Below are 57,261 nucleotides of genomic sequence, written 5' to 3'. Positions count from 1 at the left end.
TGAGAAAGCCGGGGACGAAATCGATCATGATACCAGTTCTAGTGGTGCGCGATGTATCAGAGGCGATAGCTTTCTATGCCGGTGTGCTTGACTTTGAACTTGCTCTTGCGACGCCCTCAGATGCGCCATTTTATGCGATCTTTACTCGTGATGCTGATGAATTGCACATTAGCGCAGCGGAAGTCCCAAGTCGTAATTCGCCATCATCTTGCATCGTTCTTTGCCAAGATGTCGACGCCCTTTTTGCTAAGCTCGTGGCACGAGGATTGTCTGTTCCAGCTCGGCAAGACTCGCCCGTTCATCAGGCCCCGATGGATCAGACTTGGGGAACTCGCGAAGTCTATATCGATGACCCGAGCGGCAATACCATCATCTTTCAACAGCGCTAATTAACGTCCGCTTCCAAGCAACCGCCAACCCACCCCAAGTGGCAACCCTTGGCGCAAAGCGGAATGTCTGCTTGATTGGATGCCGAAAACGCTAAGGGCTATCCTGACGTCTTTGAGAGCCGGGGATAGCCCAATTGGAGGCTACACTTCGGTTGCCTCTGCCAATGCCAAAGCGTCTTCGACATCAACACCGAGATATCTAACCGTACTTTCTATCTTTGTGTGGCCCAGCAGAATCTGGACTGCGCGGAGATTGCCTGTTTGCTTGTAGATTATGGAAGCTTTGGTTCTTCGCAGAGAGTGGGTACCAAAGTCTTCCCGCCTTAGCCCAATGCCAGTTACCCATTCATCGACAAGGCGCGCATATTGTCTGGTGCTCATGTGGTTTGTGTGGTCAGCTCGGCTTGGAAAGACAAAATCATCAAGTGATCCACCTCGACGCTCCAGCCACGCCAACATGCTCGCTTGCGCGGGTCCCAGAAGCTCAAATTGAACAGGTCGACCAGTCTTCTTTTGAATGACGATAGCGCGATTTTTGACGCGACCGCCACTCGTGACATCGCCTATTCGGACCTTAACGATATCGCAGCCCCTTAGCTTGCTATCGATTGCCAAGTCGAACAATGCGCGATCGCGAAGATGGCCCTCGCTATCTAACAAAAATCTTATCGCCCAAACCTGCTGCGGCTTCAAAGCGCGCTTTGACCCCAACAATCGACCAGCATTCCAGGGTCGCCTAACCAAGGCCCCGGGATCGAAGTTTGAAAGTCCCATAGTCATCTCCTTCTCAGGCCCAAATTGGCCAAGGAGATTACTGAAAAATCGTTGTTAAAATCTGGCCTGATTGGCCGATTGCGGAAGGTCTGGAGTGCGCATTCGCTCACATCTTCAATAACGATCGCAAGACATGTGGCCGAGAGCTTATTGAGTTTCCCAATTCAACCAGTACCGAGCATTTCGGTTTTCACCTGTTCGTATGATGGCACCGAGATCGACCAAATTGGCGAGATCACGGGTCGCCGTGGCGGGGGAAGCGCCGGTAATTTTTTGATAGTTGGACGCACTCAGCCCTCCTTCGAACCCAGTTGGTCCTGCCTCAAATAAGCGCAGGAGAGCTCGTTCTTGCCGCGCATTGATGCGAGATTGAAGCTCACTCAGCATTCTTGTCTTTGCGATGACAAAGAGGACGCGCCGACGGGTGTTCTGTTGGGCGGCTAGTACGGTTTCACCAAACCATTCGATCCAGGGATCAATCTTATTTGACAGGCTCGCCTCATGCAGCTTGGCGTAATAGGCACGTCGGTGAAGCTTAATGGCCTCAGACAAAACGGTGAGGCTGGGTGCGCTCGTGGCTTGTGCTAATGCAAGCTCTGCAATGGCGCGACCGATCCGCCCATTACCATCTTCAAAGGGGTGGATAGATTCAAACCAAAGATGGGCGATTGCTGCGCGTGTCACAGCGGGCAGGGGCACTGAACCCGTCGGGCTGCTTGATTTAAACCAATCGAGAAAGGCATTCATTTCGTCAGGAACGCGGTCTGATGGCGGGGCTTCAAAATGAATGGTTTCGCGACCGATTGGACCTGAGACGATTTGCATCGCGTCAGAGTGATTGCGATATCGGCCAATGCTCAACAAATCTCGTCGCCCGTTCATTAGCATGCCATGCCAAGCAAAGAGCCGGTCCTGATCCAAGGGTGCATCAAAACCGCGATAAACATCGGCCATAAGCTCGACGGCTCCGGTCTCTTTAGGGCCTAATCGACGCAAGGGGGTTTGAAGGCCCAGCTGTCGTGCTAGAGAAGATTGCACGCTCTCGCGGTCCAAGACCTCGCCTTCAATCGCAGAACTATCGAGTGTCTCTTGCGTGATGAGGTCGACCGTCAGGGTTAGGCGCTCAAGCTTTGGAACATGGGCCATTGCGCCTATGATTACGCCCGCATTCTTGAGAAAATTGGTCTCAACATTTGTGAAGGCTTTACTTGAGAAAGTGAAGCGCGGCCAATCTGATTGTTGCCAATTCCATGTCATGAGCGATAAATAGCCTTTCTATCGCTCATAATCAATAAAATTATGAGCGATATCAGCTCGGCCATCGCTCAAACTTGCCGCAAACGCGGAGACTACAAACTATTCAAATGCGGACGCAAGCTGTCAGCCGTTGCTAGTAAGCTTGCAGCCTCCATTGATAATAGGAATTCCTCTGGCGTGAGTTCGGGCCTTTTGAAGCGCTCGCGCAGTCTTCGTATGGTTGAGACTGCCCGTCCTGTATCAAGCGCAATTGTATCTGCAATGAAGTCGTCGGAGGATCGCGCTTCAATATTGAGGCTATCGAGGATGTGGGCTGGAAAATCTTTTAGATTATCGGTGACGATCGCTGCAGCTTGGGTTTTCAGCGCAGCGGCTAAAACGTGCGCATCGTTGGCATCGGGTAGGTCGCTTGCAATTGGCAAAAGGTGTTCGAAATCGACGACTTCAGCATCCTCGAACGCTGCGCGCATTTGTTGAATTTGATGAGCGGCTTTTTCCTGGGCCTCTTCAATCGTGTTGCCACGCTTGTGCAACATCCCTGAAATGGCCCGTTCTGTTTCGTCCAGAACCTGACCAGACCAGCGGACCCGAAAGAAATCTGCTTCAGCTAGCGACAGAAGCAGATTCCTCGGCAGCACACGCGCTAACGTGCAGGCGTCGATAAAGGCTGTGTATCGATTGGCGAACACGGCGCTAGAGGAGTTCCGCGTCTATGGCCGCAAGCGCATCGAGTGCTTGGCTCCGGCGGCTATCGCGTGATCGTTTGTACTCAAAGAGATCCTCGGCGCGAATGCGCCTATGACGTCCAACGCGCTCGAAGGGTAAATCACCACGTTCCAAGACATTGATTAGGAAGGGTCGCGAGACATTGAGAATGTCAGCGGCCTGTTGGGTTGTCAGCTGCTGGCTGATTGGAACTAAGGTTACAGCATCGCCTTGGCCCAGATGGCGGAGGAGCTCGATGAGCAGGGCGGACAATCCCGGCGTGAGTATCACCTCGGTTGGGGGCTGATCGACACTTTGTTGAAGGCGCAACGTTGTGCCGCCTTGGGCATGAGCTGCTAGGATTTGGCGTAAGTTATTTGCTACCGCGCGCTCATTTGCTGAGGGCAATCGGCTGCCCAATTCCTGGGCGTAGGCTGGCATTGTCATTTTTCTCTCCCGAAGGCCTTCCTATAGCCTATTCGAAATAAACGCAATAAACGAAATAAACGTAAATTGTGTCGGCAAAATGGCTCGAGCGCATTCACGTTATAATCACGCCGAAACCCTGCCCGCCCGGCGAGCCATTTTGGCGATTTCGCTCAACCGACGCGTCTCTCCATAATGCTGATCTCGCTCTACGGGCAGGCCAAGCGGGCCTCGCAAACGCTCGATTTCTCGAAGACTAACCGAGCCCAATTCCGGATAGCCAAGCCCGAGATCACACAGACCAAAGGCAATGTCGGGATCATCGGGATCAATCTCGGTCAGAAGCCAGGTCGCATTGGCGTCAGGGGTAAAGAGCTTCACGACCGGAACCGGATCAATATCCTCGCCAGCAGCTGAGCGTGCGCCGTTGGAAAGCAGTTTCTGACGGTTGGTTTGGGTCAGAAGTGATTGTGTCATGTGAACCTCCATAAGGTCGCCGCGCACCATGCCGGCGAACCAAAAGACCCGAGCCAGACCCGAAGGTACAGCCGTCAAGGCCCTTGCGGCTTGACGGCAAGCCGTGTCTGGCATGCGATGTCCCGTTCGTCGGCAGGGAGCGGCAACTACAGCTTGGTTAATCAAGCATTCTGAGCCACCCCAAAGCAGGTAGCTGTTGTGCCATTTCAGGATTCGGCGAGGCTCAATTAAGGACATGGAGGACTGGCGCCAGCAATACTGCACACCCTTAAGTCATTGTATTTTAATATTAAATATGATAACCATCTTAGGGCTATCTGAGGGTGTGGGCCAATACTCACACTGGCATGAACTATGCTTGGGTCTTCCTCTGCGGCAGGACCGCCTGTGCGGCCCCGCCGCGTCAACCAAAGGACGCCACATCTTTTTGTGTGTCCTTTTCGGGGGGTGCAAGATGGGCGTTCGCGCACGGCTTGTTTGTCTGGGAATTGGTGCCGTCATTGGATTGGCAGCCGCCACTCAAGTCGTTGCTTGGCGCTATCAGTTTCAACCAGCCCTTGGATGGGGATTGATGATTGGAGATGGGGCTAAGCTCTATCCGCCTTGGGATTTTCTGATTTGGGCGAAGACTTGGGGACAGCTCCCCAAACATCAGGCTGTGATCGGCTTGGGGTTCCCGTTCTTAATGCTGGGCCTGATTGTCTCACTCTTTCTCATCAAGCTCTTTGATACACCAACCGGGGCAGGGGGTTCTGAATTAAGCCTTGCCAAGAAGCGCCAAAGATCTTCTGCCTGGGGGAATAAGAAAGCGCTGATCAAGGCAGGACTCACACAAGACCAAGGCGTTATCTTCGGCCGCCTTGAGCCCGAAGGCCCGTTAGACCGGTTTTCCTTCATCGCACCAGATCTTTTGGTCTCCCCAGATATGAGGCCCATGTTGGTGACAGGGGGCACACGGTCGGGCAAAGGACGCGGGATTGTGGTACCAAGTCTTCTCAATTGGAATTGGTCGGCTCTGATCTTTGATCCCAAAGCCGAACTTTGGGCAACGACGGCAGGCTTTAGAAAGAGCCTCGGTCCAACGCTCTTTTTCAACCCACGCTCACCTTATACCGCGCGCTTTAATCCACTCGCCGAAATCAGTCCGGGGGACGCAGCGGTTGGCCAAGTTAAACGACTGGTTGAGATCTTGATTGAGCCAGGTGGACGCGATGGGCCATCCGACTTTTGGGATAAGCAGGGTGCCGATATGCTCCAAGCCCTCATCCTGCATGTCCTTTATACGGCCCCGGTTGAAGAGAAAAATCTGGTGACGGTTCGCAATCTATCGGCCGACTTGGATTTGGCGGCAGCCCAGATGATTGCGACCCACCATATTCCAAACCCAAAGGCTGGCCCCGAAAGTCCAAGAGAACCTGAGGCCATTTGTCATCCAGATATTGCCCTAGCCGCGCGCGCTTATGCTTCGGCGCACGAGAAGGGTCGTAAGAGCGTCCAGATGACGGTTCGCTCCTATCTCAATTGGATTGTTGGACACGAGATTGAGCGTTCGATCAGTGCGAGCGATTTCCGGATCGGTGATCTCATGTGCAACCGGGAGCCCGTCAGTCTTTATGTGCAGGTGTCCCCGGGTGACTTAAAATCCTTGCAGCCCTTGGTCCGGCTCTTTTTCCACTTGGCCTCGACAAGCTTTACCACCCATATTGAGACCGATAGCGACGGCAGGCCTAAGGAGAATGCGCTTTTGATGGCGCTTGATGAGTTTCCCCTCCTTGGCAAAGTGAGCTTCTTTGAGGACGTGGTGCGCTTGGCCTCGGGCTATGGCATCAAATGTCTCTTCATTGCCCAAAGCTTGAATGACATTTCACGTGTTTATGGCACCAATAATGGCTTCTTGGACAATACCCAGATTTATGTGGCCTTTGCAGCCCTTGATCCGGTGACGCGGGAAAAGGTCTCCAAGCTTACCGGCAATGTCACCGAGACGAGGGTCAGTTCGAGCCTACCGCATCATTTTTCAGGCTCGGGCGGCAGCCGCACTTTGGCTGAAGTTGAGCGACCTTTGCTCGATGTGGCTGAAGTTGGCGCTTTGCCCGACGAGAAGCAATTGATCTTTATCGCAGGCCATAGACCCTATCTTCTGCCCAAGCTGCGCTATGATAAAGTTGGCTGGCTCGCCGAGCGCGCCAATCGTGCCGTGCCCGACCAAACCAAGCAGATTGATACGCCTGAAAAGCCCGGTCATCCCTGGGGCTCAGTCGAGAGCTTTGGCTTTGATCCAGAGGCCGAAGTCTCCTTTGCGGGTGAAAGTGGCGGCATGAAATATCTGCGCCCCGGCGCGCCAGCTCAAACCCAAACGCCGCCAACAAAAGCGAAGAAGGTGTCCGCCAAGGAGCCAAGACCACAAGAAGCCCAAGCAGCCGATCGTCCAGTCCCACCAGCCGCGCAACCAACACACGGTCCAGAACGCGACGGCGATTATGAAAGTGCCTCATCGGGCCTTGAGAGTGTGCGTCAATCCTGGGGCCCAATCCAAGAAGATAAGGCAAATCCACCAAAACCCTCCAATGACCAACTGGCTTTTGAGTTTGGGCCCCAAGCTGAAACACCGGCCAATGACCCCGATGATCTGCTGGACCGGCTGCATGGAGGCAAAGGCTGATGGGCGCGCGTCCTCGTTTGATTGCCAAGCCCAAAGGCGACGGCTTGAAGCCACCTCCTGCCAAGGTGCAGGTCTATCTGTCAAAGGCAGGACTTGGGGCAGCACTTGAAAGGGAAGCCAAAGCGCGGCGGATAAGTTTAAGCCAAGCGGCTGAGGCGATTTTAGAACGTGGCCTTAAGGGCAAAATCGAAGCTGATCCGGGCGATCGATTATTGGCGATTGAGCGACGCTTGAGTGACCATATGCGCCTTACCGCGCGTGATTTATTCGTCGTCGAAGAAATGCTCTTCATTGCGCTGCGCACCATCATTTCCAGGCTGCCGGAACATCCACAGGAGCGGGACCCGGACTATCGGGCTGAGATCGACATCTCGATGGATGAGTTCATGGATGAGCTCTCTCGAAAAGTTCGCCAAGGCCGGATGCAATTTGAGGCAGGTCTCAAAGAACCACCCATTCAACAGGCTCAAACCGGTGACCCCGCCAATGATCCAGCCCCAACTCAAATCGGTGAGGGGATTTAGTTCATGGCTAAGCTCGGTGATCATCCCATCATTGCCGAGCGCCGCCTTGAAGCTTTGCGTCACGCCCTTGGGCCAGAAGTACTCGCTGCCCTGATCGATCCAGACGTTGTCGAAATACTCGCCAACCCCGACGGGCAATTGATCCTCGACAAGATTGGTTCGGGCCGCGCCCCAACCAATCAAACCCTAAGCCCTGAATCCCGTGATCGCGTGATCCGCTTGATTGCCGATTATGTTGGTGAGCCGGTCCTGCCCGAAGATCCACGGCTATCAGGCATCTTGCCCGAGACAGGCGAGCGCTTCCAAGGCGTCTTGCCGCCGGTCAGTCGTGCGCCAGCTTTTTCGATCCGAAAGCGGCCTGCGCGAATATTCACGCTCGGTGATTATCAAGCCCAAGGCATTTTAGGCCATGAGCAAAGGATACTCATCGAGCAAGCAGCCAAAGAACGTCACAATATTCTGATTTCTGGAGGTACCTCCTCTGGCAAAACAACCTTGGCCAACGCCATTCTGGCTTTGCCGGCCTTTGTTTATACCCGCACGATCCTGATTGAGGATACGCCCGAACTTCAATGCTCGGCTTGGGACCAAGTGGCTCTCCTGACGCGGCGCACCCCAAAAGTGATTGGGGTTGTTGATCTTGTGCGTGATAGCTTGCGCTTGCGTCCCGACCGGATTGTTGTGGGCGAGATGCGCGATGGGGCGGCAGCGCTTGAGACCTTGAAGGCTTGGAATACCGGGCATCCAGGTGGGCTTTCGACCATCCATGCCAATAGCGCCAAAGACGCGCTATCGCGCCTTGAAGACCTGACCGGTGAAGTTGCGGCGAGTATCCCTCGGCGCGCCATTGGTCAGGCGATTGATCTTGTCATCCATATTGCGCGCACCCGTGAGGGCCGTCGTGTGGAAGACCTCATAGAAGTCAGAGGAGAAGAAGAAGGAGCCTATCACACGCGTAAAATCGGGTGAGAAAGACCTGATTAAGCGCCCAACTCTCGCTTTAGCGCCACAGACGCGCTCGCCCAACCGGACCCTGGAAACAGAGGCCCGGCGAGACCATTTGGGAAAATCAAAATCAATCTAAGTTATTTATATTATTACACTTTCTTGCTTAAGTTGGCATGGCTTATGCACAAGATACCCACAGGGACAAGAAGCGTCCCGGATTGGAGCAAAGCTATGAAAAATGCCAAATTTATCGCTCAGAGCGTTCTGACTTCGCTGACAGCGGGTCTTGTTCTGGCAAGTCTTGCAAGCCCCGCCTTAGCTGGTGGCTCGGGCATGCCCTGGGAAGGTCCGCTACAGCAAGTGGTCAATAGTTTGACCGGTCCTGTTGCCCAGGCAGGCGGGGTCATCGCGGTTACCATGTTTGGATTGGGTGTGGCCTTTTCAGAATCTGGTTCTGGTCTGCGTCGCGGTGTCTCCATTCTCTTTGGGATCGCGATCGCTTTTGCCGCCGCAAGCTTTTTCATGGGCTTCTTTGGTTTTGGTGGCGGAGCCACCATCGGCTGATAGGCAAGGACCAAAGTAAGGTCAGGGGAAAAACCCATGAGCGCTTCTCATCCAGATCGACCAGAGGGCTATGAACTACCCTTGGCGGGATCCTTGACCCAGCCCATTCTGATGGCGGGCCTGCCCAGAGAATATGCCATTTTAATGGGGACATTGGCTCTGGTCCTGGGCCTTGCCCTAAAACTCTGGTGGTTGGGTCTGATCTGGTGGGGTGTCGCGCATGGGGTGGGCCTTTGGTTTGCCAAGGTCGATGCGCAATTCTTGGACGTCTTGCGCCGCCATCTGAGGCTTCCTGGCCATTTGGGGGCTTAGAGCTCCAGCCATCTTCCTTTCAATGTTTAATCTGCCATGGACGCGGTCGCGTCCGGGAGTGATATCCCATGCGCTTTCTCGATGAATTCCGCCAGAAACCCATCACGTTGGCTGACCATTTGCCGTGGGCTGCCTTGGTGGCACCGGGCGTGCTCCTCAATAAGGATGGAAGCTTTTCAGCCTGCGTGAAATTTCGTGGGCCTGATCTTGAAAGCTCAACGCCAGAAGAACTGATGGCGGTGCGGGCCAGGCTCAGTAATATGTTGAAGCGCTTGGGAACGGGCTGGTGTCTTCATATGGAGGCAAGGCGCAGACAGGCTGATCCCTATCCAGACCAATCCCCTATCAATCCTGCTGCCTGCCTCATTGATGAGGAGCGCAAGGCTCATTTTGAACAAGCCGGATCAGCTTTTGAGACCGATCATTTTGCGACTTTTACGTGGTTGCCGCCAGCTGATGATGTTCGCAAGGCTGAAGCCTTCCTCTTTCAAAATCGCTCTAGGGATACACGTGATTGGCACGAGAGTTTAGCGCTGTTCGAGCGCGAGATCAGGATCCTCGTCGACCTCATGGCCGATGGTCTACCCGAAGCGCGCCTCATGACTGATGAAGTGTTGCTGACCTATCTTCACGCCACCATCAGCCCCAAAGACCATCCGGTCTTAGTCCCTGAGATACCGGTCTTCTTGGATGCCCAATTGGCTGACACGGCCCTTTATGGTGGGCTTGCCCCAAAGCTTGGTGATCAGCATTTGCGCGTCATCAGTGTACGCTCCTTTCCCAGTCGGACCTTGCCAGGTCTCTTGGATGGCCTTGGCCAATTACCTTTCTCCTATCGCTGGGTGGCGCGCTGGATTGGTCTGGATAAGGCTGATGCAGAGGCAGAGCTCCTCCGCCTGAGAAAGCGCTGGTTTGCCAAGCGCAAGGGGATGGGGACGCTTCTGCGCGAAGCCATTACGAAAGAAGATGTTCCCCTTCTCGACCGTGATGCGCAGGTCAAGGCGGATGAATGTGATGGCGCCCTTGAAGCACTTGGTGCCGAAGTCTGTGCCTACGGCTGGCTAACACTCACAATCACCGTCCTTGATGCCCATGAGGGCAGGGTGGCGGAAAAGGCCAGAGCCATTGAAGCTGTCCTTAATGCGCAAGGGTTCGTGGCTAGGACCGAAGACCTCAATGCGGTTGAAGCATGGCTTGGATCCATTCCAGGCGAACCCTATGCCGATGTGCGCCGACCCATGCTGTCGACGCTTAATCTATGCGATCTCTTGCCAATCTCGGCGGTCTGGGCCGGACCCTCAGAAGATGCCCATTTGCAGGGCCCACCCTTATTGATTGCGGAGACTTCAGGGGCCACACCCTTTCGCTTGAGCTTGCATGTTGGTGATGTTGGCCACACGATGGTTGTGGGTCCCACGGGGTCAGGTAAGTCTGCCCTCCTATCGTTCATGGCGCTGCAATGGCTGCGCTATCCAAAAGCCCGCATCATCTTTTTCGATAAAGGCAAGTCCGCGCGCGCTGCCACCCTTTGTGCTGGTGGAAGCTGGCATGGTTTGGGTCCAAACGCGCCTTATGCCCTCCAACCATTAGCCCGCATTGATGAGCCGACCGAAAAGGCATGGGCTTCAGAATGGTTGGCAGAGACAGCATCGGCAGCTGGCATAAGGATAACGCCAAAACACCGAGAGGAGATTTGGGCAGCATTGTCTAGCCTTGCTGAAGCGCCAAGATCCCAACGGACACTCTCGATCTTCTCGGCCCTTTGCCAGGCGCGCGATATTAGCGCAGCGCTTGAGCCCTTCACGCTCAAGGGTCCCCATGGGGCGCTACTCGATGCGGCCGACGTCCCGGATGCCCCAGGCTTTTTTGAGACGTTTGAGTGCGAAGATCTGATGGCGACCCCAAGTGCCATTGGACCAGTGTTGACAGCCTTGTTCCATGAAATTGAGGCAAGCCTCGATGGAGCGCCTACACTTCTTGTTCTCGATGAAGCTTGGCTCTTTTTGGGCGACACCGGCTTTGCCGCCAAAATGCGTGAATGGCTTAAGACACTTCGGAAGAAAAATGTCGCAGTCGTTTTTGCCACGCAAAGCTTGGACGATGTGGTCAATTCGCCGATTGCGACGACGCTGATTGAGAGCTGTCCAACCCATATCTTCTTGCCCAGCCCGCGCGCTTTAGAGCCCGCCAGCGCTGACCTTTACCGGCTCTTCGGGCTCAATAAGCGTCAGTTGGAACTCCTCGCGTTTGCTGCCCCAAAGCGGTCCTATTATATCCGCCAACCCCGCGGCAGGCGCATGTTTGATCTGCGCTTGAGAGGCGCGGTGTTAGCCATCTGTGGGGCGTCCAGTCCGGAAGATCAAAAGCTGATCGATCAGGTCGAGGAAAGCATCAAGACCCAACAAACGCCCGATGCCTTTGTCCGGGCCTTCCTTGAAGCCAAAGGCTTTCGGGGTGTCCAAGGCCTCTTTGATGCGCTCGCGGTCCATCCTGAAGCCGCCAACGACTTTACCGCATCTGAGCTGATCCAAGCCATCGCCAATGACGCAACCCCCTTAAATCTCGGAGGGCCGATAAATGCCGCGCAATAAAAATCTCCCCTTTGCTGCTGCCGCATCAGCACTCGCGCTCCTGATCGCAGCGCCAGTCGTTGTTGTTCCAAAACTGGCTCATGCAGCTGTGGTCTATGACCCCACCAATCATATCCAAAATGTACTCCAAGCAGCCCGTGCCTTAGAACAAATCCGTATACAGACAGATCAACTCACCGCCCAAATTCGCTCGCTTTCTAAAAGCCCATACGATCATTCGGGTGAGATTGGGCAGGCCATGCGGGCCTTGGATGATCTGGGTCAACAGGCACGGGGCCTAGCCACAACCGTGCGCGGTCTGGATCGGCAATTCTCAGAACTTTATCCAGAAAATGCTGCGGCGCGCTCTGCCATGGCACGTCTTGAGGCCGCCGCCCGCCGCATTGAACTTTCTCGTCTGACGGCCCAAGATCTCGCCCAAATTGCCGCAAACCTTGAATCCTCGCGACCCAATCGGGCTGCGCGTATGCGTGGGGCACTGGCGGCCTCACGTGATGCAGAAGGGGAGACAGGGGCAATCCAATCTTCGGTTCAAGCGCTCGGCGTGCTTTCTGAACAACTCGAAGGGCTGCAAGCCTTGATGGCAGCTCAGTCTCGCTTAGCGGCTCAAGAGGCAGCTGAGCGCGCCGCCAGCAAGCAAGAAGCGATTGCGGCTCGCCGTGCCCAATGGGCGCGGAAAGCGCAAAAGCCAAAAGCGCCAGCCTTCAATCCTTTGCCTAACGCGCGTCAGTAGGGTTCTTATCATGGCTGTCTCATCCCAAACTGCCAATGATCTGATGACGGTGTTTTCAAGCACCATCACGGCAGGCTTTTCGAGCCTTGCTGGACCCGTCAATGGAATCTTTGGGCTGATGATTGGTCTGGTTGTCGCTCTGACCGGCCTTCAATGGGCTATCTCTTCTAATCGCGATGTCCTGGCAGGAGCCTTTTCAAAGATCCTCGTGATTGGCGCCTTTGCTTATATCATCAATGATTGGCAGGGCCTTTCGGAGACCATTTTTGCGGGCTTCATGCAGATTGGACTGACGGCTGGTGGTGGCTCGATCAGTGCCGCTGACTTCTTAAATCCAGGAGCCGTGATTGAGACCGGTTGGGAGATCGTCAAAGCAATCGGCGATGCCCCAACTGTGACCGAGAACCCGCTTGATGTGATCGGCAATCTTGTTGATGCCATCCTGATTGGGGTTTCCATGCTCGGGATCATGGTCGCCTTTTCGGTCCTGGCCCTTCAGATCATCGTCACGCTTCTAGAGTTCAAGATCGTCACCTTGGGCGGCTTTATCCTGCTGCCCTTTGGCATCTTTTCGAAAACAAGCTTTATGGCCGAACGTCCCCTTGGCTATGTCGTCGCAGCTGGCCTTAAAGTGCTAGCGCTTGCAATTGTGGTCTCTGGCGCGCAGACCATCTTTGCCCAGTTAATGCCAAGTCCTGAGCCTGACATCTATGAAGCGCTCACCATTCTGACGGCCGCCATCATTCTGGCAATGCTCTCGCTCTTTGCGCCCAATCTGGCTGCTGCCCTTGTCTCGGGCGGTCCAGCCCTTGGGGCAGGGGCGCTGAGTGTCGGAGCGCTAGCGGTAGGCGCAGCAGGCGGGGCTGCCATTGCTGGGACCATGGCTGCGGGGGCCGCGGGTGCTGGTGCTGCCGCCCAGATTGCCACAAGTGCGAGGGCAGCAGCGGGTGCCGCAGCAGGCAAGCCCCCCGGACCAGGTCCTAGCACAGGTCCAAGTGGTGGCTCGAACCCGCCTGGAACGCCGCCATCAACTCCATCGTCGGCAACTTCAACATCGCCGGCATCTCGGCCATCTCAAGGATCAGCTAATGGCACAGGCTCATCAGTATCCGATGGAGGATCACCAACTGGGACTGCAGGTAATTACTCTGAGACTTCATCCGTTGGGGGTAGGAATTCAGGTCAAGAAGCGTTTGGTTTCGACAAAGGCGCTGAGACTTACCCCAAAAGGGGTAAGAATGATGATGACGCTGGTCCAAATTCATACCCCAAAAGGGGTAAAAACTTACCGGCGAGTTCAGGTAATATCCAAGAGTTATACCCCAATGAGGGTAAGCGCGAGGCGATCTCGGGCGGTGCCACCGCGCCTGCGACTTCAGCAAGCTCTGCTTCTAGTCCACCCAGCCCAACAGATTCTGCGTCGCGCTATCACCGCTTTCCGGCCTATGAGGCAAGAACGCCTAAAGCGCGCGCCTTCAATGCCTTCTTTGCCGCCAATACGGCGCGCCAGCTTCTACCAGCTAACGAAAACTCGGGTTCCTTGAGCCCATCCATCCGTGAGGAGGACTAAACATGCATGCTTTCTTCAAGCCAAAGCCAGTCGGCACTCAAGCCCTGTCAGCGACGCCAATAGCCACGCCCTATCAGCGGGCAGGCCAGGTTTGGGATGACCGCATGGGTCTAACGCTCTCCCATGCTCGTAATTGGCGGAACATGGCTTTCGGGACGCTTATCTTTGCAGGCTTCCTAGGCGCTGGCTGGTGGGTTCAAGCGCAACGTTCGGTCGTCAAACCATTCATTGTCGAGGTTTCAAGCTGGGGCCAGACCCAGAAGATCACAGCCCTTGATCAGACTTATCGACCCAATGAGGCTCAGGTCTCTTTTGCGCTGTCGCGCTGGATCGCCGATGTTCGCGGAAGAAGTGTCGATCCAGTCCTGATCCGTCAGAACTTCATGCGGGCCTATGATTTTACCACGCCTAAGTCTGCCGCTTATCTCAATGCATGGGCGCAAGAACATGATCCGTTCGCCAATGCAGGTCGTGAAGCGATCGCGGTCAGCATTCTCAATGTCGTCGCGCGTTCTGAGAAGACGTTCGACATTCAGTGGCGGGAAGAGAAATTCACCAATGGCATGAGCGGCGGAGCCGAACGCTGGCGCGCGCTCGTGACCGTTCGCTTCGAGCCACCCCGCTCGGAGGCAGAGCTTATGAAAAATCCACTTGGCATCAAAATCGAGGACATCTCATGGACACTCGACGCTCAATGATCACGGGCAGGGCCACAGCCTGTGCAACCGGCTTGGCCTTGCTTCTGACCCTGTCCTTGCCGCTGGCTGTTCCAAGTGAAGCAGGTGCCAAAGCCCGCTCAAGCGAGGCTCATAACACAGCGCGTTCTCACGTTCCCAAAAAGGCCAAGAGCACAAAACGACGTCCCCAAGCCCGGACAGCTCAAGTCACGGTTCAAACCCAAGTTGCCCCCACGCCCAAAGTCGGTCCAGCGGCTATCCGGGCAGCCAACGCAGAAGCCTTAGCCCCGTCGCGAGCCGATGGCTTTGTCAATGCGGCACAAGTTTTTGGCTATGAGCCAGGCCGTGTCTATGAAGTCTGGACCGCACCGATGCGGATCACCGCGCTCAGTCTGGAACCCGGCGAAAAGATCATCAGCAAGGCGGCTGGCGATACAGAGCGCTGGATGATTGGTGATACGACTTCGGGCGAAGCCGAGACCACTCAGACCCATCTTTTGATCAAGCCTTATCGGGCGGGCCTTGCCACCAATATGGTGGTGACCACAAACCGGCGTGTCTATCTTTTGGCGCTCAAAGCCTCTGACGAGAGCGAGGCCTTTAATGCGGCGGTTTCTTGGACACACCCAATGCCCCAGGCCCCTGCAAGCCAGGTGGCAGTGGGGCCTGCCGAGACAGGCCCAAAGCCCGCAACACCAGCACCAATTCTCAAAGCCCATGGTCCTGAAGCGTATCGGATCCGGACAGGATGGCGGAAACCCGCGTGGACGCCCGTGTCAGTCCATGATGATGGCCGGCAGACCTTTATCACCTTTCCCGAGAGCCTTGGCACGACCGAAGCCCCGCCTCTGTTTGTCCTGAATGAGCGAGGCGAGGCTCAACTCGTCAATTGGCGCAAGCAAAGCAATTCTTATGTCGTCGACCGTCTCTTCTTGAAGGCCGAGCTGCGCCTTGGTGGAGAGCGTCCCCAGATTGTGAAGATCGAGCGCAGAGGAGATCTGCCATGAAAGCCCCAGATGGAGTTATTAAAGAGCCAAAAGATGCAGAAGAGGCGACCTTGGGAAAACTATTGACGGGCGGACAGACCCTGCATGCGCGCGTCGCTCCCAAGCCCACTCAACAGATCAATAAGTCGGCCGTGCGTGGCGTCTTCATTCTCTGTGGCAGTGTCATCTCGCTTTCGCTGGTCTATAGTTTTGTGATTGGTCCGATGGGCAAAGCCGAAGCTCGAGCGAAGCAGGCCGAAGAGGCACGCGAGACCCCAAGTGGATCCGTGCAGCCTGCGGAGATTCTATCCCAAGGCCCGTCGACTTACGCTGAACTCATGAGCGCTCCGAACCTGCCCAGTGAAGAAGCACTCACAAGCTCATCGCCAATTGTTCCTCCAGATGCGGGTCCTGTCCATGAGCCGCGCGTGATTATGGAGGACAGACCCATATACAATACCCAACCCGCACGGCGGCAGCCAGCCCAAACGACCCGTCAAAACGGAAGTACCAATGAGACCCAAAAGGCGCAGCAGTCGGCTTTGTTTTTTCCCCAGACGCCAAGCACGCCAACCCAAGCGGCTACTCCCGTAGCAACACCAATTCCGCAACAAGAACTTATTCAGCGCAAGAAGGATTATGACGCCGTCTATGGGGACCGGGCATTGCTTACGCCCTTGTCGCCTTATGAATTGAAGGCAGGCAGTGTTATTCCGGCAGCCTTATTGACCGCCATTGATACAGAGCGGGAAGGCCGCGTGATCGCCAGTGTCACCGAGAATGTCTTTGATACGGTCACAGGTAGCTATCTCTTAATCCCGCAAGGGTCACGATTGCTGGGCCGGTTTGATGGTGATCAGACTTATGGCGAACGTCGGGCCTTTCTGGTTTGGGAACGTCTTCTCTTTCCAGATGGTCGCTCGATTACCCTGGCTCGTGAACCCGGTGTGGATGGGAAAGGCGCAGGGGGTGTTGCTGGTCGTGTCGATCGTCGTATCCCGCAACTTCTGACCGCGACTTTGTTTGCCGGCGCTATAACAACCTTGGGCGAAGCTGCCCGCAGGGACAGCAACAAAGATACGAGCCTAATGGGCGATGTTGGTGATGCCGCAGCAATCGAAGCTGCCCGTGTTGGCGGCCGCATAGTCGACCGGGAATTGGAAGTGAAACCCACCATTCGGGTCCGCCAAGGAACACGGGTCCAAGTGCTTCTGACCCGAGACCTGATCCTGGAGCCAACACCATGAAGATCGCCAGCCTTATCGCACTTGTGGCAACCAATGGCCTTTTACTGGCACAGAATTGGTGCCCAGAATTGAACGCGCCGGCTGCCATCATCAATGAAACACCCTCCATGCAGAAGGGGCTCTATGTTCGCGTCGGCAAGGCAACAGATTTAAAGGCCGACGAAATTGTCGCCATGCCTATGAACAAGAGCGCAAAAGACTATCTGGTCGACAAGCTTGGGTATCCAGCCGACACGCTTCTTATAAAACGGGTTGCCGCATTGCCCGGCGATATAGTTTGCCGACAAGCAGATATCCTGACAGTCGCTGGCAAACAACTTCAAGCCAAAGCCCGAGACACACGCGGCAATGTCCTGCCTAAGTGGAAAGGTTGTATTAAGCTCGCGAACGAAGAAGTATTCATTCTGGGTGATCACCCTGGAAGCTTTGATAGCCGTTACTTTGGACCGGTTTCGAGACAAGCCCTGTCAGGTACTTATCGGAAGGTGCTCTCATGGTAGGCCGCAGCTTCATCATCGCGCTGAGTTTGTTTTCAACGCCCGCGCTCGCTGATCCGCCGGACTGGAGCCAAGCTGGCGGTAGCTTATTCATACAGCCTGGCCTTACGCTGGAGCGCAAGTCAGCCGATAGCACCAAACCCAAGCAAGAGTCCGACCAGGTCCGGACGGATCCCATGCGCAATTTTGGCGAAGTGAGATTATTGCCAGCCAGACAGCCCCTTGATGCGTTGATCCGGCGAATTGCGACCGAGACTGGCCTTGATCCCAAGCTTCTCCATGCCTTGGTTATTGTGGAGAGTGCTTACGACACTCGAGCTATAAGTCCGGTTGGTGCGCGTGGCCTCACTCAACTCATGCCGGCTACAGCCCGAGAGTTAGGCGTCGCTGATGCCTTTGATGGGGAAGAAAACCTGCGGGGAGGGGCGCGCTATCTGGCTGCCCAGATTGGTAGGTTTGGTGATCTGAGGCTAGCGCTTGCAGCCTATAACGCCGGCCCAAATCGTGTCGCACGCCTTGGTCGTGTCCCAGATATTTCAGAAACCCAAAACTACGTCCGCGATGCAGTGGATTGTTATCTCGCGCTGACAGCTGGTCGCGGCATTCGTCACCGCAACCAGTGTCGGGCGACAGGAAGGAGATAGATCATGGCAAAGAGAAAAGCCGATAAAGCCAACAGTCCACAATTGGACATGTTTGGTGGGTGGGTGGCACCACCACTCCAGCAAAGATTACCACCAACTCCACAAATGCCGGAGCCCCGACCAATTGACGTCGCCAATGATGAGGTACCTCTGCCGGAGCCAGCAGCAAACGACACGCCAACCCTTCAATCAGATCCGCCTGTAGAGACAAATGCAACAAGCGAAATCATGAAGCCGGCGCAGCCCAAAGTCATGAGCGCGACAGGTTGGGAAAATGACGAATGGTGGACGACTGCCATGGTCTGCGCTTATCTCAAACTTGGACGCAAGGCCATTTGGGAGCGAACCAGAAACTCGAAAATCGGCTTTCCAAAGCCAATCCATTTTGGAAGCAGTCGCCATCGCTGGCGGGCAGCCGAAGTCAGATCATGGGCGTGCATGCAATAACCCGAGTACCAACATCGCCATAATGTTAGGACCATCCTCCCTCAAATCGGCAAGCCTCTATCCCTTGTGGCAATTGCTCAAGAATCCTTGCCAGCTAACTGAATCTGAGTATTGACCCAGCCCTCTGATCTGGACGCTTTGTAATTGGAATCGTTTTTCTTTCTAGTTTATGGTTGGTGGCCTAGGCTCGCTGAGTGGAGCCTATGCGGAGCTTAGGCGATCCAAACTTGAGATGGGGGGCCATCCCCACGTAGGTGGGGGAATCTTATACGCGCTACCTTCACACGCAACCGACGAGGGTTGCACCATCCGGGGACCATTTCCGCGTGGGCGGGGGAACCACAGGCACAGCAGCATTCAGCCCGCCCGAACTGGTACCATCCCCGCGTGGGCGGGGGAACCACAAGCGCGACCGCTAATCCGGGCTTCCTGACGGGACCATCCCCGCGTGGGCGGGGGAACCTGATTGAGCCTGTCCTAAGTGACGATAACAGCGGGTCCATCCCCGCGTGGGCGGGGGAACCAAGTTGCAGTTGGGCATTACGTCCAACAAATCGGGACCATCCCCGCGTGGGCGGGGGAACCCCAGCCACACGAGTCTTGATCGTCACCGGGACAGGACCATCCCCGCGTGGGCGGGGGAACCAGGGTATCGATTGCTAAGCGCAGGTCGGGAAGGGGACCATCCCCGCGTGGGCGGGGGAACCCAAACACCCACACCCAGTGCCCGTCCTTGAAGGGGACCATCCCCGCGTGGGCGGGGGAACCCTTGGATTGCGGCGGCGCATGATTTGCACCGCGGGACCATCCCCGCGTGGGCGGGGGAACCGCTAGAATAAATGACCGCCTAGCCCCCTGTTTGGGACCATCCCCGCGTGGGCGGGGGAACCAATTGCCCCCCTAAAAATATTCAATCCTGTCAGGGACCATCCCCGCGTGGGCGGGGGAACCATGGCCAGTTCGGTTCGCAGATAGAACAGCGCGGGACCATCCCCGCGTGGGCGGGGGAACCACGTCAATCATGGGCGGCAGTTCGTCCAGATCGGGACCATCCCCGCGTGGGCGGGGGAACCACCATGTCGTCGACACCCATGTCGGCGGCGTTGGGACCATCCCCGCGTGGGCGGGGGAACCCTCTCCTGCATTGATGTTGAATGGCTGCGGCTGGGACCATCCCCGCGTGGGCGGGGGAACCTCCGCCTTGAGACGGCAACCGCGGGGACTTATGGGACCATCCCCGCGTGGGCGGGGGAACCCATCGCTTCTTGCTCTGCCGTGAGTTTATTCAGGGACCATCCCCGCGTGGGCGGGGGAACCCTGCACAAATCCGGAGAAATAACGGATGACATGGGACCATCCCCGCGTGGGCGGGGGAACCGCGACAAGGTTCAGGTTGCTGAATATTGGTATGGGACCATCCCCGCGTGGGCGGGGGAACCGTGGCTCCGGCTGCCGAAGGTGTCTTGATGACGGGACCATCCCCGCGTGGGCGGGGGAACCTGACCCCGCCTAGCACAAGCGACGCGCCTTGCGGGACCATCCCCGCGTGGGCGGGGGAACCTTCAACCCGCCCGGCCCGACCCGGCTGTTCTTGGGACCATCCCCGCGTGGGCGGGGGAACCTTTTTGGGGCGAGAAACTCTCTGTGGCATGAGGGGACCATCCCCGCGTGGGCGGGGGAACCAACGCAATCCATGTCTAGCTTGCCCATGTAGCGGGACCATCCCCGCGTGGGCGGGGGAACCGCCGACAGAAAGCGCGCAGAAGCTGGTGTGGCGGGACCATCCCCGCGTGGGCGGGGGAACCTTTCCATTTTCATTGGCACGATAGGTGTTAGGGGGACCATCCCCGCGTGGGCGGGGGAACCCAGCAGGAAGCGCGCCTTGAAACTCTTGTTTACGGACCATCCCCGCGTGGGCGGGGGAACCCCTTGTCGGTCGACACGCCTGCCCAGTCTTTCGGGACCATCCCCGCGTGGGCGGGGGAACCCAGAGCCGGTCACACGAACAATTGGCAAAGAAGGGACCATCCCCGCGTGGGCGGGGGAACCACGCTGATCACGGCCACAAGATCGTCTTCAAACGGACCATCCCCGCGTGGGCGGGGGAACCGCCATCAACACCGGCCGCGTGTCAAACATCATGGGACCATCCCCGCGTGGGCGGGGGAACCGGCTGGGAATGCTCTGTCAACGGGCTTAACTGGGGACCATCCCCGCGTGGGCGGGGGAACCGGGTCGCGTATCTGCCCCCTGTCACGCTCATAGGGACCATCCCCGCGTGGGCGGGGGAACCAGGCCGTTAGCCTGAGACGCGCGCCAGATGTAGGGACCATCCCCGCGTGGGCGGGGGAACCACTGTAGCGACGGTCGAGCGGGTCTATGCCAAGGGACCATCCCCGCGTGGGCGGGGGAACCGATTTTAGATCGACCCAACCTTCAATCATCGGGGGACCATCCCCGCGTGGGCGGGGGAACCCAACTTTTTTTCCGTTTTGCCGTCTAGTCTCAAGGACCATCCCCGCGTGGGCGGGGGAACCGCCGAAGCCAGACTTAGCGAGACGGCCCGTGACGGACCATCCCCGCGTGGGCGGGGGAACCTCGGCATGGATCTCTTTATTGGCGCTGGCCGAGGGACCATCCCCGCGTGGGCGGGGGAACCTTGCAAGGCCTTGCCCTTGCTATGCCCTGCTAGGGACCATCCCCGCGTGGGCGGGGGAACCGCATGGCGCAGATTAAATCCGCTTAGGGATTTGGGACCATCCCCGCGTGGGCGGGGGAACCGCCGAGATCCTGCACAACGAAGCCCTGATGATGGGACCATCCCCGCGTGGGCGGGGGAACCGCGGCAATTCTCATATAGCGTCGCAGTCTCTTGGGACCATCCCCGCGTGGGCGGGGGAACCCGCAAAAGTCGATCAGCTTTTCAGGCGATGGCGGGACCATCCCCGCGTGGGCGGGGGAACCTTCACCCGATGCCCTCCTACGTGGCTGTAATGAGGACCATCCCCGCGTGGGCGGGGGAACCCATCCATCGGCGGTCGTGGTGGCCGTGGCTGCGGGACCATCCCCGCGTGGGCGGGGGAACCCTGTTCCTGTTGTCCTTTGAAGCTGGAATGCAAGGACCATCCCCGCGTGGGCGGGGGAACCACGCCGCCATTGGTGATCGCCCCAAGCGTCACGGGACCATCCCCGCGTGGGCGGGGGAACCCCATCGAGACCAAGCCATAGCCGACACGCCAAGGGACCATCCCCGCGTGGGCGGGGGAACCGAGCGGTTGATGGCGGCCAACCCTGATGCTTGGGGACCATCCCCGCGTGGGCGGGGGAACCCGTGACCAAAGTCAAGGCCGTTATCAGCGCAAAGGACCATCCCCGCGTGGGCGGGGGAACCCAGTCGCGTAGAAGGTATCGCCATTGTTTCCCGGGACCATCCCCGCGTGGGCGGGGGAACCCAAAAGCACAAAATGATTTGTGGCTTTATATCGGGACCATCCCCGCGTGGGCGGGGGAACCGTGCAGCCCTCAGGCGGCTTCCATCGGGCTAGGGGACCATCCCCGCGTGGGCGGGGGAACCGACTTGGCTCGAAACTCTGATGGATCGGTGAAGGGACCATCCCCGCGTGGGCGGGGGAACCCCAATCGCCTGAATGGCTGTTCTGCCGGGGCCGGGACCATCCCCGCGTGGGCGGGGGAACCCAACACGCTCTTGTCGCAATTCATTGGGCTGCGGGACCATCCCCGCGTGGGCGGGGGAACCGCGAATCACCGGATGGGTCACCAACTCGCAAAGGGACCATCCCCGCGTGGGCGGGGGAACCTCTGCAATTTCATCGGCCATGAACTGCTCGACGGGACCATCCCCGCGTGGGCGGGGGAACCGATCTGACGGAAACGCCATTGGCCAAAAATGAGGGACCATCCCCGCGTGGGCGGGGGAACCGGGATGTGGTTTAACTCACTCATCGAACGGCGGGGACCATCCCCGCGTGGGCGGGGGAACCGAGTGCATCTGTCCTGCGTCAAGAGAAGCCGGGGGACCATCCCCGCGTGGGCGGGGGAACCTAAGCTAGAGCAATACGTCTCAGAAGCCGCCCGGGACCATCCCCGCGTGGGCGGGGGAACCTTGCCCTCACCGTCCAATCAATGGCGGGGCGTGGGACCATCCCCGCGTGGGCGGGGGAACCAAACCGAGTTCTCGCCATATCTAAACCGCGTCGGGACCATCCCCGCGTGGGCGGGGGAACCAGCCCAAGCCTCCAACTGCGCGGGGGTGTATTGGGACCATCCCCGCGTGGGCGGGGGAACCTCTCAGAAGCAGTTCAAGAATCCAGTGTGCTAGGGACCATCCCCGCGTGGGCGGGGGAACCTGTCCCACCAACGAACTTCGATAGCGATTTGCGGGACCATCCCCGCGTGGGCGGGGGAACCTTCGTCAAACATCCACGAACGCACGAGGTCTGGGGACCATCCCCGCGTGGGCGGGGGAACCATCAGCATAGAACACATACCAGCCGCGATTTCGGGACCATCCCCGCGTGGGCGGGGGAACCACCCTCTGGAAACTGCACCAAGCAATAGAGCAGGGACCATCCCCGCGTGGGCGGGGGAACCGCGCTTTCTGACCTGCAAAAGAGTATTGGGCAGGGACCATCCCCGCGTGGGCGGGGGAACCCTAAATGAGGATCGCGAGGCTGTCTCGCGCGCGGGACCATCCCCGCGTGGGCGGGGGAACCTTTCCTGAGGGTCAAGAATTGACGCTTGATGAGGGACCATCCCCGCGTGGGCGGGGGAACCCTCTACGCTTGGATAAAAGAGACCGGGCAGGCGGGACCATCCCCGCGTGGGCGGGGGAACCACGTCCTCTGGGTGGCGCGCGAAAATCCCAAGGGGACCATCCCCGCGTGGGCGGGGGAACCCAACAGGTGCTGACCATGCGCGGGGGTAAGTACGGACCATCCCCGCGTGGGCGGGGGAACCGTGCGGTCTGCCTGAAAACAAAGGCTTTTATCGGGACCATCCCCGCGTGGGCGGGGGAACCTTGGTATAATAGTGGAAGGCATTAGCCGCCAGGGGACCATCCCCGCGTGGGCGGGGGAACCGATTGCAGGGGCTCTTAGAAGGCTTGGCTATAGGGACCATCCCCGCGTGGGCGGGGGAACCTTAGACGGGAAGATGAATACATCCGGAGGGACGGGACCATCCCCGCGTGGGCGGGGGAACCGCGCTCGGTCGAGCGCCGCATGAACAGCCACCAGGACCATCCCCGCGTGGGCGGGGGAACCGTGATCCCCAATAGCTGGCGGGCTTTCTGTAGGGGACCATCCCCGCGTGGGCGGGGGAACCAGGTATGCGCCCCAAAGGTCTGCGCCCCGAAGGGGACCATCCCCGCGTGGGCGGGGGAACCTGCCTTCAGTGCCGGTTATGAGCCCCCGCCGATGGACCATCCCCGCGTGGGCGGGGGAACCAAACCAGTTCGACACGCGAGGCTCTGCGTAGAGGGACCATCCCCGCGTGGGCGGGGGAACCGCGCAGGCGGCTTTCTATGAAATCACGGGTGAGGGACCATCCCCGCGTGGGCGGGGGAACCCATTTGGCTTGACGTCGTCGCGCATAATCCACGGGACCATCCCCGCGTGGGCGGGGGAACCCTGGGCACCGATTGTGCCCGCTATGTTGAGCCGGGACCATCCCCGCGTGGGCGGGGGAACCCGCTAACTTGGCTGGGGGCGGTCTCAGCAACCGGGACCATCCCCGCGTGGGCGGGGGAACCTCTTACCGCTAAACGGGATTCAGGAATTCCAAAGGACCATCCCCGCGTGGGCGGGGGAACCCACTGGTGGGTATATCCGGTCCAAGCGGACGCGGGACCATCCCCGCGTGGGCGGGGGAACCTGGTAGTGATCATGCCACGCGCGGAAAGCATAGGGACCATCCCCGCGTGGGCGGGGGAACCATCGACTGACACAGAGATACGCGGTCGCAATGGGGACCATCCCCGCGTGGGCGGGGGAACCTTTTTCGGTGTTCCAAACCATTGAACAAGATTGGGACCATCCCCGCGTGGGCGGGGGAACCAGGGTGTTTAAAAGTGTCGGATACTTCAACGTGGGACCATCCCCGCGTGGGCGGGGGAACCATGCAGACCCTGTTCAACTGGGAGCCCGCAGAGGGACCATCCCCGCGTGGGCGGGGGAACCCTACTGATTTGCGAAGTCGTGGCGCAGGCGGCGGGACCATCCCCGCGTGGGCGGGGGAACCTTTATCGAAGACGCGGTGATCAACGTCGAGCAGGGACCATCCCCGCGTGGGCGGGGGAACCTTTATCGAAGACGCGGTGATCAACGTCGAGCAGGGACCATCCCCGCGTGGGCGGGGGAACCAAATGTTTACTGGCTGCTCGGTGCCGGGATTAAGGACCATCCCCGCGTGGGCGGGGGAACCGCGTTATTTCTTCGGGTCCGCTTATCATTGGCGGGACCATCCCCGCGTGGGCGGGGGAACCTGGCCCGTCATAGGCCATACCCCATACCCCGAGGGACCATCCCCGCGTGGGCGGGGGAACCGTTGAGGGTCATTGGGTGGCCTCGCGTTTTTCGGGACCATCCCCGCGTGGGCGGGGGAACCCCTTCCGGTCGGGAAGGAGGAATTGACTTTCAGATTTACATTGTCAAACAACATATTCAAGCTGAGGGGGCACTCAAGCTAAGGCACTTCCTGTCTCTACAGGCATAAAGTTGGCTCGCTATGAAGTTGGCTGAGCTAAGAATCGAAGCCCCGGTCTATTGAAAGACCGCCTCTTCAGGGTGCGCGACACACCAAAAGCAACCCATCCACCTCGCTTAAAGTGCGTGCTGGCAGGCCAAGGGACTTGAGGCATAGGCCGCCAATCTGAGCATTGTCTCCCCAGGCCATCAGGATAGACCCGCCAGAGGCCCCCCCCCGACCACGGGCCTGAAACCAGTCTTCCATCACGATCCAGATGCGATCTCGCACGGCTGGCGACAGTTTGGGGTTCACATAGGTGCCGGGCGCGACCTCTTGCATTGCGGATGCGAGAAAGCCGCGAAATCGATCCTCAACGTCTCGGGTAATGACGACAGTGAAGCTCATGGGTAAGGACCTTCCACAAGCGGTAAACTCGGGTCCTCGATGGCTTCTTCCCCGCCTTTGTCACTATCGAACATTGCCTTAATCCGTTCGATCATTGAAGAAATTGTCTTGCGTCGCCGCAGAGCGTCTGCACAGGCGCGCCTCGTTAGGCTTTCAAGGGTACGGGTTGTTTGCTTTTCAAAATCTCGTGCGGCGGCGAAGGCCACAGGAATGGTGATTTCGTTGCGATATAGATCGGCAATATCGAGAACAAATGCTTGGCCTGAATCTTCATGAATAAAGCCAAGCTGTGGGATGGTGGCGGTACAGGCAACCGCGATGGCCGCCGCCCCCTCGATAGCACTGGCAGCATGATTGAGTGCCTGATTAGGCGCGTCGGTCGAGGTAGGGTTGCCGCGATCATAGTGCCGACCACGCCATTTCACACCGACCTGTTGTGCGATCAACTTGTAGCTTTCTTTCATTCGTGCCCCTTCGATGCCGCGCAACGCCGCGATGTCGCGCACCGGCAGCACTTCGCCCAAACGCCAGGCATACATGCGCCGTGCCATGTGTAGCCGACGATCCGGATCGGCCCACGTCCGCGCGTGCTGGCGGGCCCGTGCGGAGGCGTCGGGAAGAAGGGGCGGGGCGGTGTAGAAGCGCACGCCGCCCTCACCAACTGCGGCAAGGCCTGTGTTATGCCGGGCTAGGATGCGCAGTGCATCGTGGGTAACGCTAGACCCCGGCCCCAGGAGGATCAGGGTGACGGCTTGATGCGGGATTTGCCAATCCCCCCGCTCCATCGCACCACCACCGGCACACATGAAGCGTAAGCACCCGTTCTCCACCTCGAGCCGCCCACGATCAAGATAGAGCAGGCCATGTCGCAGGTCATGGGGGATGCGGGCCGTTTCAAGGCCAAGGCGACCAGAGAGCATCAGCGTTCATCTCTCTGTAAAGAGCCGTCCCGGCGGAGACAGCAACATCATACCGAAACCAAACGCCCGGTGGCGGCCAATTCCGCGACGCAGGAGCGCGTCAAAGCTTGCCGGGTCTTTGATCCGGATGCGCGCATACATCACTGCGTCTGGTCCTTCGGTTGTAACGGTGCTTCGGCTGTGTTCGACCTTGGGGCGGGTGAGCAGGCGCGTGCGTTGAAAGCCCCTCATACGTGCACCCAGAAGGCTGGAAGCCCCCCCTCGATCCAATTCGCCGCGTAACCAGTTGCAGTAGGCAAGCTCGCGGGCTGCAATGCCTGTTCCTGCTGCGTCGGTGCCTGTTGGCTTCGGGGGGGCGTTCATGACAAACGCGTCTAACTCGCGGCCACCTTTGGCACGGCCCCGCCCAGCACGAGAGCGAACGATCGGGCGAATACGCACTTCTAAATCCAACTCCTGATCCACCCGCCAGTTTTGCGGCATGGTACGGGCTTCCAGATGATGGGGCCCTAGGGCTTGGGCAAGCGCCTCCATGGACGCTGGCTGAAGATGAACTGCGGTCAACAGGTCTTCGGGGCTTGCGGCACTATAGCCCATCACGGTGCCGTCTCTCAGTGTGAAGGTCTTCGGGGCCAATTCCGGGCCAAAGATCGCCAGCAAGGCCGCGTGCAGGGCATAGCCCATATCTCCACCGGTTGGGACGAAACCAGCGCCTGCTGCCGCCTGAGCCAGTGCGCGCATGTCTGGGACCATGCGGACCAATGTCAATGGCGCGCTCATGAGGGGTGCACCGAAAGGGCAGGGGGTTCGCCTTGCAGATCATACCCAGTGCCGCCATACCACACGTCAAATCCTGCATGAACATCTACCCGCCAGTTGCGGCAATTGGCCATTTGGCGCCGATCCCGTGTCACGGGGCCTTCACCCTGAGGCCAGAACACTCGGGCAGCAAGGTCTGGCGTGCGGGCGTCGATTGCAGCTTCATCCGGGCTGGCAAAGGCGATGGCCTGTGAGGCATCGTCGGCCTCTACCCACCCGGCAAAAAGCGGAGTGGAAGGCAGGCAGGGCTTACGACCGATGAAAAGGGGGCGGGCAGGGAAGTTGAGGGCCTCCGCTACTGCGTCAAGTGAGGGTTCTTCCTCTGCGGGCTCCAGGCGAAAGGCAACAAGGGCGCTCGCGTCTGCCTGATACCAGCGTTGTCGCTGATGCTGGCCCTTGTAGGTGCCTGCCCCACCTGCGCGCCCTTCAGGCTTGCCCGACCGGGTCCAGCCTGCATCCTTACTGTCAAGGTCTGCGGTTTGGTAATCGCGCAGGCGCTCGCCTTCAAGGTCCAGACGAACGGCATGGACCAGCCGATCTTGTAAGGCTTGCAACTTGGTTGCCTCGTTCCTGTTCCAGCCGAGCGCGTTGGCGATCAGGCCAGTGATCAGGCTTGTGGCTGGGAAATCCTGAACCGGGCCAAGGCTATCGATCAATGTGGTGCCGAAGGCCATCAATGGCGCTTCAAGCCGCATCAGCAGGTGGCGCTTCCCGGTCATGCTGCCCCCCGGTGCGTGGCTTCACTGTACGCAATCTCTTGTGCCACCCATGCGGCAATGGAGGCGAGGTCAGCGGTTTGTGTGTTCGGCAGGGCGGCGTCTGAGAGGTTTACGGCCTTGCGGGCTTCGCCTGTATTATACGCACTATCCAATTTTCCGAGATACTCAGCCATTTTTTCCGCCGACTCTTCAAACAAGCGGTTCGACCCCAAGGCAACGGGAGTTCGGAATGCATTGGCTAAGGTTCGTGGCTGGCGATCACCCACTTCCACCAGCAAGACCTCAGCACGAGCATAAGGCGCGGTTGAGCCTTTCTTCGCGCCGGGTGAAACCTCGGCGATTAAATGGATCAGGTGCTCGACGACCTTGCCTGCTGTCTGGGCGTCATTGGCGAGGTTTGAGATCAGCAAGGGCACGTCTACCACGACGTAGCCGTAATAGAGCGCACTGGTCAGTTCCACGTCAAACAGGCCAGCAGCACCGGTGCCGGCGTCCAAGTCATCAACGGCGGTCAGATAATCCAGGTCCCGCTCGATGCGGTGGACCGAAAGTGCGTGTGCGACATGAATGGCTGCATCCGTGTTTGCGCTGGGATCGGACGTCATCATGCGGCCAAACAGGGCGCTTTCCAGCCCCGCACCATGCTTGAGTGCGCGCAAATTGGCACGCTCGTCCTTGAAGAAGGCCTCTGCGGCTTTAGCGGGTTCAGGTGCATCCAGGCACGCAAGCGCCTTCTCGCGCAGATAGTCGATCTCCGGTTTGCCGAAGAATAGGGCCTGGCGTTTGGCACTATCCTTGTCGGAATACAACTGCTCTACAAATACTTTCAAGACAGCCTTTTGCGCGTCGCTGGCACCATCTGCCTCTGCCTCTGGTAGGATCAGCGTCTCGACCGTTTTCTTTGACCTTGATCCCATCGGCACACCGACATTGGCAAGACTGTGCACATCCTCCGCCGTGCGCCAGTGACGCTTCAAGCATTGCGAGGAGACGCGCGCGCGCGGTGCTCCGCCAAAGGGCATACGCTTAGCAAGACCTGCATCATCGCGATTGAGAAGAGTGGCGGGGTAGGAGGTGAGCCAATGGATCTGTACAAAGCGGGTCATGGTATCAAGTGTCCTTTCTTATGATTGGGTTGTGGCGCGTTGAAAGTCGCGAGTAATTTGTAGGCGGGCCTGGCGGTAGGTTTCGCTGTCGTTGGGGTGGTCAGCGGTGCGGGCAAGGCGATGGAATTGCTTCCAATTGGCAGGCTGTCCCTTGGCCGCAAACCGGCGTGCAATGCGCGGCCCCAGCTCAGCTAAGGTCGCGAGATCGGCGGTAAGCAACAAATTCAACCGCATCTCGCCCAGGTCGATGGTCGCCAGTGCGCCCCCGAACGGGCTCGTGCCAACGTGATTACCATTGGCCAATGCCAACGCATTGATGGTGATAAGGTCAGGAAGCCCGGCTCCCAACTTTTCACTGTTCTCACTTGCCTGAGACTTGGTTTCCAGTCGTGCCAGGAGCGCGAAGACCGGCCCCAGATGTCGCTGGTCAGGATTGGCTGGATCCAGCCGTCGCAATGCGGCCTTTTCGCCATTACTCAAGGGGCTTTTTGGAATCTCCTCGCGCAACCAGACGGCAGTCTGCCAGATCGGATCAAAGACTTTTGTTTCGATTTTCGCATCACTCATGAAATGCCTCCAATCAGGATTGTTTCGCCAATCCGGGTGCGCGCAGGTTTTCGAAATTCTTGTAGAGCGTTGCATTGAAAGCGCTTTGCGCATGCGCTTCTGCCCAGAAGCGCCGCTCCTCCGTCTGTGGGCCATTAGCCAGGCCCAGATGAAGTGCACGCTCGGCCCAGACTTTCAGGGCCTGCTGCCACGCCAACTGCCGTTCTTCGAACGGCTGATCTGGGCCTTCGAGTAAAAATTCGAAGAAGTTGCGATCTACAAACGGATCAAAATGTTCGTGCAGGATCTGGTCGGCGGCAGACCCCGACTCCCGCGCGTCAAGGCGCACCTGGTCTCGGCCTTTCTGGAAGCCGCACATCAGGGCAAAGCGTAAAACTTTTCGAGCCATGGTCGCAGCATCCTCTTGATGGTTCTTGGCCGCCAAGGCCCAGGCGGCATGATCATCGCTGCCCGGTTCCAGAATAGCATGTCGTGCGGGAGGAATTGAAATGGCGCGGCTGTGGTACCCTTCGGTCTTGCCTTGCCCGCGTGCGATGCCCGCACATTGTAGCACCAAAATGCCTCGACCATCTGCTTTTTGCGGCTTGGCCAAGAGGGGCATGGCCCACCTCTCCTTGGCATTGCCAAACAAAAGCTTGCACATCACCCGCCAGGAATAGCCGTCTGAACTCAGCGAGAGCGATTTGCCCTCCCCGCTCAAGACCGGGGTCCATGGATCGCTCGTGTCACCTTTGAACTCTGGCGGTGTGGCAATCCTGGCGGCCTCTGAATTACCGACACGGGCAAAGATACGACCGTCGATATCCCGCTCCAAGCGGACGCGCCGACAGATTTCCAGACACAAGGGATGGAGTTCGTTGATCGCAAATTGCCGCACGCCATCCCAGGGCCGAATCCACGTGAGACCCACATGGCCTGAAAAGAACCCAGCCATGGCATCAATGTTTGCCAGCAAGAGAGACACGTCGCGACAGAATTGCACCCCAGTATTGGCCGAGACCTGCAAGCCCACAAATGGACGCGCGGCAAAGCCACCGTTCATCCGCGCAATCCCGTAATTGCCCCGCCCGAGAAATCCCTCCTGGGTCTGCAAGGACATCAGGGCAAACGCCCAATCTTCGTCATCCGCGCCTAACATCCGAGCAGCCTTGAGGTCGTGATTCTTGGAGGTTACCAACATGTCCAGTTGATCAGGCGTCGTGACGCTATTCTTGAACGTGCTCAGACCATCTGGCGTCGGTGCCTGAAAGAAGGCCGGGCGGTTCGACGCGGCGATCAGCGCGAACGCTGTTTCGCCACTTCCCGGCTGATCAGCATTGGCAAGGTCAACCAATAGCCCCCGCCATGTCGTGGGATCAAAGGGCTCAAGCGTCTTGCCTGCCCTGTCTAGAGCCATGGTGGCCAGTTGCACCAGAAAAGCATTCCACGCCGGTGCCTGATGGGGCCGCAGCGCGCCGAACCGCACATCGCAGCCCGCAGACAGCGCGGCCAGGGCATATGCCAGATCAGCCTTGTTGTGCTTGCCGTCAATTTGCAAAGAAAACTCGATCCAATTCGTCAATTTAAGACCTCCAACAAAGTCCCCGCGTTGGCGGGGGTGACTAAGATACTCAACGGCCTCACCTTATTCAGTAGGGACCATTCCCGCGCGGGCGGGCAGTGATGGCCCTATACTGGAACCAGAAATTTTGCTTCCCAGTTTTGACTATCGGCCCGGTCTGTAGAAGCATCTTCTTTCGGCTCGTCTTGAATAACAGGAAAATCAAGCTTCCTATTGGATTTCAGATAAGTCCCGCTAAGCCACAGCAAGGCATTGCTTATAGTCCAGCAGTTCGGCATCGCTCGCCTTTTGGCGCGATTAAGTTTCGACGTGGGTGCAGGTGCCAACATTTTTGGCCATATCATCCTGTCGAACCCCGCGTCAACAATTCTCATAAATACTGTATATGATGAGAACGTACATTATACCTCCAGTCCAAACCGCCCATATCGAAATAACCGGCCTCGCAACTCAAAGCAGATGGCTCCGTCAGAATCGGTCGTTGTCGCAATAGGCTTGTCGTCAAACGGCATGTCCGCTGGAAACTTTACCCAACCGGGAATATCCAATGTGCGGATCTCATTGCCAAAAACAGTTCTGACATTTTGCGCAAAGGTGATCTGGAGCGTGCGCAATCCCAGACGAGTGGCAACAGTCTCCCCAAGGTCGCCCGCCCAGGGCTGCTCGCTCCAAGCTATATCCCAGTCGCAGAGATGGCGGCTGGCCGCCTGCCTGAACGCGCCGCGCTCTCCAATCTGCAGATTGCGATTGCGCTCCCAATCCACGCTTCTCCCTTGCAGCGCTCTGGCCAAGGCTTCGTCGCCGATGCAGCTTTCCACAAGAAAGCGATTATCAGTGGGTGTGGTCCAGACTGGACGATCGAGGAGGGCCTGCCAAGTCAGGTCCATCATCAGGATGTCTGGATAGACCTGCCCAAATCCGTGACGCTTCCTGCCATGCTGTTGGGTAAATGGCGTGAGGTCTCGTGTCTCTGGTGTCAGAATAATGGCGCGCCCGGATTCATAACCACTTGGCCGGTTAGGCTTGTCATGACGATGCAGCCGCCCGAGCCTTTGCAACAATACGTCCGCGGGGCAAAGGTCTGTTATGAGAAGGTCCGCATCGCAATCAATCGAAATTTCAAGTGTTTGCGAACCAACGAGGACGCATCCCCGCCCACTGATGGCCCCTTTTCCAAAGCGCACCTCGACCTCGCAATCAAGACTTTGCCGGTCAGCGCTGTGGTAACGCCCATGGTGCGGGCAGCTCTGCCCCGCAACTTTGAACAAGAAGTTGGACTGGGTAGGACAGGCGGCCTCAAGTGCTTGTTGGACAGCAAGGACTCCCGCGACTGTGTTGCGGATGATCAAAACGCGTGCGCCGGCTTGTGCGGCGTTAATGGCAAGTCTGGCGATTTCGGCGGGGTCATCGATCAGGCCGGTCGGTTGCATGATGGTCGCCTTGGGGGAGCCAGAAAAAGGGATGGCTTGGGCGTAGCTTGGCGTGCTCAGCAAAGGGTAAGGCGAAGGCCCTTTGGCAGGGGTCACACCGCAGTCGACATTGGCCTGACGCGGATGGCGTGTGTTCTTTCGGTCAGGGTGCAGGAAGCCGATCCGGGCGGCCTCGGTCAATGTGGCGGACAACAGAAGTGCCCGTCCGCCAAGCTTCACATGGCGCCTCAACAGTGCCCGGATTAACGCGCCCTGATAGGCGTCGCTGGCGTGAACCTCGTCAATAACCAGCAAATGACGCGACAGGGTCGCCCCGCGCAAGTGAGAGTGCCGGGTCTGGAGAACGCTCAATAGGGCCTGATCTATGGTGCCGGCCGCAAGTGTTGCTGCCAGGAACCGCTTGGGATGTTCAGCAGCCCACCGCAAATAGCTAAGATCACTCGTTTCTCCGGCCTCCCGATCAGGCCACAGCACTTCAAAACCTGGTAGGCGTTGCCCATCCGCGTCATTTTCGCGAAGATATCCTGGTAGCGCCAGCACCAGATTGGGCCGTAATGTTGCATCTGGGAAAGTGCCAGCCACAAACGCACGCAGACGTTCGTGAATTTGAGTGGCTGCGGTTCGCATAGGCAAAGCGAAATAGAGTCCGTCCACCAAGCCATGTTGAAATAGGTGCAGAAAATGCCAGAGGGCAGCTTCTGTCTTCCCGCTTCCGGTGGGGGCCTCGATACAGGTGATCGGCCCATCAAGTTTGACACCGGCGGCCTTTTGCATTGCATTTGGTGCATACGGCACCGTGAACACGCGCTGAAAGTCAAGGTCGTGGCCGATCAAGCCATCTCGTAAAAGGCTCGTGTCGAGTGTCATGGCCTTGACCACCACTTCAGCCCGACTGCGTGCCCATTCGAGCCGACGACCTGGCTCATGCCCGTGATAAGGAAAAAACTCTGGTGCAGGGTTGGAGCCGATCCAGTCCGCCAGGCTGACAAGGCCTGCGAACGCATGTGTGAACGCCGCCGCCCGCTCGTCATGGGCAAGCCAGTCAAGGTCGCTGGCGTTTGGGGCTCCAAATGCGTCCGAGGCAAACGCGACCATATCGTTTACGGCCTGAATCGGAATTTGTCCGAGTGCCGGGTCCCAGAATTGCCTCCCGAATTTGGGTTCGAGCACCACAGGCTCCCCATGGTGGGCGATTGAGGCGGATAACAAGATACCCTCGATTGATTCGCGAAAGACAGTTTCGCTCGACATGAACTTAAGAAACGCAGGCAAGTCCGACCGCCCAATCAATCCGCCGACTTCGCGGACGTGACCTGCAGTATGTGCTGCCCCTGGATCACGCTTGGCCTGAAAGCCCCAATTGCATTTCCCTAGGTCATGCAGAAACACGAAATAAGACAATAAGCGCCAATGTCCTTCGCTCAGCTGGCGGTTTGCTGCTCTTTCCAAGATGCGCCTGAATGCCGACACTTGAACTAACGCTTCGAAGACGGCCACAACGTCGCAGCAATGGTCCAGTAAGCCATACTCGACGCCTGACAAACCACCTCCCTTATCCCGCTGCAACTTTCCCCAGACCGCCATTAATGTCCTCCCTAAACAACACTGCAACTTAGAACGGATCAAAGGTCAATTGACGTTTCGATGATGGGTGGTCAAAAGGTGCTCATAAGGCGCTTTGCAGGGTGAGTTGGGCCTAACGGTGACTCGATTGCCCTGGAACAAGAGATGATGCGTACTTCTTAGATCACGTGGAGATGAACCTTGAGACTGGGAATAGACTAAGTGGCGCGTGCTCATCACCGAAGCGGGTATCGCAACAACATATATACTTCTTATCTCAGTTTACAAAAAAATACTAACTTGGTATAACTTCCTTATGGATGCTAGACGAAACCCTTTTTCCCCGGGTGCTGGAACACCACCGCCGCAACTTGAAGGCCGTGATGCACTGGTCGAGCGTGCGTCGGTGGCGTTGGATCGCATTAGGGCAGGGCGGTCGGCACGTAGCTTGATCTTCTATGGGTTGCGCGGTGTAGGCAAGACTGTGCTGCTTGGAGCGATATGGAATGCGGCAGAAGCCGAGGGCATGGTGGTTGTGTCTGTGGAGGCTCCAGAGAACAGGTCACTGCCGGCGATGCTGGTCCCTCCGTTACGGACAAGCCTATTGAAGTTGGATCGCATCAAGCGGGCAGGCGAGGGTGTGTCCCGCGCACTGAGGGCTCTTGCTGGTTTTGCCAAGCTGAAGGTCAAATATGATGACCTCGAAGTTGGCATCGAATTTGAGACAGAGCCTGGTCTTGCGGATTCAGGCGATCTAGATGCTGATCTTGTCGACTTAATCATAGCGGTCGGCGAGGCTGCGAAGGAGCGCCAAACCGCCGTAGTGCTAGCCGTCGATGAACTTCAATATGTGCCTGAGCCGCAATTGGCGGCTTTGATTGCCGCCCTACACCGTGCGAGCCAGAAACAGCTACCGGTCACGCTTATGGCTGCAGGCTTGCCCCAACTGTTAGGTCAGATGGGGCAGGCCAAGTCCTACGCTGAGCGACTGTTCGAGTTCATACCTTTGGGAGCTCTGGAGCCAGAGGCAGCCAAGAGCGCGGTCCGCGTGCCAGTAGAGCGGGAAGGGGAGACAATCACGGAAAACGCCCTCAAAGCCATTTTGGGCGATACCGAGGGCTATCCCTATTTTCTCCAGGAATGGGGCAAGCATACTTGGGCAGTCGCCGAAGCGTCCCCGATCTCGGCGGACGATGTGGCAAGTGCACGGGAGATCGCTATTGCAGAACTCGACGCAAGCTTTTTCAGGGTGCGGTTTGACCGTCTTACACCTGCAGAAAAGCGGTATCTGCGCGCAATGGCCGAATTAGGGCCGGGTCCCCATCGATCGGGCACGATTGCAGACGCCTTGGGCATTAAAGTCTCTACGCTCGCGCCGGTTCGCAATAGTCTGATCACTAAGGGCATGCTGTTCAGCCCGTCCCATGGCGATACAGCTTTTACGGTGCCATTGTTCGATGCCTTCATGCGACGCGTGATGCCAGGGCCGCTTTCTCCCTGATAATGACATACTTTGTGGAGCGGATTGTTTTGCCACCCGCATTCAAGTGTTCGGATGACTAACGGAACAGTTGCCGATATTGCTGTACCGCTTGAAGTTCACCCATTGTTCGGGCCAGCTGAAGTACGTCACGCTTTGTCTAAAGCGTTGGCGAGTGACCAAGTCGAAACCAATCGAGGCACTGCGCCACGCTTCGAAACAAAAAGTCACAAAATCTCCAAGCCCGATTCGAGCCTAAAACTGTGGTATCCAGGTGGTATCCAAGTAGATGTCGAAGACAACGGCCAAATTTTTCACAGTATAAATTGTTGTTTTTTATTGTAAAAATGGCGCACCCGACAGGATTCGAACCTGTGACCTTTGCCTTCGGAGGGCAACACTCTATCCAGCTGAGCTACGGGTGCAGCGCAGATGTGTCGGTAGCCCAGATGGGCGATGGTTTCAACATCGCTTGGGCAGTCGGGGCATCGCCGTCTATGGCTTGGCGTGTTTGGCTTGCCACGCCTTCATCTGGCTGATTTCGCGGTCTTGCGCGGCGATGATGTCTTCAGCCAGTTTGCGAATTTCAGGGTCTTTGCCATGTTCAAGAACGACTCGCGCCATGGCGACCGCGCCTTCGTGATGGGGAATCATGCCGGCGATGAAATCCTTATCAGCGTCTCCTGTATAGGCGATCGCCATCTTTTCGTGCATGGCGGCATTGGCGGCCTCAAATGCTTTGGTTGAAGGGGCAGCGGCTGCTGTTGGGTCGGTTGAGCCCATCTTGTTCCCATGGCCCATTTGGCTGTGATCCATTTGGCTGTGATCCATTCCAGACGCCGCAACAGGATTAGCGGGCGCGGGCTGGCAGGCCGAAAGGGCAAGGCTTGCGATCAAGCTGGTAGCGACACTGATACAAGTACGGATGGGTGTCATGGTTTGGTTCCTGTGTTGGTGGCAATGGCGGCGTTCAGACGAAAAGCGAGCAGGAATGTGCCTTGGTCGGCAGAAAAATTATCGTCCGACAGAAGGAAGACAATTTTGCCGCCACTTAAGGGGTCGTCCATCACGGCAAGGCCTTCATAATTATCCAATAAGAAGGGCGGCGACAGCGCCAGCTTTAAGGCACAGACCGGCCTGCCCGCCATCACGCTTTCAAGGGTGCAGATGTCCACCTGCGAGAGATTAATCTTGGTGTCAGGGTCATACGAGCGTTTCAGCACCCACACCTCCTCACCTTCAACCCGAATGTCTGTAATGCCAAACCGGCCTTGGTTTTCGAAGCTGCCACGAGGGGCGGTCACCGCTTGATTGTTCTGATCAAAGATCCAATAGGGCGCTTTCAGCTTTGCGGCCGGATCGCCCAACCGGTCTGGGCCATATTCGGCTGAAGCCAGATATTGGCCATTGGGGAGGCGGGCGAGGGCCTCCATCCCGCCATTGGGTTCTAAGCCGTCAAAGCCTGTCAGGCTGGGACCCGGCTGGCTCTTGTAGCCAGTCTCCGTCTCGACCAGCTCTATGAGACGGTGGTTGCGCTCAAAGCTGATGAGGAAGCCTGTATCGGTGGGTGCGATTGCCTCGCTATCAATTTGATTGGCACCGCGCAGCGGTTTATCCGCCGGATCCCTTAATGCCGTAAGATGAACCTGGGTTGATGTTGGCGGGCTGGCCTGCCCCCAAGTCTGCGGGTTTGGGGCAGAGAAGCGGACGAGGTGGCCCCGATCGGTTATGGCGTCAAAGGAGATGGTATCGCCTGCTGCGACACGGACAGACAGGGAAGAGAGCCCGCCAAATTCTTCCGGCAGGTTTGGATTCTGCCGCCGGGTATCGAGGCGCAACGCATAGATCAGCTCTGCCTCGCCGGTCTTGCGGACACCGGTCAGGTTTTCGGGCGTAAGGCTTTGGGCGCTAATCGGGGTAGAAAAATGTGTTTCCAGCGCAGGAGGCGCGCTGGATTGGGCGCAAGCGGCGCTGCTGAGCAGACAAAGGGCTAAAAGGGCGGGCACCCGCATGGTCTATCCTTAGGGCTTTGGTTGTCTGTAACCTAGGCCGCTTTTAGCTCTGGGTCCAATAGGGAACTGATCCATACAAGCCGTTACGTGCTTGTTTTTGACATTCTGTACGCCAAAACATAAGCTGGCAGAAGGACGCGATGGGGGAGAGCAATGTCATTGAAAACGCTTGTGGTTTCACGAGTTGCCGAGGCCATCACCAGTGCGCAGCGCCAGGATGCAGCCCGCGATAAGCATGAGAAAGAGCGCCAGCGCCAAAGCGCACGGCACCGCGTCGATTATTTTCATCAGATTGATGATCCCTATAGTCATCTGGCTTTGCAGGCCTTGGATTTGTTCCGGACCCGCTATGATGTCGATTTGCATGTCTGGCTGGTCGGCCCGCCCGATGATTGGGCAGCCCCAGAGCGTGATCGCCTGATTGCCTATGGGCGCGAGGATTGTGCACGACTGGCCCAGAAGTCTGGCTTTAGCTTCGTTGATCACGGCGTTCAGCCAAGCCCTGAAGCCGTGCTTGCGGCCCAAGCCTTTTTTGCCGACGCCTTAAGGGGACGGGATTTCTGGGAACGGGCGGTGGCCATAAGTTGCGCCCTATGGGCTGGCAAGATCGAGACTGGTGCGCCCATGAATACGGGGGATGTATGTGCCAAGGGGGATGCCGAACGGGCACGGCTAGGCCATTTCATGGGGGCTATGCTCTATTATGGTGACGAATGGTATTGGGGCATTGATCGCCTGCATTATTTGGAAACGCGCTTGCGCGGTGTCGGCGCGCAGGTTTCAGGCGCGCCGCCTGATCTGATCTTTCCGCCCCCTAGCTTAGACCTTACACCCGCTCAGCCAAAGGCAGGCGAGCGGCCCGTCCTGCATTGGTATTTGTCTTTCCGCAGCCCCTATACCTATCTATCTGCCCATCGGGCCAAGGCCTTGGCGGATGCTTATGGGGCAGAGCTGCGTTTGCGCTATGTCTTGCCGATGGTAATGCGCGGCCTGCCCGTACCGCCGATGAAGAGCCGCTATTTCACGCTGGATAATGCGCGCGAGGCCCGGCGGCTGGAGATTCCGTTTGGGCGGATTGCTGACCCGGTCGGCAAGCCGGTTGAGCGGGGCTATGCCATTTTGGCGTGGGCCCTTGAGCAGGGACGTGGCTATGCGTTTGTTGAAGCCTTTTTGACGGCCGTTTGGTCTCAAGGGGTAGATGCAGGTTCGGATGCCGGGATGAAGCAGATTGTCGAAAGGGCAGGCTTGCCTTGGTCGGAAGCCCACAAACAACTGGGGAAAGAGAGCTGGCGCGACACAGCAGAGGCCAATCGGCTTGAGCTTTTGGAGATTGGCCATTGGGGAGTTCCGTGCTTTCGTGTGAATGAGGTTTGCGTGTGGGGGCAAGACCGCATGTGGGTGATTGAGGACGCTTTGAAAGAGCTGGCATCTTGAAACGAGCATTTCTGATCCTGTTGCCGCTTCTGCTCAGCCTCGGCTGTAAGCCAGCCGATGAAATCAAAAGGAGTGAGGCGAAAGTTAGCTGCGGCTTGCCGGTCGCCAAGCAGGGGGGCTGGGTAAAAATACCTGCGGGATCGGTTGTGCTGGGCCAAGACCCTGCCTTTCCAGAGGAAGGTCCCACGATGCGCGTTCAAGTCAATGGGTTTGAAATGCAGGCCCATGAGGTGACAAACCGTGAATTTGCTGCCTTTGTGGCTGCAAAGGCCTATGTGACGGATGCCGAAAAATCGCTAAGCCGCACCGATGGTGGGGCGGGGTCTGCCGTGTTCGCGATTGGCGGCCAAGGTCAGCCCGGGCAATGGAAACTGGTTCCAGGTGCCACGTGGAAAACGCCTTTAGGCCCGGGCAGCACGATTGTGGGCCAAGAAGATAAGCCCGTTATCCACGTCTCGCGCCAAGATGCCAAAGCCTATGCAGCTTGGGCCGGGGGGCGATTGCCCCATGAGGTTGAGTGGGAATATGCCGCCCAGTTAGGTCTGGCCGATCCGGCAAACACGCGATCTGGAGCCTATGATCCCCAAAAAAAGCCTATCGCCAATACGTGGCAAGGGCTGTTTCCCGTCTTGGACGAGGGCAAAGACGGGTTTCAATCGACCGCACCCGTAGGGTGTTTCCCGCCCAGCAAACTCGGCCTTTATGATATGATCGGTAATGTCTGGGAATGGACCGAAACCCCCTTCCAAGACGGGGTTTCTGGAACCATCAAGGGCGGGTCATGGCTATGTTCGGATAATTTCTGCGGCCGCTATCGTCCACAAGCTCGCCAAGCACAAGATATTGATTTTTCAAGTAATCATATTGGGTTCCGCTTGGTTCGCGACTTGCCGTAGGCAAATGGCTTGCGGCCCGAATTGTGCGCACTGGCGGTTTGACAGGCTAATTATTGCACTTATAGTGTCAATATAAGGCTCATCCAAAGCTGCTCAAGGAAGCACCATGAAAGCCAAGTCAGTTCTTGCCATCCTTGCGGCCCTGAGTGTCGGCGGTGCCGTGATCGCGGCCCTAAATCGCGACGAGATTGCCTTGACGCTCTTAAAGCGGGGGGCCAATCAGGCTTTGGCCCATCCCACGATTGAAGGGCTTAAAGCAGGATTGCATGCAGGCTTTTGCGGCACCGGCTCACCCATGCCGGATCGAGACCGCGCCGGGCCATGCTTGGCGATTATCGCCGGCGGCAAGCTTTTTGTGTTTGATGCGGGAGAAGGTTCGGCAGAGACCTTAAACCTCATGGGCTTGCCAACGGGCCAAGTCCAAGCGGTCTTTCTAACCCACTTCCACTCTGACCATATTGATGGTCTTGGCTCTTTGGGCTTGCAACGCTGGGCGTCGAGCTCTGCCACGACACCGCTGCCGCTTTATGGGCCGACAGGGGTGGAGCAGATCGCGGCGGGCCTATCGCAAGTCTATGCGCAAGATCGCGGCTATCGGGTCGCCCATCATGGGGCAGACATTGTGCCACCCGCGGGCTTTGGGTTTGAGGCCAAAGCCTTTGCCCCACCTGCCATTGGCGCAGAGGCTGTCGTCTATGATCGCGACGACTTGAAGATCATTGCCTTTGGCGTCGATCATCGCCCGATTGAGCCCGCCTTGGGCTATCGGATTGAATATGGCGGGCAGAAGATTGTCATCAGCGGCGACACAAAAATGTGTGACTGCGTCACCAAGGCCGCGGACGGAGCCACTCTGTTGGTGCATGAGGCCATCGCCCCGAACTTAACCCAGATTATGGGACAAGCGGCCAAGGGGTCTGGGCAGGCAGGGGTCGCCCAAGTCTTTCACGACATCGAAAACTATCATGCGACCCCCAGCCAGATCGCCGACATCGCCACGCGCGCCAAGGTCGGCGGCGTCGCCCTGACTCATATCGTGCCAGCTCTGCCGCTAAAAGGCTTGGAAAGGCCGTTTCTGGGGGATGCCACGCAGAAGTTTAAGGGCCCGTTCTGGATCATGCAGGATGGCGATCTGGTCTCACTGGACCGCGACGGCAAGCTGACTAAGCGCCGTGTTCTGCGCGATTGAGGAAGGCCTTTTCAATGACCGGAATTTGCTTGACCCCTTCTGCATCCAATGACAATCATCGTGTCAAAACAAGGAAATGGTTTGGGGGCGCGCGTGGGCAGAATTAGCAAACACCGGTCTGGCTGGGTGCGGGCGTTGGGCCTTGCGCTGGGGGGAGTGGCGCTGATGTCGGGGGCAGGCTCTGCCTCTGGACAAGCGAGTTTGCAAGCACCTCAAACCAAGGCCAAGCCCAATGTGGTCATCATCCTGTTTGACGATGCCGCTTTGATGGATTTGGGCATTTATGGCGGCGAGGCTAAAACACCCCATATTGACGCAATTGCCCGCAGGGGCACGCGCTTTACCCGCTATGCGACGTCGCCCTTATGCTCACCCTCGCGCGCCATGTTGCTGACAGGGCTGACCAATCATCAAGCCGGTGTGGCGACGATCAAAGAGGTGTTGCCCAAGGAACATGTTGGCAAGCCCGGTTATGGCCTGCATCTAGAGGCTAATGTCGCCACCCTGCCAGAGCGGCTGCGTCTTGCGGGCTATCGGACGTTCATGAGTGGCAAGTGGCATTTGGGTGATGGTCCGGGGCAATTGCCGGGCTCGCATGGATTCGACCGGTCCTTTGCGCTTGATGCCTCGGGGGCCGATAATTGGGACGATAAGCCCTATATGCCCTTCTATCGGGAGGCGCCTTGGTTTGAGGACGATAAGCCAACCGCCTATCCCAGTGGTCAATTCTCCTCGACCGTAATCCTTGACAAAATGCTGGGCTATTTGGAGGCGCGGCCCAAGGACGACAAGCCCTTTTTGGCCTATGTTGCCTTGCAAGCAGTCCATATACCTGTGCAGGCACCCCGCGAATATACCCAGAAATATGCTGGTCGCTTTGACGGCGGTTGGGACCAATTGCGCAAAGAGCGGTTTGAGCGCGCCAAAGCTTTGGGCTTGGTGTCGCAAGACGCAAAGCCACCTGCCATGCATGCCAGCTTGCGGGCTTGGGACAGCTTGAGCCCTGAAGAAAAGAAGATGCAAGCCAAGGCGATGGAAGTCTATGCCGGCATGATCGAGGCGACCGATGCCGAGATTGGGCGTCTGGTGGCGCATTTGGACAAGACCGGTGAGTTGGAAAATACGATCTTCGTCATCACTTCCGATAATGGTCCAGAGCCCAGTAATCCTGGCGGCGAGCGCGGCTTCAATTTCTGGATGAAGACCCAGGGCTATACGCACAACTTAGCAAATTTGGGTGAGCGTGGCAGCCACAATTGGATTGGCCCGGAATGGGCGAGTGCGGTGGCGACCCCGGGCTATTTGTTCAAATTCTATACCTCTAGCGGTGGGTTACATGTGCCGATGGTGATGGCGGGGCCCGGCATTGCTGCAGACAAAGCCGTCAATGCCGCAGCCTTTGTGCAGGACATTACGCCTACTCTGATCGACCTTGTCGGTGGGGCGCCCGATATTGCAGGGTCTAAGCCGATTTCTGGGCGAAGCCTTGCCCCAGTGCTCTCTGGCCAAGCCCAGTCAGTCTATGGGCCAAATGATGCAGTCGGGGTGGAGGTATCGGGCAATGCCGCCATCACCAAAGGCGATTACACATTGGTGAAGTATAACCCGCCCTATGGTGATAATCAGTGGCGGCTTTATCATGTCGTCAATGATCCTGGCCAAACGACCGACTTATCGGCGCAATTGCCAGAAGTTCGCGCCGATCTCGAGCGCGCTTTTGCCGCTTATGCCAAAGCCAATGGCGTGCTTGAATTGCCCAAGGGCTATAAAGTGCAGCGGGCTGCCGCACATAATAGCTTGATGCGTCAATTGAGCTTTTATGGTTGGCACTTGGCAGGTCTCGCGTTGGTGTTGGCCCTTGTTCTGTTCGCGCTCGTGCGGGGCACCCTTTCACGGATATCTCGCAAAAAGAAAGTTGCCTGATGTCGGATGCTCCTACCCCGCCTCGTCTCCATGTCCTCGGGGCTGCAGGTTCACCCTATACCCGCAAAGTCATTGCGGCCTTGCGCTACCGCCATATTCCCTATGCCCTGCATTGGGGCAGTCACCGCAGCCCCATGCCGGGATTTCCCGAAGCCAAGGTCAAGCTTTTGCCCACGGTCTATTTCCCGCAAGCTGGGGGTGGCTATGAGGCCCAAGTTGATTCCACGCCCATTCTGGCCCGCCTTGAGCGGGAGTTTACAGGGCGCGCCTTGGTGCCGACCGACCCCGTTATGGCGTTCCTCGATCACCTCATTGAAGACTTTGCGGATGAGTGGCTCACCAAAGCGATGTTCCATTATCGCTGGGCAGGGGAAGCTGATATCGCCCACGCCGGTCCGCAATTGGTCTTCTGGCATGACACGACAACCTCGGACGCCGATGCCAAGGCCGCCTCGGACTTTATCTCAAAGCGCCAGATTGATCGCCTTTATGTCGTCGGCTCGAATGCGGTGACCGCGGCAACTATTGAGCACTCCTATGAGCGCTTGCTGGGCGTGCTGGAGGTGTTGATACAGCCGACGGGCTTTGTGATGGGGGCAAGGCCTGGCACATCTGACTTTGGCCTCTATGGTCAATTGACCCAATTGGGTGTGGTTGATCCAACCCCGGCTGCCCTTTGTGCCGAGCGTGCACCCCGTTTGCGCGCGTGGATTGACCGGATGGAAGATCTTTCCGGCCTTGAGCCTAAAGAAACGGACTGGCTTGACCGCGGTGACGCGAAAGCCCGTCTTGCGCCTTTGCTGGCCGAGATTGGCCGCCTCTATGTGCCCTTCCTTTTCGCCAATGCCCAAGCCGCCCAAACGGGCGCTTCAAGCTTTGAGACACGCATTGACGGGCGGGCATGGACGCAGCCAACCTTCGCCTATCAGGCCAAATGTTTGGTTTGGCTGAAAGATCACGCAAAGTCCCTGTCAGAAGCGGACAGGGCGGCCTGCCGCGCCATTCTCGATGGTACCGGCTGCGAAGCGCTGTTTGAGATCACTTAGAATAAGATTTGGGGGAGAAGGACGTCATGCTAAAGAAAGTCCTCGTAGGCGGTCTAATTGCCGTCGTGGGTTTGGGCGCATTGGCCTATGTGAAGCGGGTAGATATTGTTCTGGCGCTGGCGGCTTCCCAAAAGCGTAGCGATATTCCTGAGAACAAGCCGATTGCCTGGATGCAGGGTCCAGCGGCCCCCGAAGCGACACCTGACGACCGCCCGCCCAATATCATTTTCATTCTAGCTGATGATCTGGGCTATAATGATATTTCGACCTTTGGCGGCGGTTTGGCCAATGGCAAGATCAAGACCCCTCATATTGATGCCTTGGCCGCTTCTGGGGTCGCCTTCCGCCAAGCCTATTCAGGCACAGCGAGTTGTGCGCCATCGCGCGCCATGATCATGACAGGGCGCTATCCAACCCGAACAGGTTTTGAATTCACCCCAACACCAGATGGCATGGGCCGAGTGGTGAAAATGGTGTCGGACTCGATGCGTGGCCAAAGCGGCATGCCACCGGTCATTTATCATGCCGACCGGGTCGCCGAGATGCCGAAGTTCGACAAGCAAGGCTTGCCGGGTTCGGAAGTCACCATCGCGGAAGTCTTGAAGACGCGCGGCTATCACACTGTCCATATCGGAAAGTGGCACACAGGCCTTGGCCCCGAATTTGGGGCCAATGCGCAAGGGTTTGACGAAAGCTTGTTGATGGCCAGTGGCCTGCATCTGCCCGAAGATGACCCAAATGTCGTCAATGCCAAGCTTGATTTTGACCCAATCGACAAATTCCTCTGGGCGCGGATGGAATATGCAGCCTCCTATAATGATGGGGAATGGTTTAAGCCGCGCGGCTATTTGGCCGATTATTGGACCGATGAAACGATCAAAGTTATTAAGGCGAATAAAAACCGTCCTTTCTTCATCAATCTCTCGCATTGGACCGTCCATACACCGTTACAAGCCAAGAAAGCTGATTACGATGCCGTGGGCCCGATGAGCTCAGAGCGGGAGCGCGTCTATGCGGCCATGATTGTGGCTCTGGACCGCAGCGTTGGCCGGATTGTTCAGGCGCTGAAAGAAGAGGGCATGGCCGAAAACACCTTGATCGTATTCTCCAGCGACAATGGTGGGCCGGGCTATATTGGCTTGCCCGAGATCAACAAACCATTCCGTGGCTGGAAGCTCTCGCTGTTTGAAGGTGGCATCCGCGTACCGATGTTCATGTCTTGGCCCGGCAAGATTCCAGCCGGCAGACAAGTGCAAGCCCCAATTGCCCATATTGATCTTATGCCCACTTTAGCCGCCGCCGCCGGAGCAGCCCTGCCCATAGGCGTGGCGATTGATGGGGTGAATATTCTGCCCCATGCGACGGGTAAAGCCGGTGATACCCGCCCGCATGAGACAATCTTCTGGCAAAGCGATGGCTATCGGGTTGTGCGCCATTTCGATTGGAAGCTGCAACTCGTCGATAAACCAAGCGCGGTCTATCTTTATGATCTTGCGACGGATCCAACCGAAAAAACCAATCTGGCTGCCGCTCGGCCTGATATGGTGGCCAAGCTGCGGAAATTGTTGGACGATCATAGGGCCAGTGGTCGCAAGCCGCTTTATCCCGCGACGCTCGAAGGCCCAATCGCCATCGACCGCGCTTTAGGCACCAAGGCGACCAAAGACGATGTTATCGCCTATTGGCCGAATTGACCTCGTTTTCAGATTGGCTTTGAACTTGGCCCCGGTTCTTTTGGGCCGTCGTGACTAAGAATTGCATGGCCTCGCGATTGGCAAGGCCTGCAGCCACCGCAATTGCCGCCAAAAGCTTTGGATCCATATTGGCGGCTGGTCCTTCTTGTCCGCCAATAACTGCGCCGGTTGTCATCATGCCCAGCCATGTCAAAAGACCAACCGCCGCGCCTAAAAAGGCGCCGAGCAACAAGGAATCTTGCACGCCCATAAAATTCACCTTGTCGTTCTCGGGGCTATATTGGACCCACGCTGAACGGTAAGCCCCACCGACAGCACCTGTTGAAAGGGATAAGAGGATGGTGAGGGATAAGGCAGGCGCGGTGAGGAGTGTGCGTAAAACAAAGTCGACGCCTGCCTCAATCGGCTGATAAAGCGCCATGGCTAGGTTCGGCTTTGGCGCGGCTGGCTCCGAAGGGCTGTTCCGATCAACCGATGGCATAAAGCTGACGAGCAGTCGCGTTGCCTCTAAGGCCGCAGGCTGGCTTAGGATTTTATGTTTTGAAAGTTCCTCTGTGACTTGTTTGAGTTGGTCATCCAGAACTTTCTTGAAGTCAGATAATTCTGTGAGGCGTGCTTTGGCACCCTCGTGCCGACTGACATAGGTCATGACATTTGAATAGCTACATTCTTTTGCTTGAACCGGTCCGAGGTTGGCAGCGGCAATGGTGGCGCATTTATCGGGAAACTTCCGCGTGGAAACACGCCCATCCTGCCCCGATGCGACATCCAGATCCGGAAACGACAAAATTTCAATGCGATCGAGGCCACTATCACCGTCCGTCTTCGTGCCCGATGCCCGCGGCAATCCTTTGCAATTGGCACTAATCGTTGGATTTTGGCTGATGTCGCCATAGACCTTATTCAGGAAGCGTTGACTGAGGACACTTAGGCGCTCTTCCGGGGGCTGTTTGTCATTCTCCAGCACATATTTGTTGTATTGGCTGTAGTAGCATTGGAACAGGATGCGACGAAACTGGACCCTAGAAGCATATTCAACCCGACCAAGATTCTCTAAATCCTGCACCGCTTCCGCGTAGCTTTGGGTCAGTCGGGCGCGTTCTGTGTTCAAGGTTGCAAGTTGCTTTTCGATCAGTTGGAGGTCTGCCGCAGCGGCATACATGGCTTGACCAGATTGCTGGGCACTGCCGTCTGATTGACGAAAGCTGCGCGCCATATCGGCGCAAACCAGAATGGTGGTTGCCATGATAGTAATCGCCAAAAGAAAGACCGATTGCCCAACCAATTGCCGGTTCGAAACACGTTCTTTGGGGCCCCTATTTTCCGCGACGTCTTCCTGCTCCGTTGGCATCTCATTACCCCCAAAAATCCCAAGATTAATTGTTTTATTCAAAGCTACTATAAATAGAACATCCTGCAAATACCTCATTGGTGGCGAGATGGCGGATGCTGGTCAGACGTCGCTGATCGCACTAAGCTTTTTGATCAAGGAGACATGCGATGCAGGTGCACCCTTATTCAATCCAGATAAAAGAACAAAAGCTTGCCCAAGTCCGCCAACGGGTTGCAGCCTTCCAATGGCCGGATGTGCCGGCTGAAGAGGGGGTGGAGGATTGGTCGCGCGGGGCTTCTACCGCGTGGTTGAAAGGGCTGCAGGATTATTGGCTCCATGCCTATGATTGGCGGGCGGTTGAGGCAGAACTCAACCTCGTGCCGCAGTTTCAAGTCACGCTAGACGGGCAAGATATTCATTTCTTGCATGTTGTGGGCGAAGCTTGTGGCAAGCGGCCCCTCTTACTCAGCCACGGCTGGCCGGGGTCGCCGTTTGAGTTTCATAAAGTCATTGGCCCATTGGCGTTCCCATCCCAGCATGGTGGTAAGGCCGATGATGCCTTTGATCTGATTATCCCAAGCCTGCCGGGCTATGGCTTTTCTGGCCCTCCGGCGCACCCCATCGGCCCACGCACGACGGCGGGCCTGTTTCGCAGACTCATGCTTGAGGTTTTGGGCTATCAGTCCTTTATCGCCCAAGGCGGAGATTGGGGATCGGTCATCACCGCGTGGCTGGGGCTGGATCATGCAGACGTCGTTTCAGGCATTCACTTGACGATGCTGGGATTACGCCCGGACCTCTCGACCTTAACCACGCCAGAGCACAGCGCTTGGGCGCAAAAGTCCACCGCAATGATGCAGGCTGGTGGGGCCTATTTCCAGCTTCAAACCACGCGCCCGCAATTACTGGCCATGGCTCTGACAGACTCGCCGTTTGGACAGGCGGCTTGGATCGTCGAGAAATTTCAAAACTGGTCCGACGCGTCGCGCGGCAATCTCGATACGATCTTTGGCAAAAGGGACCTGCTTACCAATGTCATGCATTATGTGCTGACCGACCGCTTTGCGACCTCGGTCTGGTTCTATCGCGGGGTTTTGGAAGAGGGCAGCGGCTATTTCCTAAAACGAGGCCAACGCATTGAGGTGCCAACAGGCTTTGCCAATTTCCCGGGCGATAGCATTTTCCCCAATCCACCCCGTAACTGGGTTGAGTTAGGCTATAATCTCCAGCATTGGACAGATATGCCCTATGGTGGGCATTTTGCCGCTTGGGAGGCACCAGACCTTTTTGTCCGCGATTTAGCTAGCTTTGGGCGGCGTATCGGTTGCTGAAGGTAGGTCCGCCAGCGAACGGCCAATCCGATAAAAACGCTCTGCACGTTGGGCACGCAAGCCCGCAGCGTCGAGGGAATCGAGTTTGTAGAGCTCTTTTTCAATGCCATCGGCCACAGCTTTCATGGCATTGGCGCGTGCCCGATGTGCCCCGCCTAATGGTTCGGGAATAATGCCATCGATCACGCCAAAGCTTAACAGGTCGTGGGCGGTAATCTTCATGGCGGTGGCAGCATCCTTGGCCCGATCGGCAGAGCGGTAAAGGATGGAGGCAGCCCCTTCGGGTGAAATCACCGAATAGACTGAGTTCTCCAGCATCAGCACGCTATTGGCGGCTGCGATGGCGACCGCACCGCCAGAGCCGCCTTCGCCGGTGATCGCGGAGACCATGGGCACGCCAAGGGTCAAGCAGCGCTCGGTCGCGCGTGCAATCGCCTCGGCCTGGCCGCGCGCTTCGGCGTCAAGTCCTGGATATGCGCCAGCCGTATCAACAAAGGTCAGGACACTTAATCCGAATTTCTCGGCCATATCCATCAAGCGTACGGCCTTTCGGTAGCCTTCAGGCCGCGCCATGCCGAAATTATGTTTCAGTCGTTGAGGTGTTGTGCGGCCCTTCTCATGGCCCAGAACGACCACGCGGCGACCCCGGAAACGACCCATGCCGCCTAGAATGGCTGCGTCCTCGCCAAACTTACGGTCGCCCGCCAACTCGACATAGTCCGTGATCAGTTCTTCGACATAGTCCTTAAAGTGCGGCCTGTCAGGGTGGCGCGCAACTTGGGTGCGCCGCCAAGGGTCTAAATTCTGATACAGGTCTGCTAAAGCGCGATTGGCTTTTTGGCGGAGCTTCGAGACTTCGGTGCGCACACTTTTTGCGCCGCTCTTTTCCGCAGTCGCGTTCAGCTCATCGATCTTCTTTTCAAGATCGGCAATGGGTTTCTCGAAGTCGAGAAATGCGGGACGTTCAACCATGACAAACCGATTAAGCCTGTGCGTGCGCTTCGGCAAGCCTGCGCGCCAGTAGGTTCTTGGTTAAAAATGCCGCAATTTGGCCCTGAAGCCTCCCAAACAAGGCCTTGTTGCGCCCTCCCTATCGTGTGAAACGTTCACAGAAGCGTTTGGAGGTAAGCCACATGATCCAAGTTCACGCCCGCCTGTCTGGCCGCAAAGTCAGAATGACGTTCGCAGTCAAACAACTTATTGCAGCCATTTCCTTGTCAGCTTTGGTCGCAAGCTGTGGGACCAATCCGGCTACCTATGCCCAATATGCTGGCTCGGTTGCTCAGTCTGTGTCCACAGACGCAACCGACTATAACTGCCCTGCACCGTCAGAAGACGCCCAGCGCGGCTATCCCAGACGCGCTCGCATGGCCGTGGGCATGGCTTCGCCGACCATGATGGCTAATCCTCCGCCACCACCACCTCCGCCCCCGCCAAGCCCGGTAGCGGTTGCCGATGAAGCTTTGTCTTCGGTTGTCGTGACGGGAACCCGCGTGGCACCCCAAACCCACAACGCGCCAGCCGCGGTTGTGGTTGTGGCAGGCAAAAGCGCTTCTTATGCCCCACCGCGGCAGTCAACGGAAAAATACCCACTCGCAGCGCTCAATAGCGTCAAGCAAACTGCGGAGTCGCCAGTTTCAACGTTTGCGATGGAAGTCGATACGGCCTCTTATGCTAATGCACGCCGTTTTGTGAGCGAGGGCAGTCTGCCACGCGCCGATGCGGTGCGGGTCGAAGAGTTTTTGAATTACTTTGATTATGGCTATCCTAAGCCAAAGGATCGGAAATTGCCCTTCTCCACGACGGTGGCCGTCGCGCCTTCCCCTTGGGCTGAAGACAAGCAAATCGTGCATGTTGGGCTTTCGGGTTATGATATCGCCCGCAGCGAGCGGCCACCTTTGAACCTCACCCTTTTGATGGATGTGTCCGGTTCAATGATGGACGAAGACCGCTTGCCCTTGGCCAAGCGTGCTTTGGCCTTGTTGACGCCAAATCTGACGGCCCGAGACCGCGTCTCGATCGTCGTCTATGCGGGCGCAGCTGGGGTTGTTCTAAAGCCAACGGCTGGGAACAATACCCGCGACATCATTTGTGCGCTCGAAGCCTTGCAGGCAGGCGGCTCTACCGCTGGCGGGGAGGGTATCCGCCTCGCTTATGAAATGGCGGCAAAAAACTATGATCCAAAAGGGGTCAATCGGGTGATCCTGATGACGGATGGTGATTTCAATGTTGGTATCTCTGACCCACGTGCGCTGCAATCCTATGTCACCGACCAACGCAAGAAGGGCATTTATCTCTCTGTCTTTGGCTTTGGTCGAGGTAATTATAATGATACAATGATGCAAAGCTTGGCCCAGAACGGCAATGGCGTGGCGACCTATATCGACACCATCCAAGAAGCCCGCAAAGTGTTTGACACCCAGATCAGCGGCACGCTTTTCCCCATTGCTGACGATGTGAAGGCGCAAGTCGAGTTCAATCCAGCACGCGTCAAAGAATGGCGCTTGATCGGTTATGAGACCCGTGCCCTAAATCGGGAGGACTTCAATAATGATGCAGTGGACGCCGGGGAAATCGGCGCCGGTCACCAAGTGACCGCGCTTTTCGAAATCACCCCAATTGGTGCCCAAGGCAGCTATGATCCTCTGCGCTATGGTGCCGAAAGCCCAACCCCTACCACAGACAAAGCCAAGGAATTGGGGCTCTTGCGCCTGCGCTATAAGGTGCCGGGCGAGGCCACATCGCGCTTGATTGAGCGGCCGATAACCGACGCTGATCGCACTGCCAGCTTTGATCGCGCGCCAGAATCGACCCGCTTTGCGGTGGCTGTGGCGGGCTATGCCCAGCTCCTGCGGCAAGATCCGTGGATTGGTAAAGGCTTTGGCTATGGCGATGTCGTCCGGATCGCGAAAGCAGCGAAAGGCGAAGATCGGTTTGGCTTCCGCGATGAGTTCATCGATCTCGTCTCGCGCGCCGAAGGGCTAGAGCGTTTACCCGGTAAAGGCCAAGACTAGCAGCTCCTTTGGGCGTGGCGGACGCTATAGCCGCCGCGCCCTTTTCTAACCAAACAGCTTTAAGAACTTCACCAATTTCCGGGTGCGGTCTGAGAAGAGTTTCGGCGTGAAATAGGCACTCGCCGCGCGCTTGACGATTTCACTGCGGGTTGGATAGGGCGAGATGAGGCTGGTAATGGCTCCCACACCTTTCTTATTGGCCATGGCGAGGCCCACAAGTTGAATGGCCTCTCCGGCGCCTTCACCGACAATGGTAGCACCGAGAATTTTACCACCCTTGCCAATCACGAGCTTACAAAAGCCTTCGGTGGACCGCTCGGTCTGGGCGCGATCATTATCTTCAAATTCGGCCTGAGTGACGGTCACCTCACTGCCAAATTGGTCGCGCGCTTGGGCTTCTGTCAGGCCGATCTTGGCCACTTCTGGATCGCAATAGGCCACGGCCGGCATATGGGCAACAACAGCCGTAGCAGGGGCCTTAAACACCGCATTACGAATAAAGACGCTGGCGTGAAAGCCTGCTGCATGGGTCAATTGTTCTTGACCCGCCACATCGCCAATAGCCCACACGCGGGGATTGGATCGACTGCGCAGTCGGTCATCGGTGGTTACGCCCTTGCGGCTATAGCTGACATGAGCTTTATCAAGGCCAATATTCTCAACGCGCGCCGCCCGGCCAACAGCAACCAACAGACGCTCTGCCTTCAGGACGAGACCATCTTCCAACGTGACCGAGACTTCGGCGTGATCGCCCGAAACCGCGACTGCCTTTGCGCCTTCTTGGACGGTTACGCCGTCTGCCAACAGGCTGGCGCGCACAATCGCCACCGCTTCAGGCTCTTGTGGACCCATAATGGTCATGGCCTCAACCACGGTCACCTGCGTGCCTAGGCGGGCAAAAGCTTGGCCAAGTTCAACCCCGATCACCCCACCCCCCAAAACGATCAAACTCTTGGGCTGGGTTGGTTGTGCAAAGACGGTCTCATTGGTCAAGAAGGGGGTTTCCGCAAGACCGGGGATTGGCGGGACAAAGGCGGTCGCACCTGTAGCGACCACAAATTTCTGCGCTGTCACAGTAGCCGATGGGCTTTGAACTCTGCCCGGATCAATGAAGGCCGCATGTTCGCGGAAAACGGTGCAACCCAGGCCCTCAAAGCGCTCTTGGCTGTCAATGGGGGCGATGGTCTCAATTACCCCGTCTATATGGCCCCGCAGCCTAGTCCAGTCGACCACGGCCTTGGCATTCCCAAGGCCATAGCGGCTGGCATGTTGCATGGAATGGGCGGTCTTAGCTGCCGCAATCAGGGCCTTGGAAGGCACGCAGCCGGTGTTGAGGCAATCGCCCCCCATTTCGCCTGCTTCATAAAGGACGACTGAAAGCCCAAGTTGGGCTGCACCTGCTGCCACCGACAGGCCCGCAGCGCCGGCCCCAATCACACAAATATCGACGTTGAGTTCTTGCCGGCTCATGCTTTTTTCAGCCTCGATTGGACAAATTTCCACACGCTGGGCAGCAGCGCCAAAGCTGCTAAGCCCAAAAGCGGTCCCATCACTTCGGGATTATAAATGATCTTGAGGTCTGGCGTTTGGCCTTGCGAGATCAAATGCTCAATCCCGTTGCCCAACGAGGCATAGACATAGCAGCCGGGGAGAATGCCAATGGCGGTGGCCAGCACAAAGGTGCGCAGCGGCACCCCTAAAAAGCCTGCGGCCAGATTGATTCCAAAAAACGGTGCGACAGGCAGAAGGCGGAGGGTCAGCAGATAACCAAAAGCATTCTTTTGAAAGCCCTTTTCCAATCGGTCGATAAACCCACCGGCGCGTGCCCGCAGTCCACCGCCTAAGGCAGACTGGGTGGCCATAAACAAAATCGTGCCGCCAATTGTGGCCGAAGTCGAGGCGATGGCAGTCGCGAAAATAGGGCCAAAAAGTGGGCCAAACAGGGGCCCAAACAAAAAGCCACCGGCAATCGTAATCCAAATAGCCCCGGGCAAGGCAATCGTCGTCGCGAAGATGTAAATGCCCATATAACAGGCGATTACCAGAAGGGGTTTGGTTGTCACCAATTGGCGCAGGACTTCGCTTTGCTTGGCCAAAACATCAAATGAAAGATACTTGTGCCAGCCCATGGCTATGGCCAAGATCAGACCCAAGGCAATGACCACCAGCGGGCCGAAACGTTTGATGGCTTGCATGTTTAAGAACCTGACGTCGCATTGATGGACCAATCATAATCATCCCCCACAATGCGGGCATTAGTCATTTGGGCCAAGAGGGGTGGTGCCGCATACCGGCGCAAATGGGTGAGAATTCCAGCCTCATTATTCCCAAAGTCGACTTTGAACCATTGGTAAATTGAGGAGACGCGCAGTTTCTGCGGTCCAACGACGCGCACGCCGCGCGGTGAATTAATAAAGGCACGCGCTGCCGCGTCGAGATCGGCATCAAGGCTTTCCGCCCGCCAACCGCGTCGACCAAGGTTTGGACACCCGATTGAAGCGCAATTGACCGAATAATGGACGCGGGGGTCGCGCCATTGCTTGCGCATGATGCCGTGCTCAATATCGTCGAGCGACACTTGCTTACCCTCCACCCGCACCCGCGGTTCTTTCCATGGACCCATCGCCAAAAGGTTTGGCTTAATGTCGCGAATGGATTTGACGGGGAAGCGCGCCAACACGACTTGAATGGTGATGGCGTTATAGAGATTGGCCCAAGTGGCAAATTGGTTGGCTTTAGGCAGGGCTGAAATCTTGCTGGCCGCAAGTCCCGCCACGACGCTGTCTAGGGCGCGCATATCGCCCGCATTGGCCTTCCAAGCCGCATAATCGACTCGGTTCAGGCCAGTAGAATCAGGGCGAACATAGCGGCCTAACAGCTCATCCCACACAGCCTGCGGGGACCTTCCAGGGGCGGCTTCCAAGTTAGGCGGGGGCAGGGTCATTAGGGCCGCACTTCCAATTACAAGGCTTCTGCGCGAAATCATGGCCACTCCTAACCTATTCTTGCCGCTTGATACGCATTTTTCTGCAGGGCGGTTGCACAATGGCTGCAGGAGGTGGTCCATTGGTCTTCACCTTGGGGCCAAAACCGCGTAGGTCGAACCTATGAAAGCTGCCGTCATCATCTACCCCGGATCGAACTGTGATCGCGATTGCAAAGTCGCACTTGAGCGCTCGGTCGATGCGCATGTCTCCATGGTCTGGCATAAAGAAACGAGCCTGCCAGAGGGTTTGGACCTGATCGTTTTACCCGGTGGCTTTTCCTATGGGGATTATCTGCGCTGTGGCGCGATGGCAGCGCTTTCCCCTGTCACCCGCGCCGTGGTGGACGCAGCCAAGGCTGGTGTACCCGTCCTTGGTATTTGCAATGGCTTCCAAGTCTTGTGTGAGACGGGCCTGTTGCCCGGTGCGCTTTTGCGCAATGCCAGCCTGAAATATGTCTGCAAACCTGTGGCGCTGGAAGTGACCAATGCCGCCACCCCCTTCACCCGCGCTTTTGGCAATCGCTCGGAAGCTGTGATGACCGTGGGCAATGGCGAAGGCAATTATTTTGCCGAAGAGGTGGTGCTTGATGCGCTTGAACAAGAAAACCGCATTGCCTTCCGCTATAAGGAAGAGGTCAATGGTTCGCTGCGGCGCATAGCGGGCATTGTGGACCCAACTGGCCGCATCCTTGGCATGATGCCACACCCAGACCGCGCGTTTGAAGCCGAATTGGGCAGCGCCGACGGGGCATTGGTGTTCCAAAGTCTCTTGGAAGCCGCCTGATCTGTCATTGATCGCGCGAAAGTGACGGGCAGGGGTCGACTCCGCTGGTTTTGCCATTAAGTCACGCCCATGGATTCTCTGGCTTATAAGATTGAGACACGCAGCGCGTGGGCACAGGCCCAACGCGCTGGCGTCTATACAGGCTCTGCCCTTGATGTGGCTGATGGGTTCATCCATCTGTCCGCTCACGATCAAGTGCGCACAACATTGACGCTGTGGTTCAAGGACCAGCCCGACTTGATCCTGGCCAGCGTTGACCTCATCCAGCTAGGCGACACCGTGGTGTGGGAAGCCTCGCGAGGCGGCGCTTTATTCCCCCATATCTATGGCCCCATTCCCATGTCTGCTGTGCAAGGAATCATCGATTTACCGCTTCAGGCTGATGGCGGGCATGAGCTTCCGGTGCGGTTCCCATGATCGACCTTTATGCGAAGGCGACGGCGGCTTTACGAGCTTTGCCGGCGGAGACGGCCCATCAGGCCACAATCGCCAGTTTGAGGGCGGGCCTTGGCCCAAAGGCCAAGCCAGATCGCCCAGAAGAAGCGGTTGAACTCGCGGGCCTCACTTTACCAAACCGCATCGGCCTAGCTGCGGGCTTTGATAAAAATGCCGAAGTGCCCGATGCCATGTTGGCGGCTGGTTTTGGCTTTGTCGAATGCGGCACGGTCACCCCGCGCCCGCAAGCTGGTAACCCTAAACCCCGTTTGTTCCGCTTGGTTGAAGATCAGGCCGTGATCAATCGCATGGGTTTTAACAACGAAGGCTTGACCCATTTTGTGAACCGCCTCCGAGCGCGCGCCCATCGGCCCGGCATTGTGGGGGCCAATATCGGGGCCAATAAGGATAGCGAGGATCGTATCGCAGACTATTGCGAAGGTCTGCGCCGGGTGTGGCTGCATGCTTCCTACATTACGATCAATATTTCTTCGCCCAACACGCCGGGCCTGCGCGCTTTGCAAACTCGGGCAGCGCTAGAAGATCTTTTGGGTCAAGTCATGGTTCTTGCGCAAGCGCAAGCCCGAGCCCATGGACGCAGGCCCGTCTTTCTGAAAGTCGCCCCTGACTTAGACGAAGATGAAGTGCGCGCCATTGCCGAAACGGTCGTGGCACAAAAGATTGATGCGCTGATTGTCTCCAACACGACGGTCGATCGCCCCGATTATCTGCAAGGCAAGCACAAGGTCGAACAAGGTGGTTTGTCGGGTAGACCTGTCTTTGAAAAGTCCACCCGCTTGCTGCAAGAGTTTAAGGGGGCTTTGGGCGACGCGATGCCTTTGATCGGCGTGGGCGGGGTGGCTTCTGCTCAAGACGCACAGGCTAAATTTGAAGCCGGGGCCGATGCGATTCAGCTTTACACCGCTCTGGTCTATGAAGGGCCGGGCCTTGTCCAGAAAATCAAGGACGGGTTGAGGACAGGCTGAGTCCATGCGCCTCCTGCCCATCGTCCATCACCCAGACTACACTGCCGACACGCCAGACGGTCATCGTTTTCCGATGCAGAAATTTGCCCAACTGGCCGAGATCCTGCGCGCTGAGGGCCTCGCTCCCCATGGCTTTGTCTCCCCTGAACCCATCTTGCGGGAAGACCTGATCCGTGCCCATACGCCCGCTTATGTCGACGCGGTCTTAAGCCGAACCTTAGACTCCGCAGCGGTGCGGCGTATCGGCTTTAACCTCAGCGAACGCGTCGTCCTGCGCGCACAATTGGCCACGGCAGGCACACTTCTTGCCGCCCGCCTCGCCTTACAAGAGGGGCTCGCCTGCAATAGCGCCGGGGGCAGTCATCATGCCAGAGCCGATCAAGGCGCGGGCTTTTGCGTCTTCAATGATGTGGCTGTTGCCGCGTCGGTCCTTCTGGCAGAGGGGGCTGTAAAGCAGATCTTGGTGGTGGACTTAGATGTTCACCACGGCGAT

General features: G+C 57.4%; 49 protein-coding genes, 1 tRNA gene and 1 CRISPR repeat array (1 of these 51 cut by a window edge). Of the genes, 29 read left to right on the top strand and 21 right to left on the bottom strand.

What is annotated here, in order from left to right:
• On the top strand, positions 1 to 389 hold a 389-nt coding region (locus B7364_RS16570), incomplete at its 5' end, for a VOC family protein (protein ID WP_232780939.1).
• 141 nt (positions 390 to 530) lie between these two features.
• Here B7364_RS16570 and B7364_RS16565 read toward each other — a convergent pair.
• The 5 genes from B7364_RS16565 to B7364_RS16545 all read right to left on the bottom strand — a co-directional run bounded on the left by B7364_RS16565 (position 531) and on the right by B7364_RS16545 (position 4,028).
• On the bottom strand, positions 531 to 1,163 hold the full coding sequence (locus tag B7364_RS16565) for a tyrosine-type recombinase/integrase (protein ID WP_085341155.1): 633 nt from the start codon (positions 1,161 to 1,163) through the stop codon (positions 531 to 533).
• Positions 1,164 to 1,310: 147 nt separating this feature from the next.
• The gene (locus tag B7364_RS16560; protein WP_085341154.1) at positions 1,311 to 2,420 is read right to left on the bottom strand and encodes a Fic family protein; all 1,110 of its coding nucleotides are present in this window, start codon (positions 2,418 to 2,420) and stop codon (positions 1,311 to 1,313) included.
• 92 nt (positions 2,421 to 2,512) lie between these two features.
• On the bottom strand, positions 2,513 to 3,109 hold the full coding sequence (locus B7364_RS16555; protein WP_085341153.1) for a PIN domain-containing protein: 597 nt from the start codon (positions 3,107 to 3,109) through the stop codon (positions 2,513 to 2,515).
• A 4-nt stretch (positions 3,110 to 3,113) separates the two neighbouring features.
• On the bottom strand, positions 3,114 to 3,572 hold the full coding sequence (locus B7364_RS16550) for a helix-turn-helix domain-containing protein (RefSeq protein ID WP_085341152.1): 459 nt from the start codon (positions 3,570 to 3,572) through the stop codon (positions 3,114 to 3,116).
• Positions 3,573 to 3,677: 105 nt separating this feature from the next.
• Positions 3,678 to 4,028: a DUF2958 domain-containing protein gene (locus B7364_RS16545; protein WP_085341166.1), complete on the bottom strand. Its 351-nt coding sequence runs from the start codon at positions 4,026 to 4,028 to the stop codon at positions 3,678 to 3,680.
• Positions 4,029 to 4,482: 454 nt separating this feature from the next.
• On the opposite strand from B7364_RS16545, the gene B7364_RS16540 reads away from it, so the two are divergent.
• From B7364_RS16540 to B7364_RS16475, 14 genes are all read left to right on the top strand, one after another.
• On the top strand, positions 4,483 to 6,690 hold the full coding sequence (locus B7364_RS16540) for a type IV secretory system conjugative DNA transfer family protein (protein WP_157893764.1): 2,208 nt from the start codon (positions 4,483 to 4,485) through the stop codon (positions 6,688 to 6,690).
• Complete coding sequence (locus B7364_RS16535; protein WP_085341150.1) at positions 6,690 to 7,214, top strand: hypothetical protein; 525 nt, start codon at positions 6,690 to 6,692, stop codon at positions 7,212 to 7,214. The genes B7364_RS16540 and B7364_RS16535 overlap by 1 nt, the downstream gene beginning before the upstream one ends.
• A 3-nt stretch (positions 7,215 to 7,217) precedes the next feature.
• On the top strand, positions 7,218 to 8,183 hold the full coding sequence (gene trbB / locus B7364_RS16530; protein WP_085341149.1) for a P-type conjugative transfer ATPase TrbB: 966 nt from the start codon (positions 7,218 to 7,220) through the stop codon (positions 8,181 to 8,183).
• Between the two features lie 210 nt (positions 8,184 to 8,393).
• On the top strand, positions 8,394 to 8,726 hold the full coding sequence (locus B7364_RS16525) for a TrbC/VirB2 family protein (RefSeq protein ID WP_085341148.1): 333 nt from the start codon (positions 8,394 to 8,396) through the stop codon (positions 8,724 to 8,726).
• 36 nt (positions 8,727 to 8,762) lie between these two features.
• The gene (locus B7364_RS16520; RefSeq protein WP_085341147.1) at positions 8,763 to 9,038 is read left to right on the top strand and encodes a VirB3 family type IV secretion system protein; all 276 of its coding nucleotides are present in this window, start codon (positions 8,763 to 8,765) and stop codon (positions 9,036 to 9,038) included.
• 68 nt (positions 9,039 to 9,106) lie between these two features.
• Positions 9,107 to 11,629: a conjugal transfer protein TrbE gene (gene trbE / locus B7364_RS16515; RefSeq protein ID WP_085341146.1), complete on the top strand. Its 2,523-nt coding sequence runs from the start codon at positions 9,107 to 9,109 to the stop codon at positions 11,627 to 11,629.
• Positions 11,616 to 12,362 carry a hypothetical protein gene (locus B7364_RS16510; protein ID WP_085341145.1) on the top strand — a complete coding sequence of 249 codons (747 nt, stop codon included), beginning with the start codon at positions 11,616 to 11,618 and terminating at the stop codon, positions 12,360 to 12,362. The genes trbE and B7364_RS16510 overlap by 14 nt, the downstream gene beginning before the upstream one ends.
• Before the next feature lie 10 nt (positions 12,363 to 12,372).
• Positions 12,373 to 13,932: a P-type conjugative transfer protein TrbL gene (gene trbL / locus B7364_RS16505; protein WP_085341144.1), complete on the top strand. Its 1,560-nt coding sequence runs from the start codon at positions 12,373 to 12,375 to the stop codon at positions 13,930 to 13,932.
• A 2-nt stretch (positions 13,933 to 13,934) separates the two neighbouring features.
• Positions 13,935 to 14,630, top strand: coding sequence for a conjugal transfer protein TrbF (trbF, locus tag B7364_RS16500; protein WP_085341143.1), 696 nt, complete (start codon positions 13,935 to 13,937; stop codon positions 14,628 to 14,630).
• Complete coding sequence (locus tag B7364_RS16495) at positions 14,609 to 15,616, top strand: TrbG/VirB9 family P-type conjugative transfer protein (protein ID WP_085341142.1); 1,008 nt, start codon at positions 14,609 to 14,611, stop codon at positions 15,614 to 15,616. The genes trbF and B7364_RS16495 overlap by 22 nt, the downstream gene beginning before the upstream one ends.
• The gene (locus B7364_RS16490) at positions 15,613 to 16,842 is read left to right on the top strand and encodes a TrbI/VirB10 family protein (protein WP_085341141.1); all 1,230 of its coding nucleotides are present in this window, start codon (positions 15,613 to 15,615) and stop codon (positions 16,840 to 16,842) included. The genes B7364_RS16495 and B7364_RS16490 overlap by 4 nt, the downstream gene beginning before the upstream one ends.
• Positions 16,839 to 17,342 carry a S26 family signal peptidase gene (locus B7364_RS16485; RefSeq protein WP_085341140.1) on the top strand — a complete coding sequence of 168 codons (504 nt, stop codon included), beginning with the start codon at positions 16,839 to 16,841 and terminating at the stop codon, positions 17,340 to 17,342. Before B7364_RS16490 ends, B7364_RS16485 begins: the two co-directional genes overlap by 4 nt.
• The gene (locus B7364_RS16480) at positions 17,336 to 17,983 is read left to right on the top strand and encodes a lytic transglycosylase domain-containing protein (RefSeq protein ID WP_085341139.1); all 648 of its coding nucleotides are present in this window, start codon (positions 17,336 to 17,338) and stop codon (positions 17,981 to 17,983) included. The genes B7364_RS16485 and B7364_RS16480 overlap by 7 nt, the downstream gene beginning before the upstream one ends.
• Before the next feature lie 3 nt (positions 17,984 to 17,986).
• Positions 17,987 to 18,430: a helix-turn-helix transcriptional regulator gene (locus B7364_RS16475; RefSeq protein WP_085341138.1), complete on the top strand. Its 444-nt coding sequence runs from the start codon at positions 17,987 to 17,989 to the stop codon at positions 18,428 to 18,430.
• A gap of 236 nt (positions 18,431 to 18,666) precedes the next feature.
• A CRISPR array of direct repeats spans positions 18,667 to 25,054; the repeat unit is 29 nt; unit sequence GGGACCATCCCCGCGTGGGCGGGGGAACC.
• 174 nt (positions 25,055 to 25,228) lie between these two features.
• Here the strand turns inward: B7364_RS16475 and cas2e are convergent.
• The 8 genes from cas2e to B7364_RS16430 all read right to left on the bottom strand — a co-directional run bounded on the left by cas2e (position 25,229) and on the right by B7364_RS16430 (position 34,246).
• Positions 25,229 to 25,540, bottom strand: coding sequence for a type I-E CRISPR-associated endoribonuclease Cas2e (gene cas2e, locus B7364_RS16470; RefSeq protein WP_085341137.1), 312 nt, complete (start codon positions 25,538 to 25,540; stop codon positions 25,229 to 25,231).
• Positions 25,537 to 26,460 (bottom strand): type I-E CRISPR-associated endonuclease Cas1e, encoded by a 924-nt coding sequence (cas1e, locus tag B7364_RS16465; protein ID WP_085341136.1) that lies wholly within the window; start codon positions 26,458 to 26,460, stop codon positions 25,537 to 25,539. The genes cas2e and cas1e overlap by 4 nt, the downstream gene beginning before the upstream one ends.
• 6 nt (positions 26,461 to 26,466) lie before the next feature.
• Positions 26,467 to 27,240 carry a type I-E CRISPR-associated protein Cas6/Cse3/CasE gene (locus B7364_RS16460; protein WP_085341135.1) on the bottom strand — a complete coding sequence of 258 codons (774 nt, stop codon included), beginning with the start codon at positions 27,238 to 27,240 and terminating at the stop codon, positions 26,467 to 26,469.
• Positions 27,237 to 27,998 (bottom strand): type I-E CRISPR-associated protein Cas5/CasD, encoded by a 762-nt coding sequence (cas5e, locus tag B7364_RS16455; RefSeq protein WP_085341134.1) that lies wholly within the window; start codon positions 27,996 to 27,998, stop codon positions 27,237 to 27,239. The genes B7364_RS16460 and cas5e overlap by 4 nt, the downstream gene beginning before the upstream one ends.
• Complete coding sequence (cas7e, locus tag B7364_RS16450) at positions 27,995 to 29,104, bottom strand: type I-E CRISPR-associated protein Cas7/Cse4/CasC (protein WP_085341133.1); 1,110 nt, start codon at positions 29,102 to 29,104, stop codon at positions 27,995 to 27,997. Before cas7e ends, cas5e begins: the two co-directional genes overlap by 4 nt.
• 18 nt (positions 29,105 to 29,122) lie before the next feature.
• Positions 29,123 to 29,671: a hypothetical protein gene (locus B7364_RS16445; protein WP_085341132.1), complete on the bottom strand. Its 549-nt coding sequence runs from the start codon at positions 29,669 to 29,671 to the stop codon at positions 29,123 to 29,125.
• A 13-nt stretch (positions 29,672 to 29,684) separates the two neighbouring features.
• Complete coding sequence (locus B7364_RS16440) at positions 29,685 to 31,232, bottom strand: hypothetical protein (protein ID WP_085341131.1); 1,548 nt, start codon at positions 31,230 to 31,232, stop codon at positions 29,685 to 29,687.
• Between the two features lie 401 nt (positions 31,233 to 31,633).
• On the bottom strand, positions 31,634 to 34,246 hold the full coding sequence (locus B7364_RS16430) for a CRISPR-associated helicase/endonuclease Cas3 (RefSeq protein WP_085341129.1): 2,613 nt from the start codon (positions 34,244 to 34,246) through the stop codon (positions 31,634 to 31,636).
• A gap of 295 nt (positions 34,247 to 34,541) precedes the next feature.
• Between B7364_RS16430 and B7364_RS16425 the strand changes: the two genes are divergently transcribed.
• Both B7364_RS16425 and B7364_RS18050 read left to right on the top strand, forming a co-directional pair.
• Positions 34,542 to 35,726, top strand: coding sequence for an ATP-binding protein (locus B7364_RS16425; protein WP_085341128.1), 1,185 nt, complete (start codon positions 34,542 to 34,544; stop codon positions 35,724 to 35,726).
• Positions 35,727 to 35,780: 54 nt separating this feature from the next.
• Positions 35,781 to 36,050, top strand: a complete 270-nt coding sequence (locus tag B7364_RS18050; RefSeq protein ID WP_085341127.1) for a hypothetical protein — start codon at positions 35,781 to 35,783, stop codon at positions 36,048 to 36,050.
• 3 nt (positions 36,051 to 36,053) lie between these two features.
• On the opposite strand, the gene B7364_RS16415 is transcribed toward B7364_RS18050, so the two are convergent.
• From B7364_RS16415 to B7364_RS16405, 3 genes are all read right to left on the bottom strand, one after another.
• A tRNA-Arg gene (locus B7364_RS16415) sits at positions 36,054 to 36,130 on the bottom strand.
• Between the two features lie 70 nt (positions 36,131 to 36,200).
• On the bottom strand, positions 36,201 to 36,641 hold the full coding sequence (gene copM / locus B7364_RS16410; protein WP_085341126.1) for a CopM family metallochaperone: 441 nt from the start codon (positions 36,639 to 36,641) through the stop codon (positions 36,201 to 36,203).
• Positions 36,638 to 37,717 carry an esterase-like activity of phytase family protein gene (locus tag B7364_RS16405; protein WP_085341125.1) on the bottom strand — a complete coding sequence of 360 codons (1,080 nt, stop codon included), beginning with the start codon at positions 37,715 to 37,717 and terminating at the stop codon, positions 36,638 to 36,640. Before B7364_RS16405 ends, copM begins: the two co-directional genes overlap by 4 nt.
• 153 nt (positions 37,718 to 37,870) lie before the next feature.
• Here B7364_RS16405 and B7364_RS16400 point away from each other — a divergent pair, with 153 nt between their 5' ends.
• From B7364_RS16400 to B7364_RS16375, 6 genes are all read left to right on the top strand, one after another.
• Positions 37,871 to 39,151 (top strand): DsbA family protein, encoded by a 1,281-nt coding sequence (locus tag B7364_RS16400; protein ID WP_085341124.1) that lies wholly within the window; start codon positions 37,871 to 37,873, stop codon positions 39,149 to 39,151.
• Entirely contained in the window at positions 39,148 to 40,047 is a 900-nt protein-coding gene (locus B7364_RS16395; protein WP_232780938.1) for a formylglycine-generating enzyme family protein, read from the top strand. The genes B7364_RS16400 and B7364_RS16395 overlap by 4 nt, the downstream gene beginning before the upstream one ends.
• A gap of 106 nt (positions 40,048 to 40,153) precedes the next feature.
• Positions 40,154 to 41,236 (top strand): MBL fold metallo-hydrolase, encoded by a 1,083-nt coding sequence (locus B7364_RS16390; protein ID WP_085341123.1) that lies wholly within the window; start codon positions 40,154 to 40,156, stop codon positions 41,234 to 41,236.
• Positions 41,237 to 41,329: 93 nt separating this feature from the next.
• The gene (locus tag B7364_RS16385; RefSeq protein ID WP_198534301.1) at positions 41,330 to 43,159 is read left to right on the top strand and encodes an arylsulfatase; all 1,830 of its coding nucleotides are present in this window, start codon (positions 41,330 to 41,332) and stop codon (positions 43,157 to 43,159) included.
• Positions 43,159 to 44,205 (top strand): glutathione S-transferase C-terminal domain-containing protein, encoded by a 1,047-nt coding sequence (locus tag B7364_RS16380; protein ID WP_085341122.1) that lies wholly within the window; start codon positions 43,159 to 43,161, stop codon positions 44,203 to 44,205. Before B7364_RS16385 ends, B7364_RS16380 begins: the two co-directional genes overlap by 1 nt.
• Positions 44,206 to 44,231: 26 nt before the next feature.
• Positions 44,232 to 45,899 carry a sulfatase-like hydrolase/transferase gene (locus tag B7364_RS16375; protein ID WP_085341121.1) on the top strand — a complete coding sequence of 556 codons (1,668 nt, stop codon included), beginning with the start codon at positions 44,232 to 44,234 and terminating at the stop codon, positions 45,897 to 45,899.
• Here the strand turns inward: B7364_RS16375 and B7364_RS16370 are convergent.
• Positions 45,877 to 47,250 (bottom strand): hypothetical protein, encoded by a 1,374-nt coding sequence (locus B7364_RS16370; RefSeq protein WP_157893763.1) that lies wholly within the window; start codon positions 47,248 to 47,250, stop codon positions 45,877 to 45,879. The two genes, B7364_RS16375 and B7364_RS16370, sit on opposite strands and share 23 nt — an antisense overlap.
• A gap of 149 nt (positions 47,251 to 47,399) precedes the next feature.
• On the opposite strand from B7364_RS16370, the gene B7364_RS16365 reads away from it, so the two are divergent.
• On the top strand, positions 47,400 to 48,563 hold the full coding sequence (locus B7364_RS16365) for an epoxide hydrolase family protein (RefSeq protein ID WP_085341119.1): 1,164 nt from the start codon (positions 47,400 to 47,402) through the stop codon (positions 48,561 to 48,563).
• On the opposite strand, the gene B7364_RS16360 is transcribed toward B7364_RS16365, so the two are convergent.
• Positions 48,531 to 49,535 (bottom strand): acetyl-CoA carboxylase carboxyltransferase subunit alpha, encoded by a 1,005-nt coding sequence (locus tag B7364_RS16360; protein ID WP_085341118.1) that lies wholly within the window; start codon positions 49,533 to 49,535, stop codon positions 48,531 to 48,533. The two genes, B7364_RS16365 and B7364_RS16360, sit on opposite strands and share 33 nt — an antisense overlap.
• Before the next feature lie 161 nt (positions 49,536 to 49,696).
• On the opposite strand from B7364_RS16360, the gene B7364_RS16355 reads away from it, so the two are divergent.
• On the top strand, positions 49,697 to 51,577 hold the full coding sequence (locus B7364_RS16355) for a vWA domain-containing protein (protein WP_232780937.1): 1,881 nt from the start codon (positions 49,697 to 49,699) through the stop codon (positions 51,575 to 51,577).
• A gap of 45 nt (positions 51,578 to 51,622) precedes the next feature.
• On the opposite strand, the gene B7364_RS16350 is transcribed toward B7364_RS16355, so the two are convergent.
• Genes B7364_RS16350 through B7364_RS16340 form a run of 3 tightly spaced genes read right to left on the bottom strand, consistent with a single transcriptional unit; the run spans position 51,623 to position 54,563 of the window.
• A complete protein-coding gene (locus B7364_RS16350; RefSeq protein ID WP_085341117.1) occupies positions 51,623 to 53,047 on the bottom strand; it encodes a dihydrolipoyl dehydrogenase family protein in 1,425 nt (474 codons plus the stop codon).
• Complete coding sequence (locus B7364_RS16345) at positions 53,044 to 53,772, bottom strand: TVP38/TMEM64 family protein (RefSeq protein ID WP_085341116.1); 729 nt, start codon at positions 53,770 to 53,772, stop codon at positions 53,044 to 53,046. Before B7364_RS16345 ends, B7364_RS16350 begins: the two co-directional genes overlap by 4 nt.
• Positions 53,773 to 53,774: 2 nt before the next feature.
• On the bottom strand, positions 53,775 to 54,563 hold the full coding sequence (locus tag B7364_RS16340; protein WP_157893762.1) for a DUF547 domain-containing protein: 789 nt from the start codon (positions 54,561 to 54,563) through the stop codon (positions 53,775 to 53,777).
• A 121-nt stretch (positions 54,564 to 54,684) separates the two neighbouring features.
• Here B7364_RS16340 and purQ point away from each other — a divergent pair, with 121 nt between their 5' ends.
• The 4 genes from purQ to B7364_RS16320 form a co-directional block, all read left to right on the top strand.
• Positions 54,685 to 55,347, top strand: a complete 663-nt coding sequence (gene purQ / locus B7364_RS16335) for a phosphoribosylformylglycinamidine synthase subunit PurQ (RefSeq protein WP_085341114.1) — start codon at positions 54,685 to 54,687, stop codon at positions 55,345 to 55,347.
• A gap of 69 nt (positions 55,348 to 55,416) precedes the next feature.
• Entirely contained in the window at positions 55,417 to 55,764 is a 348-nt protein-coding gene (locus tag B7364_RS16330) for a DUF952 domain-containing protein (RefSeq protein WP_085341113.1), read from the top strand.
• Positions 55,761 to 56,768 (top strand): quinone-dependent dihydroorotate dehydrogenase, encoded by a 1,008-nt coding sequence (locus B7364_RS16325; RefSeq protein ID WP_106407668.1) that lies wholly within the window; start codon positions 55,761 to 55,763, stop codon positions 56,766 to 56,768. The genes B7364_RS16330 and B7364_RS16325 overlap by 4 nt, the downstream gene beginning before the upstream one ends.
• Positions 56,769 to 56,772: 4 nt before the next feature.
• Positions 56,773 to 57,261, top strand: the 5' portion of a protein-coding gene (locus tag B7364_RS16320) for a histone deacetylase family protein (protein WP_085341112.1). It continues 420 nt past the right edge of the window; the window shows 489 of its 909 coding nt (coding positions 1–489); its start codon is at positions 56,773 to 56,775; its stop codon lies off the right edge, out of view.

It is taken from the genome of Aquidulcibacter paucihalophilus (genome assembly GCF_002105465.1).
GTDB lineage: Bacteria > Pseudomonadota > Alphaproteobacteria > Caulobacterales > Aquidulcibacteraceae > Aquidulcibacter > Aquidulcibacter paucihalophilus.
This window is presented reverse-complemented; position numbering and strand designations above follow the sequence as displayed.

Coding starts and splice junctions, on each gene's coding strand:
- B7364_RS16565 (WP_085341155.1), bottom strand. CDS start 1,163: ATGGGACTTTCAAACTTCGATCCCGGGGCCTTGGTTAGGCGACCCTGG.
- B7364_RS16560 (WP_085341154.1), bottom strand. CDS start 2,420: ATGACATGGAATTGGCAACAATCAGATTGGCCGCGCTTCACTTTCTCA.
- B7364_RS16550 (WP_085341152.1), bottom strand. CDS start 3,572: ATGACAATGCCAGCCTACGCCCAGGAATTGGGCAGCCGATTGCCCTCA.
- B7364_RS16545 (WP_085341166.1), bottom strand. CDS start 4,028: ATGACACAATCACTTCTGACCCAAACCAACCGTCAGAAACTGCTTTCC.
- B7364_RS16540 (WP_157893764.1), top strand. CDS start 4,483: ATGGGCGTTCGCGCACGGCTTGTTTGTCTGGGAATTGGTGCCGTCATT.
- B7364_RS16535 (WP_085341150.1), top strand. CDS start 6,690: ATGGGCGCGCGTCCTCGTTTGATTGCCAAGCCCAAAGGCGACGGCTTG.
- trbB (WP_085341149.1), top strand. CDS start 7,218: ATGGCTAAGCTCGGTGATCATCCCATCATTGCCGAGCGCCGCCTTGAA.
- B7364_RS16525 (WP_085341148.1), top strand. CDS start 8,394: ATGAAAAATGCCAAATTTATCGCTCAGAGCGTTCTGACTTCGCTGACA.
- B7364_RS16520 (WP_085341147.1), top strand. CDS start 8,763: ATGAGCGCTTCTCATCCAGATCGACCAGAGGGCTATGAACTACCCTTG.
- trbE (WP_085341146.1), top strand. CDS start 9,107: ATGCGCTTTCTCGATGAATTCCGCCAGAAACCCATCACGTTGGCTGAC.
- B7364_RS16510 (WP_085341145.1), top strand. CDS start 11,616: ATGCCGCGCAATAAAAATCTCCCCTTTGCTGCTGCCGCATCAGCACTC.
- trbL (WP_085341144.1), top strand. CDS start 12,373: ATGGCTGTCTCATCCCAAACTGCCAATGATCTGATGACGGTGTTTTCA.
- trbF (WP_085341143.1), top strand. CDS start 13,935: ATGCATGCTTTCTTCAAGCCAAAGCCAGTCGGCACTCAAGCCCTGTCA.
- B7364_RS16495 (WP_085341142.1), top strand. CDS start 14,609: ATGGACACTCGACGCTCAATGATCACGGGCAGGGCCACAGCCTGTGCA.
- B7364_RS16490 (WP_085341141.1), top strand. CDS start 15,613: ATGAAAGCCCCAGATGGAGTTATTAAAGAGCCAAAAGATGCAGAAGAG.
- B7364_RS16485 (WP_085341140.1), top strand. CDS start 16,839: ATGAAGATCGCCAGCCTTATCGCACTTGTGGCAACCAATGGCCTTTTA.
- B7364_RS16480 (WP_085341139.1), top strand. CDS start 17,336: ATGGTAGGCCGCAGCTTCATCATCGCGCTGAGTTTGTTTTCAACGCCC.
- B7364_RS16475 (WP_085341138.1), top strand. CDS start 17,987: ATGGCAAAGAGAAAAGCCGATAAAGCCAACAGTCCACAATTGGACATG.
- cas2e (WP_085341137.1), bottom strand. CDS start 25,540: ATGAGCTTCACTGTCGTCATTACCCGAGACGTTGAGGATCGATTTCGC.
- cas1e (WP_085341136.1), bottom strand. CDS start 26,460: ATGCTCTCTGGTCGCCTTGGCCTTGAAACGGCCCGCATCCCCCATGAC.
- B7364_RS16460 (WP_085341135.1), bottom strand. CDS start 27,240: ATGAGCGCGCCATTGACATTGGTCCGCATGGTCCCAGACATGCGCGCA.
- cas5e (WP_085341134.1), bottom strand. CDS start 27,998: ATGACCGGGAAGCGCCACCTGCTGATGCGGCTTGAAGCGCCATTGATG.
- cas7e (WP_085341133.1), bottom strand. CDS start 29,104: ATGACCCGCTTTGTACAGATCCATTGGCTCACCTCCTACCCCGCCACT.
- B7364_RS16445 (WP_085341132.1), bottom strand. CDS start 29,671: ATGAGTGATGCGAAAATCGAAACAAAAGTCTTTGATCCGATCTGGCAG.
- B7364_RS16430 (WP_085341129.1), bottom strand. CDS start 34,246: ATGGCGGTCTGGGGAAAGTTGCAGCGGGATAAGGGAGGTGGTTTGTCA.
- B7364_RS16425 (WP_085341128.1), top strand. CDS start 34,542: ATGGATGCTAGACGAAACCCTTTTTCCCCGGGTGCTGGAACACCACCG.
- B7364_RS18050 (WP_085341127.1), top strand. CDS start 35,781: ATGACTAACGGAACAGTTGCCGATATTGCTGTACCGCTTGAAGTTCAC.
- copM (WP_085341126.1), bottom strand. CDS start 36,641: ATGACACCCATCCGTACTTGTATCAGTGTCGCTACCAGCTTGATCGCA.
- B7364_RS16405 (WP_085341125.1), bottom strand. CDS start 37,717: ATGCGGGTGCCCGCCCTTTTAGCCCTTTGTCTGCTCAGCAGCGCCGCT.
- B7364_RS16400 (WP_085341124.1), top strand. CDS start 37,871: ATGTCATTGAAAACGCTTGTGGTTTCACGAGTTGCCGAGGCCATCACC.
- B7364_RS16390 (WP_085341123.1), top strand. CDS start 40,154: ATGAAAGCCAAGTCAGTTCTTGCCATCCTTGCGGCCCTGAGTGTCGGC.
- B7364_RS16380 (WP_085341122.1), top strand. CDS start 43,159: ATGTCGGATGCTCCTACCCCGCCTCGTCTCCATGTCCTCGGGGCTGCA.
- B7364_RS16375 (WP_085341121.1), top strand. CDS start 44,232: ATGCTAAAGAAAGTCCTCGTAGGCGGTCTAATTGCCGTCGTGGGTTTG.
- B7364_RS16370 (WP_157893763.1), bottom strand. CDS start 47,250: ATGCCAACGGAGCAGGAAGACGTCGCGGAAAATAGGGGCCCCAAAGAA.
- B7364_RS16365 (WP_085341119.1), top strand. CDS start 47,400: ATGCAGGTGCACCCTTATTCAATCCAGATAAAAGAACAAAAGCTTGCC.
- B7364_RS16360 (WP_085341118.1), bottom strand. CDS start 49,535: ATGGTTGAACGTCCCGCATTTCTCGACTTCGAGAAACCCATTGCCGAT.
- B7364_RS16355 (WP_232780937.1), top strand. CDS start 49,697: ATGATCCAAGTTCACGCCCGCCTGTCTGGCCGCAAAGTCAGAATGACG.
- B7364_RS16350 (WP_085341117.1), bottom strand. CDS start 53,047: ATGAGCCGGCAAGAACTCAACGTCGATATTTGTGTGATTGGGGCCGGC.
- B7364_RS16345 (WP_085341116.1), bottom strand. CDS start 53,772: ATGCAAGCCATCAAACGTTTCGGCCCGCTGGTGGTCATTGCCTTGGGT.
- B7364_RS16340 (WP_157893762.1), bottom strand. CDS start 54,563: ATGATTTCGCGCAGAAGCCTTGTAATTGGAAGTGCGGCCCTAATGACC.
- purQ (WP_085341114.1), top strand. CDS start 54,685: ATGAAAGCTGCCGTCATCATCTACCCCGGATCGAACTGTGATCGCGAT.
- B7364_RS16330 (WP_085341113.1), top strand. CDS start 55,417: ATGGATTCTCTGGCTTATAAGATTGAGACACGCAGCGCGTGGGCACAG.
- B7364_RS16325 (WP_106407668.1), top strand. CDS start 55,761: ATGATCGACCTTTATGCGAAGGCGACGGCGGCTTTACGAGCTTTGCCG.